The organism is Marinomonas posidonica (assembly GCF_043643765.1).
In the GTDB taxonomy this organism is placed as follows: Bacteria; Pseudomonadota; Gammaproteobacteria; order Pseudomonadales; family Marinomonadaceae; genus Marinomonas; species Marinomonas posidonica_A.
On the sequence record NZ_JBHZSP010000001.1, the window covers coordinates 55638 to 111168 of the forward strand.

A 55531-nucleotide genomic window follows, 5' to 3' on the forward strand; every position below is an offset into this window, starting at 1 on the left:
TAAACACGTCGATACCGACCACGAAACAGGCCGAAGCGGTAGTGACGCTGCCAAGCGCATTGTGGCGTGGGCGCGCTTAAACCGTATTCGTCAGTTTCAGTTTCTTGGTGGTGCCAGCGTGACCGTTTGGCGCGAGTTGCGGCGCTTGGGGAAAGACAAAGCCCCCAAAGCTTTTGCTGACATTTACCACGCGGCCAACCGAGCGGACTTTGGCGGGTTCGTCAAACTCATGGGAGGGGTGTTTGCGGGTAAAAACCAAACCCTGAAAACCCACTACAGTGAGCCAGAAGAAAACCAATATGGGGAAATGGTGAAGTCGGTGAAAGGGGTGGCAAAAGGGATTGATGTGCTGATCACTCGAATTTACGAATGGACAGTGCGTAAAAAAGGGTCTTTGGCTTTGGAGGACGGCGAAGCCGTCCCTTGGACTCGTGTCAATAAGTGTACGGGGCCGAATTTCGGCCCTGAAAATGAGCCAACCAAATACGGTGGAGGTGGCCAATATGTCAGTCCGGGTTAAATGCCCTCGATGTAAAGGCAAAGCGATCATTACCAACAGCAATGATCTCGCAAAAGACATAAAAGACGTGTTTTACAAGGAGCTTTACGTGCAATGCATAGGTGAGGGCGGCTGCGGCGCGCGTGCTGTATTTGGCATGGAATTTAAGCACTACATCAACCCGCCACAAACCGACGTGGTCAGCATGGCGCGGAAGATTTTAGAGCAGCAAGAACAACTGGAGCTTGAGGGCTGAGTATGAAAAGGGAAATCATAGTTGACAATTTCGCCGGTGGTGGCGGTGCCAGTACAGGGATGGAGCTTGGTTTGAATTGCAATGTGGACATTGCCATTAACCACGATCAAGCAGCCATTGATATGCACAAAATGAATCATCCAGAAACACGCCATTACTGTGAATCGGTATGGGATGTTGATCCGGTAGAAGCATGTAATGGTCACCCTGTTGGGTTGGCGTGGTTTTCACCCGATTGCAAACACTTTTCAAAAGCCAAAGGCGCAACACCTGTAAACAAAAATATTCGTGGTTTGGCGTGGGTGGCTGTACGTTGGGCTGCATTGGTACCTGTTCGAATGTTCATACTTGAAAACGTGGAAGAGTTCTTAACGTGGGGGCCAGTTGTAGATGGCAAGCCATGCAAAGCGAGAAAAGGTGAAACTTTCAAAGCATTCATAGCAGCACTAACAACAGGCTTACCATTAGACCATCCAAGCATTGAAGACATAAAACACGCACTAGGTGAAGAATTCGATTTATCAAAGATCGAAAGCGGCTTGGGTTACCAGGTGGAATGGCGAATGCTCAAAGCATGTGACTATGGAGTACCAACAAGCCGTACACGTCTTTTTTTAATCGCTCGTAAAGATGGCGAGCCAATTGTATGGCCTAAGCCAACCCACGGTGATGGGCTGAAACCCTACAAAACAGCGGCCGATATTATTGACTGGAACCTACCCGTTAAATCGATTTTCGGAAGAAAGAAACCGTTGGCTGAAAATTCACTCAAGCGAATAGCTAAAGGATTAGAAAAGTTTGCCTTTAACGATGATCCATTCATAGCACCGGTAGACACAAAAATTAGCTTTATTACCGAATACGCCAATGCCAGCCATCAAAGAAACATGGCGATAGACGAGCCATTGCGCACGATTTGCGCGCAAGTCAAAGGCGGGCATTTTGCCTTGGTCACTAGTCACATTGTGAAGTTTCGCGGCGACAACATAGGCCACGGTACCAACGAGCCTTTACACACCATTTCAGCCGGCGGTTTCCACCTTGGTGAAGTGCGCGCCTTTCTTATCGAATACTACGGAACAGGCAGCGCCCAAGAGATTGACCAGCCGTTGCATACCATTACCACGCGGGATCGTTTTGGTCTGGTTATGGTTAAGGGGACTGCTTACCAGATTATTGATATTGGCTTGCGCATGTTGGAACCATACGAGCTCTTTAAAGGCATGGGGTTTCCAGACGGATACAAAATTAGCCATGACAGCCAAGGCAAGAAACTCACTAAGGCTAACCAAGTGGCTCGTTGTGGCAATGCCGTTTGTCCGCCACTGGCCCAAGTGTTGGCAGAATCAAACTACAAACCCTTGCGTGTAGAGATAGCAGCATGAAAGACGCAACCAAAGCCGACCAATTACGCCAGCAAGCCACCAAACGCCAACAAGAGAAGCGCGCCAAAGACAAAGCGCGTAATCAAGAAATGGGCTTAAAAGAGATACGCATACAGCTTTCACGCGCCCAGTTGGCCGACTTGAAAGAACTAAGGCGCTTTCGTGGTGGCTATGACGTGAATGAATACATAGCCACACTCATACGCCGCGACAAACAGCGTATGGAAACAGAACAAGCCCAGTTAGGGCAATGCCAGTTTTGCCAGAAGGCATTACCCAAAGGCTGCAACAAACACTTTAAAGGCCACGGCCAATGCTTCTTCACACGAGAAGAGAAAAAACTAAGGCTTTAACCAAGCGTGACACGTCACAATTTTAAAAATGAACAAACGGGGAAAAGAACCATGCAAGCGCATCAACTAAAAATACACCAAGACTTTTGGAACGACCTAGTAGAAGGCAAAAAGACAGCCGAAATACGGCGCAATGACAGAGATTACAAAGTAGGCGACATCCTACTCATTAAAGCATTTCCGGTGGATGCAGAAGGGTACCAACATGAAACCGACAGCGAAGTCAGAATAATTACCCACATCACAGAAGGTGGCCAATACGGAATAGAAAAAGGCTACTGTTTGCTAAGCATGGCCAAGCCTAACCAAGTGGAGGTGCGAACACTATGAACACACTAAAACAAGTGCGGCGTACGATCTTATCAATCTGTCAGTATCGCTATGCGATTTTATGGACACACCAATCATTGAAAGAAGATTTAAGTTTATTAATAGCAGGTTGTCTATTGTCTACAAGATAGGAAAGCAGTTTTCCCCATTCTGTATCTAAGTTAAGGAAAAAGTGATTATGTTCATCACCATATGTTGACCCTAGAAATTCGATTTCTTCCATTAAGTGGGAGTACTCTTGATGATAGCCGACATCGTGAGCGTATTCTTTTAAATTACAGGCATCTTGAAATGTTGTCCAACTACGACCTTCTGACATCATTACGTTTAGAACTTCTAGAGATTCATCATATATGATCCATTCGAAGTTCTTACGTTTAAAAAGTGCCCAAAAATGAAAGTCACTAGTTACGGAGCCAGATGGTTTGGTTAGCGGGTCTTCAGAGTATTGACCCTTAAAGTATAAGATTTTCATATCGTCACCATTAATTAAACTTTAATTAATGGTGACTGAAATAGAGACAAAGAACTCTTGGTATTCCACGAGATTGTCGTTTTTATCTATTAAGTTGAGAGGGCATTAGAAAACCAATGCCCGTATTTAGATTGGCTAAGCCACCTTGGGCAACGCCTTGTCTAAATCGTCTTGAAGTTGTTCTAGGTGCTCAGCGATTACATGCTGAGCTTCCTCGGGGAGGGCTGCAATGTCCTCAAGTGTTACTTGCTTGAGGTCGTGCAAAAGCAAAATGAAATGTTCCATGATCGTCTCCTTGATCGGTTAATACCCATTCCTTGGGTACCCAAAAGAGTAGAACGAACTGTATGAAAAGTAAACAGAGGAATCAAAGCTTGAATATCAAGAAAACTAAGACTACCATTCAAGGGCGCTGGCAAAATCCAGCGTCGGGATTGAGACCCCGTTTTACAACAGCGGCCTAGAACACGCTCCGCGTGTTTTTTTGTGGCCGAAATCCGCCTGTTATGGTGGGTCTTTGTTTGGGCAGCATTCGTGCTGGCCGTTACCTGTTGGCGGTAGTCTCAACCTGAACTCAGATCCACCACCTTAATTGAGATTGAGACCTTGGTTTTGGTGGTTAACAACAGGAGGCCAAAGATGGCTCATTTAATTATCGCTTCTAAAGATATCCGTATACTCGACGGACTGTATTCCCTTAATGATCTGCATAAAGCGGCTGGTGCTGAAAGTAAGCATCGCCCAAATTACTTTCTAAACAATCAACAAACAAAAGAGTTGTTAGCTGAAATTGAAATAGCCGGAATTCCGGCTATTAAAGCTAAACAAGGAATCGGAACTTATGTCTGCAAAGAACTGGTCTACGCTTACGCTATGTGGATCAGCCCCAAATTCCACCTTCACGTCATTCGCGCCTTTGACCAGATAACAAACCAACAGCCCACAGCAACCAACCTAAACCTAGACAACGTTATCTCAGACTTACCCATTGGCACACGCTGCCTACTGTATGTGGACGAATCAGGCACACACATGATGCCCATACACAACAAATCTCTAGTCAACATAGAAACCGTCCGACACATCCAACGAGACGCCAAGCTGCTCAAAAACGCAGTGGACGACTTCCGCCACCGACTCATGGCCCTATCAGGTGAATACAGCTTAGAGAAACTGAAACAACCCTTGCTATAAAACGAAAAACGCCCCAGTGATGGGGCGTTTTGGTTATTGATAAACAGTAGAAAATAAGTCTGTGAGTATATTTAACTTGTCTTGCATGAATAATGATAAACAAGCTATTAATGAAATTATCTTAGGGGCTTGTATGTCTAGTGTTTCACGATGATTTATTACCATATCTAAAGAAACTCTAATATCGATGTATAAGAATACTAAGTACTTTTTAAAGCCAACATTTGTAAGAACACTATAGCGTTGGTTTTTTACTTTTGATTCGTTATTATTGAACTGATAATCAACATCGATATAACGAAGTAGTAGGTACTTTGAGATGAATCGAATCTCCTTTATCGATATCTCTTCATTGTCTGAGGTAACTCTATTTATCTCTAATAAGATACCATCTAACATACCTCGTTGTGATTTATCTATGTTGGTTGTAAGTATTCTTTGATCCTTTGATAGTCTATGGTATTTTATCATTCTAAGTGTTTTTATATAGGGAGACGAGTAATTTTGGTATCTCACATAACAAAACACATTTGAAATAAACAGTAAGGCCATTAGACCCTCAGGGTTTAGAAAATCTATTTTAAATAAGAAGGTGTTAGCTTCTTTTATTGTAGCAGCTGATAGTGTTAGAGCCAACGTAACTAATGCTACATATATGACCATTTGTCTCTTGGATTTTAGGCCTTTGTCATCATCAAGCTCTTTGTGGAATTCCTTTATTTCATCCTCTATTTTCATCTTGTAATCCTGTTTAAAAACGAAGTGACTTTATCTTGAAGAAGGTTCGGTGATATATCAAATTGGATTAAAATGGCACAAAGTACTGCTAGACAGAGCAAAAAATACGGTAATAAGTACTCAATGCTATCTTCTGATGTACGAATAAATGAAAACCATGCTCTTACTTTGATGAAAGGTAGTTCTTTAACGATATTTAATGGTATTAAAAAATGCTTATCTTCAAGGCCTGGAAGATGATTAAAACTGTATTTAGCAATACATTGGATTTTATTTGAAAATATGCCTTCAACTTGATTAAAAACTTCAATGTTATATTGATGACTTGGATTATTTATCCTGGATTGGCTTTTGTTTCGTTTCTCAGCTTGTTTTTCAGCATATTCTTCTCTGTAAATTTTAGTTGCTTTTTCTTTTATTTTTTCTTTTAAAATATTTTTTTTAATAAAAATATTTGAAATTTTGTCTGATTGAATTTTCTTGATAGGTTTGATCACTTTTTCTGAAAAGTTACTCTTTGAACTCAGGTAGAACCTCCAACCGAAGTAAGCTAACAGTACCCAAGATACTGTTGTTAAAGGTGAGGAGTTGTGTATTTCATAGCTAATAAATTGCAACCTAATTTGGTCATCACCGGTGGGTGTTAGGTCTAGCAGCCAATACAGTATGAAAAATATCGAGATGGTCTTGAGATTCCTTGAGTGGTTGCTTGAATCTGTCATTTGAGCTTATCCATTTAATTTGTGTCTAATATAGATCAGTCTTGATCGCGTGACACGTCACAAAATTTGAATGTAACAGCACTACTTGATCGAGATGAACATAGTAACGAGAGGGTTTTCGTCTTCAGGGTCTTGAGCTACAGCCAGAGTTTGAAAGCCTTGGCTTTCATAAAGACGGATTAACCTTTCGTTATTTTCGCACTCTAAAATAATAACTCGCCCACCAATTAAAGCTTGAGCCTGTTTAATAACAACATACACATCGGCTAGAATTTTCTCTAAATCAATAGGGTTATCTGGTATGGATTTGTTTTTGCCGATTTGGCCTATTAGATAGGTGCTGACAGTATTTTTTTTGGCCTTGAGCTTTCTTGCTCTGCTTTTAGAGGTGTCAGGATGTATCTTGATGTCTTTGAAGGTGACGGTAAAGTAGGCCAGTAACAAGCCGTTGTCATCTAAAATAAGGTGTGTGTTGCCTGTGCCTTCTTGTTCAAAGCGAATGGCTTTGTTTAATAAAAAGTCTTGGACGTCGTCATTTGGTGGGCAAGTAAAATCAGCAAAAAGAGCAAGTGCAATTTCTTGCCCTGTGGTAGGATCGGCTAGGATTTCTGAGAGAGATTGAAGCGTCGTGCTAATAGCTGTAATCCTTTTTTGCTTTCTGCTTTCAGGTCTTTGTCTTCAACATCCACTAAGCGTGGTTGTGCAACAGCCTTCATAAAGCGTTTTGAAGATTCTCTATCCTTTATGACAAAGCTTTTGTCGAATGATGTAGTAGCCATTTGAAACTCACTTCCCGAATTGGGATTTATCAAATTTAATACATAGTATATTACTAATACAGGTATGCTTTCTAATTGAATAACCTAATGGCTTTGATTCGTTTGATATATCTTTGTCTATCTTTGTCTAATTCTTTCTATTTTTATCTGTGTATAGGAGGGTAGTCTTAAACATCTATTTGTTCAATATCCCCAACCCCAAAATTACTAACAAGCACCTGACTCAGCTCTGGCCCTGCCAACCTCACCAAAAAGGGTCTAACACACGGATCATCAATCAAACCAGCCAGTTTAAATGATTGCGCCATTTGCCTATGGGTGTCGTACATGCTTTGCACCATGGCCACTTCGTTACTGATCATGCCAAGCATGGTGGTTAAGTTGCTGCCTAGTTCGGCGGTGACTCTATCCAACAAGTCTTCAAAGTCGGCTTTACCCATAGTGCCTGAATCAAAGTCCGTTATCCCTTGGTCCAGTTCATTCAAAATGTCGCTCGATGCGGCGAGCAAGTCATCCGTGGCGCCGGCGGCGGTGCCCATGATGGTGTTGATGTTGGCACAACTGTCTGGCACATCATTCAAATAACTGTCTACAGACTTCACCGCACTGGCCACTTGCAAGTCGTCCAATAAAGAATCCAATCGTGTTTGTACGTGGGCGTTTAGCGTGTTGGCTCCCGTACCGTAATTGAGCAGGGCATTTTGACAGTTGGTGACTTTCGTGGCATCGGGTAGCGTAGGGTTAACAATCGTTTCCCCTTCCGCAGGTAAATATTTATCAAGCCGCGTGCGTAAGGTTCCGCACTGGCTATTGGTCGCGGTGGCCTTGCTCATGGTCACACTTTCAAATGGGCTACCTGCGGCAAACGCATTAAATGCCCCTTTGCTGAAATCTAAGCTCATGAGATGTTCTCCTTGCTGCCTGTCAGCCAACGAGGCTCTTTAAAGCCGATTTTGGCGCGGGTTAGGAATTGGTCATTCAGTTCTTGCCAAATCGCTTGCTTGGGAATGGTTTCACAATCGTAGTACACCTCACGCACGTTCTTTAAGTCGCCATGGCCTGCGGCATTGTTTGCCATAATGCTGGCAAGCCCAGCGGGTACCCGGTGCATGTTAAGAATGTCTTGCTGGGTGACTTCTTTGATCTTGTCGTATTCATCCCGGTTGCCGAAATCCCCAACGGGGAGCAGCTGAACACGGTCTTTTGTGTAGCCAGGTTTGCCCGAAATGGTGGATTCCATGTTGAGGAAGAGTGAACGGTGGTTGCCTGGTCCTTTTGATTGGACAATGGCTTGTTCTATGTCGTCGGCCTTATCATCGTCCAAATCAAACGTGACTAGGATATAGCCCGAATGAGCGCCATTCAGGTAATACTTACGGCGGAAAAGGGTGGCGGCTTCACCAAGTAAAATACTGTGTATGCCTGCAAAGTAGGTTGGCACACCATAAATGGCTTGGCGAATGTCACCGCCGTTTAGATGGATTATGTCGCTGGCAGGGTATTCAAGAAAGCTACCATCGGATTGCAGCAAAAAATAGTTGTCGTCGGTGCCGACTCGCACATTAATGGCAGGGAGGCGAACGTAACGATTAATGCCGCCTAGCCAATTTCGGATCGCTAGAAAATAGGCATTGTCGAACACTTCAAAGTCTTTAAAGGCTCCCCTAAATTCTGCTCGAGCAATCATAGGGTTATCTTGCACGCTGGCCAAGAGTTGGTTTTGTTTAAACTCCAGCACACTGGCGTGGGTACCATTGGCATACAGGGTTTTGGCGAGTCCCGCTAAGCTCACCGGTGGTAGGTACCAATAGCCATTCATATCGGCAAAAATGCCGAGATAATCGCTAATTTGGTTGCCTAGCACCGGTTCTGGGTCCCCAAAGCTAAAAGCGCGAGTTTTGCTCTTTTTCTTTTGGGGCATGAGTTCACCGCTCATAACGCTGGTATACAGACGGTCTACTCGTTGGCGTGGTTTTGTTGTGTTCATCTTATTGTCCTTTATCCCATTGCAACCCGTGTTTTACTGATTTTCTTTCCGGGCTTTTTCGATTTAACAAACTGTCTTTCGGCTTGCATGGCGTGAAACACGGCCCACGCTAAGTCGGCATGGCCTGTACTGCTATTGCGTGCGGCACCATAGGTGATGGAGCCATTTGGTGTGGTGATTTGGTGAATCATCATGAGCGACTGAGAAAGCTCTTTGTTGCCCATGTCGTATTCAAAACGGCCACCGTCGATAAGGCGTTTACCCCTTGTGACTAGGTCGGTTTTTTCGGACACTGAATAGAAAATAGGGACGACATGCTTGAGCTTTAAATCCAAGCAGCATTGGAAGGTGTCGTGACCTATGCCGGTCACATCGATACCACACCAAACCACATTGAAGCGTTCGTATATCTCGGCAATTCGTGAGGCTTGGTATTCTGAGGTGATGCCTTTGAATTGATGCGTTTCAATGACGCGCCATTTCTCGGCCAGTGTGCGGGGGATTTCCAGTACCACCAAAGCGGCATTGTCTCGCACTCGGCTTGGGTCATAGCCAATGGCAACAGGGCGAAGGAATACAGGGTTGTCGCCATCAAAATCCACGTCTTTCCATTTGCTGAATGCATCGACCATGCATTTCTGTAATGTGCTAAATGGAAACACGCTTTCGTTGTCGTCCACGAATTTACAACCAAATAGGTTTTCGTAGTCGGCTTTGCTGTATTCGGCTTTGAGTTCGTCAATGTCGAATAGATCACAACCCATACGCTCGGCATCTTCCACGGTCACTAGATGACGCCATATTTTGTCGCCGCCAAGTGAGCCTTGTTTTAAGGTGGCGTCAGTTAGGTCTACCTCAACTTTGCGTGAGCGATTTTTATTGAATTTCTCACCGCTCCAATGTTCATAAGCGGGGTGCTGCAAGCTGGATGGGGTAGAGAAGTAAGTACGTCGCCATTTCTTATGGGCAGCCATACCGGACGCCAGCTTTTGCAACTTGGCGTAACCGTGAATCCAAAACACTTCGTCAACATACAAATGGCCGTGGTAGCCCTGTGCTGTGCTGGAATTGGTTGATAAGAAATACAGTGTGGCCCACGTTTTCCCGTCTTTGGTTAGCTCGATGGAATCTTGGCCTTTTAGCTCAATCTCAAAGGTGTTGCGTGCAAAGGCTTGAATATACGCTTTGAAAATTCGTGCCTGGTCTTTTGAGGCGGATAGAAAGACTTGGTTTTCACCGTTCTTGCATGCGTCCTCGAATGCTTCCCATGCAAAGTAGTAAGTCGCACCGATTTGGCGTGATTTCAGTATGAAGCGGTTACGGCGTAAGTCAGGATCATGCGCAACCGCTCGCCAAAGCTTTTGATATTCAAATAGGTTTTCAGCCGCCCATGTATCGAATTTAGATAGGTCTATATTGCTAATGTCATTCTTGGGCGAGGCTTTCTTTTTACCGCGTCGATTACTGCGGCGTTCTGCACCGGCGACTGCATCGGGTCGGCCTTCTTTTAGTGCTTGGGCTTCGGCCATGATCTTTTCGGCTTTGGCTAGGTCTTGTCGCAAAGTGCCATAGGTGCGACACAGCTCATTTAACTCTTGGATTTCTTCTTTAGTCTTATTTTCTCGGTTAGTTAACGTGCTAATGCGGCGAGTGATTTCGATTTCTGCCGTGTCGAAGGCGAGCAGTTCTTTCCAGTTAAATTTCTCAATCCAGCCATAAATGGTTCGTTCTGAAACATTCAGGCGAGCCGAAATCTCCGCGGGTTTGTGAGCGCGGATATACAGCAGTCTTGCATATTCAATAACGTCTTGAGAGTGTGCCATGGCGCCATATTAGCTGCCATGAAAGCCAGCAATAACGCTAATAAATACAAGACGTTGTGATAATGGCGTTATCGCAATTTTTCGGATTTTAGCCGCTGGATTGGTCGTGTCTGGCTGCTTATCGTTGCAATCACAGAGTGTTTTAACTGAGTGATAGGAACGGGAAAAGGACGAAAAATGGCAAAGTCTTCTAAGTGGTTCAAAGTGGCAACGTCTGGGCCCACTGTCGATGGTCGTGAGATCAAAGAGCAGTGGATTAAAGACATGGCCGAAACTTATGACACGGACGAATACACCGCCAACATCTTTCAAGATCACTGGTCATGGTATGGCAACTACGGTCGCGTCACGGCACTAAAAGCTGAAAAAGACGGTAAGGGCCGTTTATGTCTGTTTGCTCAAGTAGAAGCCAACAAGCTGTTACTAAAACTGAATGAAGCAGGCCAGAAGCTTTTTACCTCCATTCGCGTGATCGAAGACTTCGCCAAAACTGGCAAAGCCTACCTAATGCATCTCGCCATTACCGACGAGCCCGCCAGCCTTGGTACACAGCAACTTTCCTTTAGTCAAAACGGCGAACACTCCCAAATTTTTGTAAATGAAGAAAGCCAAACGCTGAGCTTTGACAGCCAACCTTCAGATGAAGAGTTGGAAGCTGAGGTCATAACGCGTCCGAGCCTTCTTCAGCGTTTATTCAAACTATCCCCAGCACAGGAAGATGAACCCATGACAGAAGCAGAAAAAGCCGCTTTCGAAAAGCTGCAAAACGAATTGACTGAGTTTAAAACCCAGCTTGACGCACTCACGCCAAAAGATGAGCCAGTGGATGATGAAGTGCCAAACGAATTCGCAGCCGAAATCAAAGCGCTAACAGACAAAATCACGGCGCTTGAAGACGAAAAGAAGGCATTTTCGGAGCAAGCAGAAGCACTAAAAAACCTAACGGAAAGCTTCGCAACACTACAAGACGACTTTGCCAAAGCGATGAAAGATAAAACAGAAGCCCCGCCAAAAGGTACGGGGGAAACAGAAACCACATTTGAGATCGTTTAAGCGGTCAATCATTGGGTAAGCGTCTGGGGAGCCGCTAAAAGAGAATCTTAAATAGGAAATGAAAATGGCTAAAACATTGCTATCTCCACAAGGTAAAACCCGCTTAAAGGCGTATCTGAATCAGGTGTACGCAGCGGTCAACGCGGCCGTTGGCGAAGAGTTTGAAGTAGAACCGTCTGTTCAACAACGTCTTTATGAAAAAGCGGCCGAGCATGGCGCGTGGTTCTTAAAGTTGATCAACGTTGAAACGGTAGCGCAAATCAAAGGCGAAAAAGTTGGGTTGGCGGTTTCAGGGTTGCTAACCAAACGAACCAATACGGATAACAATGACCGTAAAACGTCCAGCGTTGTCAGCGAAAGTAAGTCTGGCTATGAGTGTCAGTTTACCGAAGTGGATGTGCATATCACGTACAGCAAGCTCGACAAATGGCGCAACCGTACACCGCAACAATACGCAGAGTTGTATTCCAGTATTTATCGCAAGGCCATGACGGATGATCGTATCCGAATTGGTTGGCATGGTACGTCCATTGCGGCTGAAACTAATCCAGAAGAGAACCCGAATGGCGAAGACGTCAACAAAGGTTGGATTCAAAAAGTGCGTGATGAAGCGGCAGAGCAAATTGATGAAGACGGTTTGACCTTTGGGCATGTGGATGCGGACATGCGCAACTTAGACGTGGTTGTGGAATCAGCTAAGCAGATGATTCCAGAACACTTGCGTGATGATTCCCAATTAATGGCTTTTGTGTCCTCTGATTTGATGGCGGATTATCGCTTGAACAGTTTGGCCGCGAATGGTGATCAAGCCTCAGAAAAAGTTCTGGTAAACGACAACAAAGTGATGGCGGTATTTGCTGGACTAAAAGCGGTTACACCACCTTTCTTCCCTTCCGGTACCGTGATCGTGACTTATCCAGAAAACCTTTCCATTTACCTGCAAGAAGGGTCGTTGCGTCGTCATATCAAAGACAACCCAACGCGAAGCCGAGTGGAAGATTACAACTCTGAAAACGTGGATTACATCGTCGAAGAGCCTGAAGCCATTGGCATCATTACCAATGTTACCCAATACGAAGAAGCAGAAGCAGAAGCCGAAGCCGAATAACACGTTTTGGTTTAACAAATGGCATTCGATTTAAAGCGAGTGCCATTGATTAAACCCATACAAATGGAAACCAGCATGAACTTGATTAAAAAACGCCAGATGGATCGATTGGCGAAGTTGAACAAACAAAAGGGCGCGCATAAAAGTGAGGCCAAAGGTGGTAATGCTAAGCCAAAAGCTGCGTCGAAACTTCGCAAAAACATGCAAAAGAAAGCTGAAGTAAAAGTGGTCGATACACCAGCCGATTCGTCGGGCAGTGACGGTTCAGAAGCTGATCTAAACAACTTAAAAGACGATGTCAGCGACCTTGAAAACCGTGTTGACGATGCTGAATCCGAAATCCAAGCCATTAAAGAAATGCTGGATGATGAATCGGATTTTGTGGGGAACCCTGAGCTGGAAACCCACAAGCAAATGTTGGTTGGTCTGATGGATGAAGTAACCAGTGTGGAAGACATTGAAGAGCGAGCGCCATACAAGGCGGAAGCAATTAAACGCTTGGAAGATTTTGTAAACGGCTTTGTTTCATCCGGTGCACGTTATCCAAACATTGTCGCGGTGTGGGTGATGATCTGGCTGTTTGACTTGAAAGACATTGGCCGCGCTATGCCACTGGCACTTCATTTGGTTTCACAAAAAATTCAGCTAATGCCTGGTCGTTTCAACTCGAACATTGCCACCTTTGTTTGTGATCAGGTGTATGACTGGGCCAAGGCTCAGTTAGACGCTCACAAGTCATCGGGGCCATACCTTGAGCAATTAATGGAAGCCATGGAAGCCGAGAAGTGGGAATTGAACAAAGTCGTCAAAGGGAAGATGTACGTCATCTACGGTAAGCATTTAGACGCCTTAGCAGAATATGAACCAGCGCTTAATGCTTATGAAACCGCAATGGACATTAACCCACATGCGGGTGCCAAAAAGCGCATTCGTGAGTTACAGGCAAAGTTAAAAGTATAACGACTCCCCGCGAGACATCGCCAGTGGTGGCGGTTTGGCTGCTAGTCAACCAATACCAAAACCACTTGGTCGGTGTTTTTAACAAATTGGAGCTTGAGTGTGAGTTTAAACGGTAAAGCAGATAGCAGCGCAACAGATACCGAAATCGAAAACCCAAATGGGTTCTTTCCAGATATGAGTGTGCGCGCATTTATTGAAACCTATCGCTTACCGGATGAATACGACGAGGCCCCAATGGTATTTGAGTTGAACAATGCCATTAGGCATGTGAATGACGAGTTATTGGACTTTGTGTTGATTTTGCAAAGCGTGAAAGACGCGGAGAGTTTAGCTGAAGTGAATGCCGAATTGGTACCAGCATACAAAGCGGCTGTGATGGGGTGGGCACGTTCAGCACTGATTAAATACTTTGAGACGGTTGGACGAAAAGCGGCTGCGGAAATTCAGGGAGAGCGTAACGAGATCATTGTGACGGAATGGAAAGGAGATGCCCAACGCAACATAGATTGGATTGCTAAGCGCCTTCTACTGATTGCGGAAGCGCATGGTGCTGTGCCGAAACGCCGCAAGTATGCCGATGGTTTTAGGGCATCAATATTATGAAAAAAATGGCCGCTCTAAGAGCGTTTTTAGAATCAACCCATTGTTTTCGAAATGAGCAATTCGACGCTTGGGTGGAAGAGTTAGAGCAAACCACGCGTGGCCGTTTCGATGGTAACAGCGTGCTGCTCTACACCATGGAATACAGAGCGGTGTTTTCGATTGAGCGTTTTGCCTACACAAAATATCCGATTGAGGTTTTGCATACTCGCTTGATTACCTGGTTAGCGGATAACGATGACCGCAATGCCATGAAAGAGCCAGAACCAAAAGTGGTGTTCGATGTGTTGGATAACAGTACAGCAGATGTTGAGATTACGTTGATGTTTGAAGAAGACGTGTACATCTCACCCAGTGAGCAGGGAAACATTGAATACAACGGCCAGAAATGGGCGCTGGTCCATTCTGCTCATGATGTGGCTGAGTCGTTTGATTTGATGGGCGTTAATGAATAGCAGCGGTCTACAAGCATTCTGGCGTGGCGAACATGCCATTAATGCGGAATTGCAGATGTTGAGATTACCAAGACACAGAAAAAAGCGTGCCCTTGCTCAAATGGGACGTGAAGTAAAAAAGCAGTCCAGAAAGAACGTAAAGAATCAAAGTAGCACGCAAGGCAAAAGGTTTAAGCAAAGGCGTAAACCCAGAACACGCAAAGGGTTGATGTTAAGTGGCTTGGTAAAGGGCGCGAATATTCGTCAAAGAACGAAAGGGAACGCCATCACCGTTGGGTTTAAAAATGCGCAAATGGGCCGAGTAGCCAATGAGCACCAAGAAGGCATTACACGAACCTTTAATGCCAGAAAGATGAGCGAACAACAAAAAGCGGATTGGCGAACTGAGCCAGCAAGTATGGCACAAGCAAATGCCATTATGCGGTTTGGGTACCGTTGGCGAGAGCGAGATAAGGATGGCAAACGAAAGAAAATTAGCCGTCGATACATCGTTGAGAATCTAACGAAGTGGCAAGCGCTCGGACTTTTAAACGAACTAAAGCATGGCAAGGGTGGAAGAAAAGGCGGAGTAAAAAGCTGGCAAACCGTATTGCCGTCCCGCGAGTTCTTTTCCAACGACACGCAATGGGTAAAACAAATGGCGCATGACGTCATGAAAGCAGAACTAAGCAGAGGCAAATAACATGGCATTAGGCAGCGTTAGCGTTAGCAGTCAGGACAATGGAAACGGCGATTTTACTAGCGCTGAGAACCAATTTTTATTCATCGGGTTGGCCGGGAAAAACGCGGGGACGGTTCAGTACATCGACCAAACAACTGATTTAGACGATGTGCTAGGCGTGAATGCCAGCAAGCTTAAAACGACCATTCAAAAGGCAAGACAGAATGCCGGCACAAACTGGACGGCCATTGCCATGCCAGTGGGTACCGCTGGTGAATGGCAAACGGCGTTCGATTCCGCTATGGCCAACAACTTAGTTTGTGAAGCGGTTGTGGTGACAGACCCAGTGACGACACAAGAAGACTTAGACGCCATGAATGTGGCAGTGGTGAGCGCGGAAAATCAGTATGGCCGTTATTTGCACTGGTTTGCTGTGACATCGGAGATGGATGCTTCAACAGTATGGGCAGATTTCATTGCCAGCTTTGACGAACTGCAAGACGGCGTAGCAGCGCCATCTTTGTCTTTGGTACCAGAAGTGTTTTCAGGCTGGTTGGGTACTTACTGTGGCCGTTTGTGCCATGAAGACCAATCCATTGCGGATTCGCCAATGCGTGTGGCCAGTGGTGCCATTGTGGGCTTATCCACGTTACCAGTGGATAAAGACGGTATTACTTTCAATATGAGTCATGCCAAAGCACTGAACGATGCCCGCGGCACTGTGCCGCAAGTGTATGCCGATTATGACGGTATCTATTGCAGCGATGGTATGACGCTCGCCCCTGAAGCCAGTGATTTTGCAGTGATTGAAAATTGCCGTGTGGTGAATGTGTGTAAGCGAGAAGTGCGCATTCTAGGCATTAAGAAGATTGCGGATCGTGCTTTGAACAATACACCCACTTCGGTTGCTGCTCATGAAGCCTATTTTATGCGCCCACTGATTAATCGAAGTAAGTCCAGTTTGGTTGGAAAAAATACGGTGCCAGGTGATGTAAAGCCACCACAAGACGGTGATGTCGCTATCACTTGGAAAAGCAGAACAAACGTAGAGGTGGGACTGTTGATTCGACCATATAACAGCCCTAAAGCCATTGCTGCGACAGTGGCATTAGAACTAAGCAATGAGGTGTAGAAATGCCACATCATATTTCTGGAATGGATGTAAACGTGTCGTTGGGTACGTCATTGATCAATGTAAAGCAGTTTACGCTCAACATTGAAGACGGTGTCAAAGCGGTAACGACCCGAGGCGTTCCGCATGGCCATGTAAACGGCACATTAGCGGCCAGCGGTGAAATCACGTTGGATACTGAAAACTTTAACCGTGTGATTGAAGAGGCTCGCAAGGTGGGGTCGGTGCAGCAGCTAGGCACCTTTGACATCATCGGGCTTGGTAAGACGGTCGATCAATCATTAAAGACAGCGGCTTACGGCTGTAAGTTGAGCATTAGCAAGTTGTTAGATGCTAGCGGTGATGGCGGCGACAAACTGGAACACACCATTCCGTACACGGTAACTGATTCGCGCTTTGTTGAAATCAACGGTGTGCCTTATGCGGATCAAAACTTCATCGAGACGTTGGGGCTGTAGATGAAGATTAAATATCTTGTTGTCCACTGTTCTGATACGCCGAATGGCCGAGAGACAGCGGCGGAAGACATTCATCGTTGGCACTTGGAGCGTGGTTGGGATGGGATTGGTTATCACGCAGTCATCAAGCTAGATGGTGACATCGAAGCGGGTCGACCAGTGTATTGGCAGGGCGCTCATGCTGATCCATACAACCATGAATCATTGGGTGTCTGCTTAGTGGGTCGAGACAAATTTACTGACGAGCAAATGCGCTCACTAGAAGGTTTGTTTTTGGCCTTACACGCTGAATACCCAAAGGCGCAGATCGTTGGCCATTGCGATTTAAACACACACAAAACCTGCCCGAATTTCGATGTGAAAGCGTGGTGGGCAGAGGTGAAAAAACGGAGTCTGGATTGATGGGGATTTTAGGCGGTTTGAAAAGCTTATTTACAGGTGAAAGCGGCATTGTGTCATCGATTGCAGGATTGGTAAAAGACTACTTTCCACCGGATTTATCGCCAGATAAAAAAGCGGAGTTGGAAGAAAAGCTTCGTGAATTTCAACTGCAAGCACAAAGGCAAGTAGATGACGCAACAAGTGAAGCCGAGAAAAATTTAACTCAACGAATTGCAGAGTTAGAAGGCACGGCGAGCGATTTAAAAGCCATTCCGTTTTTTGGTCCGGTAATGATTTTCTTGCGTGGATTGCAGCGCCCTGTATGGGGCTTTGCCACCTTATACATGGACTTTTTGTGGTTTGCAGAGTGGACAACATTGTCGCAAAAGCAAGAAAGCGCATTGATGGTAATAAACGTGTTAGTGCTTGGCTTTTTGTTTGGTGAGCGTGCGATTAAAAATGTGATGCCGCTTATGACTAAGTTTTTTGAAGTCAAAAAAGGGTAGGTGTTTATGGAGCTGTCACAAGCAGAACTGACCATCGTTATGTTTATTTTGTCGGCTGTAGTCGGTGGCTTGGGCGGCTTCTTGGCATTTTTATTCAATCGAATTTCTGCAAATGAACGCGGCCTGATGCAGCACAAGATAGATGCAGCGGAAAAGTATGCTCATAAAAATGAGATTAATGATCTGGCCGGAAGGCTGGAACGGAAAATTGAAGACCTTTTTAAGCAGGTCTATGACGCTAAAAAATAGGGGAAAGGTATGTCTGAAGCACAAGTGATCGTGGTAACGATTGGAACAGAGAACTTTGAATTCACGGTGACCAACCGAGAGTACAACAAGTTTGTAGATTCGATGGCGGGCGGCAAAGTGACAATGGGAGCTTATAACTTATTGTCCAACACGGTTAAGCAAGAGCAGCACGCGACCCTAAAAAGCATGTTGGTCGATGGCAACAACAATCCAAAGTCTACTTTGGTTATGGAGGCCGTGGGAGTCATTACCGAAGACTTTACCAGCGATTTACCAAAAGTGGTAAAGACGCGAGCGAGTTCTGCAAATTCATCGAAAGAAACGGATTTGAGCAACTCGTAACACTCAGAATGCGCCATCTACCACATGCTGATGATTCGTTTGAAAACTTAGGTCGAGCACTGTGGTTAGAAGGGCGTGAATTGGAAAGAAACACGGCAGCCATAACAAATGGCATTAATAAGGCTTTTTCAGGGTAGGTGACAAATGGCGCGAGGGTTAGACAGATTGATGCTGACAATCGGTTTATTGGATCGCATTACTGCGCCCATGAAAGGCATTCAACGCACCATCAAAAATGTAACGGATAACTCCCGCAAAGCGTTTATGAATACTGCAGCGGGGGTGACTGCATTAATTGCAGCATCAACCTCTTTTGCTTCCACGGTCAACCCGGCAAATGACATGAACAACGCGCTGAATGAAGTGCGTTCGTTGGAAGTGGCAGATCAAACACTAGCTCGGCTTAATCAAGCTGGGCTCAAATATTCGATTGAGTTTGGTGATCAAGCAGCCGGTTATGTTCGCTCGGCATACGATATTCAATCGGCCATTGATGGCTTGGTGGATAACGATTTGCCGCGGTTCACTACAGCGGCGGGTACGTTGGCAAAAGCCACAAAGGCAAATGTAACCGACATTACCAGTTACTTTGGTTCTATGTATGGCATCTTCAAGCGCCAAGCCAATGAAATGGGCAAGGGCACTTGGGTAGAGATGTTGGCTGGGCAAACTGCGAAAGCAGTGCAAATGTTTAAAACAACGGGGCCAGAAATGTCGGCCGCGTTCGAATCCATTGGAGCGGATGCCGCCACGATGGGGGTAAAACTTCATGAGCAAATGGCGGTATTGGGCACCTTGCAAGCCACCATGAGTGGTTCTGAATCCGGTACAAAATACGGCGCTTTCTTGGAAGGGTTAGCCAATGCTCAGGGTAAGTTGGGTTTGAGTTTTACTGACGAAAGCGGTCAGTTACTTCCGATTGTTGAAATCCTTGAAATGATTAACACCAAAACCAAAGGGCTAAATGCATTAGAAGTGCAAGATGTACTTAGTGACGCGTTTGGCTCCGATCAGGCGGTGTCATTCATTAAGTTAATGTCGAATGACATTGGCAAGCTTAGCAGCGATATAGACAAGCTAGGCAACATAACCAGCATGCAAAAAGCCATTGATATGGCTAAGGCTATGCGTGATCCGTTTGCTCAGGTGGCCGCTGGTATTCGAGGTGTGTCTATTGCGGTTTGGCAAAAGGCATTACCGGCTATTAATCCATTTATTGATTCCATTACAAGCGCCACTTTGGTGATTGTGGAATGGACAGATAAATACCCGCATTTAACTAAAGCCATTGGTTTAGCGGCAACTGCATTTATTGCCTTTGTTGCTATTGCTGGATTGATGAGTATTGCAATTGGCTTGGCCCGTTATGCCATGGTAGGGCTGACGATGCGCTTTATCATCGTTAAGCCCATCGTTTGGGGCGCGCAATTAGTGATGAAGGCATGGACAGCCTCACTGTGGTTAGCAAGAACAGCCTTATTGGCTTACGTGCTTTATGGCCCTGCGTTGGCCGGTGTTTTTATGTCTATGAAGACGGGAATACTAACAAGCTTACCAGCCATTTGGGCGTTTACGGCGGCACTATTGGCTAACCCACTAACTTGGATTGTCGTGGGTGTTGTCGCATTGATTGCCGCGCTGGTCGCTTTGGTTGTTTATTGGGATGACGTAACTGCAGCGGTTAAGCGTTTCTTTTCTGGTATGTCGGCATTGGCTAATACTGCGATATTTGAGCCCATTCAACAGTGGTGGGGAGACTTTCAAGTCTGGCTTGGTTCAGTGTCGTTCATGCCTGAATGGGACTTACGAATTGATTTGTTCGAATCCATTAAGCAGTGGTGGGTCGATTTTAAAAACTGGCTAAACACCCTTGATCCGTTCGCCTTTCTTGGTGACAAGGTAGATTGGCTGAAACAAAAACTCAGTTGGATACCGGGTATTGATGTTGAAAACAGTACCTCACAAGAGGTGGTGTCGAAAGCCGTTAGTCATTCTGAAACAGTAAACAGCATGGTGTCTCTGCCAGGGTCTGGTTCTAGCCAAAGCAGTGGGGACTCTGGTGGGTTGTTTCAATCCATTAGCAATATGTTTGGCGGCTCTAAGAAGTCGGTTCAAGTGGAAAAGATAGAAGTAAACAACCATGGCCAAGGCGTGCGCGGTGACGAGCTTATGTATCAATTGGAAATGGAAGCGGGCTAATGGCGAGCATTGATTTATTAATCAGAGATGATGATTTGGATTTGTCCGCTATTGGCGAGCCACGTTTGGTATCGGGTGGGGATTGTGTCGCACAAGACTTGCGCCACATGATTCGTGAAAAAGCCTATGCATTCAAAATGATTGGTGAACGCAACCCAACAACCATTTCCGCGCTATGCACAGACATTGAAATAGAAATGGAGAATGACGAGCGCGTTTATCCAGGTACGGCCAGTGTTGCATTAAATGGTGAGTCGTTAATGTGCGAAGCGCAAACCGTATCCGGTGAACGCATTACGGTGACGGTATGACAGCAGACTTTGAGCAGGTATTGGTTGATAACGGAGTACCCACAACGGAACAGGCCATAACGGCAGAGTTTCGAACGGTTCTTTCTGAGTCTGGGTCGACCATTGCTAACAACTCTGATTATTCACCGTTTTGGCGGCTTATTTCTGCGATAGCCACTAAGCCTGTGCAGTCGCTTGTGCAATTACTCATTAAAAATGTCATGCCGCAGTTTTTCTTAAAAACAGTGGGTGAATCCTTTATTGAACTATGGGGAGATAGTTACAACTGCCCACGTAAGCAAGCCCAGTTTTTGAAAGGCCGCGTCGTATTTACGCGAAGTAATACGGCGGGAGCTTTCAATGTTCCGGCTGGTACCGTGATTTATACCGATTTAATCAATAACACCATTTACAGGGTGATGACCGATGTAGATGCCGTATTTGATGACGGTGAAGCGGGTTTGATTGTGTCAGTGACATCGGAAACAGCGGCAACCGCTTATAACTTAGAGCCAGGTTATTTCTCGAATTGTGATTTAGAGGGAATCAGCGTTACTAACCCTGATAATTGGATTGATCAAGTCGGGGCGGATTTGGAAGACATTGAAGATTATCGGCCCCGAATTCGTAATGCATTCAATACGCTAAGTCATTACCACACGGACGGTGTTTATAAGTATTTGATTTCATCTTGGGTTGGTGTCAGTGAGCAAAATATCTGGTTTCAGCACGATGCACCGCGTGGGCCAGGAACCGCCAATGCCTACATATTGTTTGAGCTAAATGCGCCAGCGCAAAGTTACCTTGAAACCATTAACCGCCAGATTTCAACAGAAGGCTATCACGGACATGGTGATGATTTGGTTGCTAATGCTATGCCTGAAACTGAGCATGATTTAACGGCCACTGTGTATTTTTCGGACACGTTATTGGATGAAGAAAAAGAAGCCAAAAAAGCGGTGATATATAACGCGATTTACGCGGCATTCCGTGGCAATGCTGCCTATCAGATGACGAAAACAGAGCCCTTTTCTCGCTTCTCATTTACCAATTTGGGTGGTGAGCTTTTCGATTTAGTAGAGGGCTTAGAAGATGTGGAATTTAGCCTTACCAGTATTGTGTCTGAGCTGGCCATTCCTCGCCTAAGTTCGCTGAGTGTGGTCGAGGGCTGAGCATGGAAAAGTATTCGTTACCGGTTTGGATGCGTCATGGAGAAAAAGCAAAAGCACTGAAAACGGCGTTCGATGCATGGTGGGGCAAAGTTGAAAAGTGGCTACAGGTACCGCTCGATCAAATGGATGCGGAAACGTGTCATTCAGCATTACTGAAGTATTTGGCATTCCAAAAAGACGTAAAGCGTTTTTCGAATGAACCTGAAGAGCTATTTAGAAAGCGAGTGAAATACGCTGAGCAGAATGCCATGGACGCTGGTTCGAAAGCTGGCTTTGTCGCTATTTTTGAGCGTTTGGGAATTGGCTATGTAGACGTCATTGAACGGTCAGATTCAGAGAATTGGGATGTCATTACATTACGTTTATCTGACTCCCAAATCGCTGAAAACACAGAGTTATTAAGCTACATCATTCAACAGTACGGACGCACCTGCCGGCGATATGAGTTGACGGTATTAACGTCGCTTGGAGTGAGTATAGAGGTGTTTGAGGTAGGCGGTTCTTGGTCATTGGATATTGCAAAAGAGCAGATTGAACCTTGGCAAGCCAAAACAACGACTCAAAGCGATGAAGTTGGACACACATGGGCTTTAGACGTGGCGAGCGTCTAATAGAAACAAGAGAGAGACATTATGGCTTTTATTACCATTGCCGGAGAAAACCAGATTGCCAAAAAGCAGGGCGACAATGCCACACTTAACATTACTAAGTTTGTGCTGGCATTCATCGACGGGCTAGGAAGCGAGCCAGCGACACGAATAGAATCTATTCCAGACACAGCCAATGTGGTGGATCAATTGGATGTCACTAAATCAGGCTATGTAAACACCAATCAAGTGGTTTACTCATTGGTCATGGGCTCCAATGTGGGTAATTACAATTTTAACTGGATTGGCCTTGTCGATGATGAAGGGGTATTGATCGCCGTTTCATATGTGCCAACCATTCAAAAAAGAAAGAATGACGGCGGGATAGCTGGCAACACCATTACTCGTAACTTTCTTATTGCTTATACCGGCATTCAACAAACTACCTCTATCACCGTACCTGCTGAAACGTGGCAAATCGACTTTAGTGCCAGATTAAGCGGCATCGATGAACGCGAGCGCTTATCGAATTTGGACATTTACGGCCATGAAGGCTTTCTAGGAGATGGCTGGAAAGTAACAGGGGCGAATGGCACTTATAGCGTAGCGGCTGGTGTTGGTTACGTGGGCGGTATTCGCATTAAAAATGCAGAAGCACAAGAAATCACTACGAATACATTTCCAAATGAAATCTGGTTAAACGTGTCTCTTCAAGGTGATATTTCAGACCTAAGTGCCGTTGCAGAATTTGTGATTGATACGGGGCCATTTGAAGATTACACCGACGAGAATGGTGTGGTGCATTACCTCACTAAAATTGCAGAGTTAGATGAAGTAGGGGACGTAGTTGAGGGGCGCAATATTTCACTTCTCAATGACAGCACGTATAAGCGACTGTTTGAGGTAAGCGGTACCGAAAATAACATTATTCTTACATCAAAAGAGAGCGATTCGATTGTTACGGCATTAAAAGACTACAACGAATTCACCTTTGTTGTTCCGCAAACTAATACTAACAAAGTGACTATTGCCATTGATGGGCTAGGCCCAGTTGCATTATCAGGTATCGCTTCAGCCAACCAACTCTTTAAAAGCGCTCTTTTAACGGTACGTTTTATTGCTGGTGAGTTCTATGTCGTTGAACAAGTGAATCCTAAAACAGGTAACAACGTGCTTGATATTGCAAAGTTATGGACCGACACGACTGATATTTTGCGACCAGGTGAATACGCTTTGGACGGCTCAACAATCAGTAGTAACGACCATCCCATTGCCTGTGCAATAGCTGCAGCTTCATCAAACTACATTGAACAAGCGACAAAAGATGCTGACCCAATAACATATGGCGGGTATTACGGCTTTATGAATGAAGAAGACGGCTCGATAACGGTGTCACTCCCGATTGTTGGCGGCGAGTTTATCCGCATGTTTGATGATGGACGTGGTGTTGATGATGGGAGAGTGTTTGGATCTATGCAGAAAGGAACTGTAATGTCTTACAACGAAAGATGGGATGGAACAATACATAGTGCTGAATCTGACACTGAATACCAAGGTAATAGTCAAGCTTATTTAGATGCGTTTGGAATGGATAGAGCAAACCCGCAGGACTATTTGAGCATTAGGGGGTTGGCAATGAATGGGGCTAGTAGTAATAAAGATTTTTTAACTAATACAAGTTGGGGAGGTGGAGTGGCACGCCCCCACAACATAGCCTACTACGGCAAAACCCGACTTTAAGGAGCCTCAATTATGATGTTATACGCATTCAAATTAGGGGCGAAATACCCCATCTTCACCAAGCAAATTCAAGCCAAAAAAGACCCAGTGACAGGTCGTGAAATGATTCCTGCTTTCGCTACAAACGTTGAATTGATTGCAGAAAAAGACGGTCATCAGCGGTATTTTAAAAACGGCTCTTGGCATTATGTCGTCGACAAGGTTGGCACCCAGTATTGGTTGGCCGATGGCAGTCAGCACACCATTGCCACCCTTGGTGAAGAAGTACCTGAAGGGGCGCTATTAGAAGAACCAGAAATGTCGCCAACACTTGAAGAGCAAACTGCATTAGCAAACACGGAATGCACTCGTCGTATCAACATACATTGGAACCAAATCGGTCAAATTAATGCTTCACTTGGTATTTATGGTGAAGAAGACAAAGCCGCGTGTGCTGCATGGATTTCAGCAAACCGTGAAGCATTAATCGCATTGCTTGACCGTGATGATCTTGTGGAACTAGATGTATCAGACGATCAATACTGGCCGAGCTTTGAAGGCTAAATTGAATGATCATCCTTTCCTTAAATGGTACCGAAATCAAAGGATATGGCATTAAGGTAGATTGTGAATTTAGTCTGCCTGAATCCGATTTGTCTGGTAAAAGTTCGTCTACGGCTACAGCGGAAGAGGGCGAGAAAGCATGTCGTTTGCGAGTGTCGCTTAACATTAAGTATTCCGATGCAGATGACCTAAAAAGCATTAAATTACTCAGCATGGATAAAGACAACGACACAGGTACCAGAAAAATCTACAACATTGATAACCAAACAGCCAAAGCGTTTGGTATCAGACAAGTTAAGTTCTCGGACAAATTAACAGCGAGAGAGCTTGATGATGCTCAAGCCTGGCTAGTGTCCTTTGTGCTGATTGAGCATCAATCCATTTCCGAAAAAGTGGAATCGCTAAAAATCAAAGAGAATGAGGCAAAAGCGGTACCTGCAGATGACAAGGTAATTTCAGAAGAAGCCAGTGCAACAACATCACAACCCACTTGGTTAGAAAACGTTTTTGCGTATCTGGATGAAAAGTTAGCCGGCGAGGACTCGGCAACAGATGAAGTATGATTACACTCTCAAAATCAACGGTGAAGCTTCAAGTTTAATAACTCATGACATCGTATTGGATTCAAGCATTCCAGGTCGTGCTACCTTCAAGATTAACGCAACAGATTCACCCAGTGGCATCGTGCTATTTTCATTTAAAGTAAATAACGGCAAGCAGCACAATCACTTCTATGGGTATATCGAAAGAGCGGCCAAAATCAGCAATGGTGTTTGGTCGATCTTTTGCCGTGAAAAAGCCAATGCCCTTGAACAAAGGGTGCCACTATCACTTCGTAACAAAACACTAAAAGATATTCTGGACGAAGTGAAAAAATTAACCGGAGTTGGCTTCACAATTCCACAAGCAGACTACACAACCAAAGCCATTCCTTATTGCTTCAATACAGGGAATGGTTTTCACCTTCTGCAATCATTGGGCAACATGCTTGAGATTAAAGATTACCTTTGGCAACAGAGAAGGGATGGACTCATTTATGTTGGCTCATGGTCCGATGGTCATTGGCCAAAGCAACCCATTAACATTGCCAATAGCTTGTTTGATAAACAAAGCCCAACCCAAAGCGCTGAGATAATGGCAATACCAGGTCTAAGACCAAACTTCATGTTGAACGGGACCAGGTTAAAAAGCATTCGCATGATAGACGCAAAAATGGTGGTGTCATGGAAAAGGTAATTGAACGCGTTTTAATGCGTAAATACCCAGAGCTGAAAAGTGGTTGGCACTTGCCAATGTGGGCAAAAGTGACAGACATACAAAAGCCCCTGGCCGGACAAACGGCAACGGAAGAAGAGCCAATATACACAGTATCGGTTCAGCTACTGAAAAAGAGCGGGGAAGAGGATAAAGACGTTCCAGTAATGGAAGACGTTCTATTGCCCGTATCGGCTGGCGGGGAGCAACGTGGCTTTTGGTCAAAGCCAAGTAAAGGAACCATTGTTGAATTGGCCTTTGCCTATGGATCACCAGCACACCCTTTTATTCGTTCCATATTGCCACATGGTTTAAAACTGCCAAACATGGCCGAGACAGATCAACGCTGGCAACAATCCGAAACCGGATACATGCAAGTGAATAAGGACAACGAGTGGGAAACCAAAGGAAAGAACAGTCTCACCGAGATAGAGAAAGACCTAAAGCTCAAGGCAGGGCAACTAGCCGAAGTCATTGCCACCAAACACCATGCGGGTGACGACACAACAAACATTTATAGTTTGCTTCACGACCTCATGAACACCGTAGCAGACCTCGCTAAAATTGCAGGAACACACAACCACTCATACACATGGAGTGATCCAGGTGGCGCGGCAACCACATCACCGCCTATGAACACATCCAGCTACACACAAAAAAGCGCAGAAGCCACAGAACAAGCGGCCAAGCTGCAACCACTTCTCAAATAGAAACCCCATCAACAAACACAAAAGGGCGCACGTAGCGCCCTTTTTAATGCCTGAAATTCCTCATGGCGCCACACATCCCAGCCCCAAAAAGCACTCCTCCCCACGCCTGCGTGCTTTACGCTTTTTTTGATTTCTGCAATTCTAAAAGTGCAATAACAGGCCGTCATAGCCTATAAACACAGTGTCTTTATGAAAAATGAAATTGCAGTAAACTGAAATGAAATGCAATTTATGAGGTATTTAAAAAAGCTATTTAAATCACTGTAAGCCTTTAAATTTGAGAGGTTAGAATTATTTCTTAATAAAACTCTAAATCAGAACCTTTTTCTTAGTGGCTAGGTTATAAGGTGTGTAATAATCATGCGTCATTTCAAATGAGTTGTGATTAAGGAGTAGTACTATGTTAGATGAAATGTCACCGGAAGAGAAAAGAGCAGAACTCAAAATAGAAATATTTGATGAAGCAATTGAATCTATGGAGAGGTATGGTCGTTATTGGAATGGTTACATATCTAGGACGCTTCGTTTCACATTAGTTGACATGCTTAAAGAAGCTGGTTTTGAGAATGTACAAGTGCAAGAAATAGCGCCAGATTGGGAGCATGTATTCTATTTACCTGAGCATCATTCACTGGTTGATAGTATTGCTCAGAAGAGAGCAAGTGGTATAAAAATAGTATAAGTAATATGTACTAGCACCGAATAAACACCTTTATCTATTTATGTTATTGAAATATATGTAAAAAATGATTCCGGTCCCGGGCACCATTTATGGTGCCTTTTTTGTTTCTGCACCTTTCTGAATACTCCCTCTGTTTTTTCTTTTACTCTGTCATTGATTGTAATGTCTATCGATCTTGCATTTCAGAGACATTCTGTAACAAAAAGCCTCAACAATACCTATCTAGTTTTTCAAAGCCTTTGCGTATGCTATGAGAATATTCATATTAAGCCTAAGGTTGAGAATTTATGTCATTACGTGTCTTACTGGTCGATGATAGTAAAGTCAGTCGTCTAGCGTTGACTAAGTCTTTGCGAAAGATTGATGAGTCACTTCAAATTAGTGAAGTAAACAGTGCCGATGCGGCAGAAGTACATCTGGCTAACGAATCAGTTGACCTGATGTTGATTGACTTCAATATGCCTGAGCGAAATGGATTAGAGTTAGCCGAGGTGGTGTCGGCGCAATATCCGCACATTAAACAGACCTTGGTGACCGCTAACATTCAGGATGCGATTCGTGACAGAGCCACAGCGATGGGATTGGCTTTCATTGGTAAACCTGTAAAACCAGAAGAATTAGCCAATATTATAGGTGGTTAGTGATGGGTAAATTTTTAACTGATGATGAATACGATGTTGTTGTAGAGCTGGTCAATATCGGTGTGGGTAAGTCTGCTGCGTCACTCTCGCAAATTGCTAATGAGGAAGTTTTGCTGAGCGTACCTGTACTTGATTTTTTGAGTCTGCAGGAGGCAACGAAAATTTTCGAAGAAAGACTACCGCAAATGTTGACTGGCGTTAGTCAGGAGTTTTCAGGGTTCTTTTCGGGAAAAGCGGCTTTGCTGTTTCCTGAATCTCGAAGTTTAGATCTGGTCAATGTTATGTTGGGCAGCGAAGATGAGATCGAGATTGATGCAGAATTAGAGGAAGAGGCTTTAAGTGAACTAGGTAATATTCTGCTAAATAACTGTCTTTCTACCATATCGAATATTCTTAATAAACCTGTAAAGACTCTGCTACCACAAACATTTCATTCGATGCCAAACAAGCTGACCGCTCAGCTTGCTGTTGAAGAAACACCAGATACGGTGATTATGTTGTTGAAAATCGACTTTAGTTTGAAGAATCGTGATTTATCAGGCCACTTGGTCTTTGTCATTGATTTCAATGAGAATGGTTCCTTCAAAAAGACGATTAGAGACTACCTCATCGCGCTGGAGGCGTCGTAAAGGTGAAAGAGTTAATTCCTATTGACGTTTTGTTGTCCTCATTTGGCAGTATTGAGGGGGGCATAATTATCCTCAATGCCGAGGGCAAAACAGTTTATCTTAATGAGTGGGTGCAGAATCATGCATTGCTAGTGGATGATAACTATTATGAGCAACCACTAGATAAGGTGTTTGAAGGGGATGTTTCGCCTGCGTTACTGGAAAGTGTTGATAGTGCGGTTAATTCTTCTTTAAGTCGTGTGATGTCTTATCGAATTCACAAGAATATTTTGCCACTTTATCGAAATAAGAAAATAGTGTACGAGCAAGCTCTGAGCGTGTCCGTTTCTGTGACGCCACTGTCAGACATGACGGGCATTTTAATTCGAATTGTTGATTACTCTTCTCTGGTAAAACGTGAAAAGCAATTGCGTCTTAATGAAGCTCTGTTAAAAATTGAAAAAGATTACTTTCAAAAAGCGTCAGATGAGACGCTTTCTACAGAAGAATTTGTTGCCAGTTTTATTCGCCAGATTACGGATAAGGTTAGCGTCATTGACGTTCATTTCTCATTGATTCGAGGGGAAGAGCCTGTTTTCCGATGTCATTCGGGGCAGCCTGAAGAGGAATTGTTAATAGAGATCGAACGCTGTATCCATAGCAAAGAAGTGTTGGGGCAAGAATTGGATAGGTTTGTAACTCATACAGGACAGCAGCTGGGCATGACAAGTTCAGTGATTCATTTCTCTGATGATTCGATAAAGGGCGTGCTGGCGATCGCTAAACCGTCTAGTTTGCTTGATATTGGCTTAGACAAAACGATGATTAAGGTGCAAAGCCTAATCCATAATTTGGTCGAGTGGAAAATTAGTTACGAAAAGTTGAGTTACATGGCCACTCATGACAGTCTGACTGGCTTGTTCAATCGGGCGTATTTAACGAAAAAATTTGATGAATTTAGGTTGCAGGTAGAAGCGAATAAGATCGCTCGTTTCTCCCTATTTTTTATTGATTTGAATAAGTTTAAGCAAATTAATGACGAACATGGTCATAAATGCGGTGATAAGGTTTTGGTGAAGGTAGCTCAACGAATTAAATCCTCATTGGAAGCAGATGATGTTGCCTTTCGTATTGGGGGTGATGAGTTTGTTATTATGAAAGCTGATATTGATCCGCCGACATACGTGGAATTTCTCAAACAACGTATCTCTTCATCCTTCTTGTGTGATGGATTGGTTATGTCGGTTTCATCTGCTGTAGGTTGTGCGCAATACCCAAATGATGGTGAAAATTTGGATGAGTTAATTCACCTTGCAGATGAAAAAATGTATCGTCAAAAGTGATTTTTTATGACGGAGATACAGACATTTTTCTTAAATTAATCTTATAAAATGTAAAATAGCCTTATAAATCGCCACTAGGTCAATAGACACTTCTCAGTCATCTTTTCGAACAGTTTTTCATACTCAACAGGTGACAACATATCATTAGCACTATGGCGTCTGACAGGGTTATAAAACATTTCTATATAATTAAAAATGTCTTGTTTTGCTTCGCCCCTTGTCGAGTAAATCTTTCGCTTCACTCGTTCTCGCTTTAAAAGCTGGAAAAAGCTTTCTGCAACAGCATTATCGTGACAGTTTCCACATCGACTCATGCTGGCTTGTAAATTGTGATCATCCAAAAATCTATGCCAATCATAGCTGGTAAACTGACTGCCTTGGTCTGAGTGAATTGTCACCCTTTGCTTTGGTTTTCTTCTCCACACAGCCATCATCAGTGCATCAAGAACAAGTTCCTTCACCATTCTTGGCCCCATACTCCAGCCTATGATTCGACGCGAATAGAGATCAAGCACGACGGATAAATACAGCCAGCCTTCATGAGTTCGGATATAGGTGATATCGGTAACCCACGCTGTATTCGGGCTTTCTGGATTAAACTGTCTTTCAAGCACATTGCTGACTATCGTATGCGTTTCTCCTGAACGAGCTCTAGGCTTACGGTAACCCACCTGAGCCTTGAGACCTGCTCTTCGCATTAGATAGTGCACTCGATTAATTCCACAAGATTCATTCAAGGATCTCAGGTCTTGATAGATCTTTCGATAACCGTAGACACACCCCGATTCCAGCCACAGTTGTTTGACAAGACCTGTTAGCCGCTCATTTTCCTTAGCGAGTTTTGATTTTGGCTCTTTCAGCCAAACGTAATAACCACTAGGGTGAACATCGAAGAGATTGCACAGACGCCTTACTGGAAAGTCGGCACTGTGATCCCGGATAAAGGCGTATCTTAGTCTGGGTGGCTTGCGAAGTACGCCGCGGCTTTTTTTAACAGATCGCGCTCTTCCGTCACTCGCTTGAGCTCTTTTCGAAGACGAAGAATCTCGCTCGACTCGGCAGAGGCCTCTGCAAACGAATCTGCCTCTGGACCATATCGCTTAATCCAAGCGTATAAACTGTGGGTAGTGGTGCCTAAGCGATTAGCTACTTCTGCAACACTAAAGCCTGCTTCTGTCACTTGCTTAACCGCTTCAATTTTGAATTGTTCTGGGTAACGTACTTTGCTCATAAATACCTCTCAATTAGGTCATTTTATCTAACTAAAAGGTGTCTAGCTAACTAGTGGCGATTCAGAATCTATCAATAACGATTGACTTGTGAGAATCATAGATTGCATACTCGGCAACAATCAGCCTACACCCAATATCGTTTGTTACTAGTATGACAATAAAAAGATGAAAACGAGTCGTAATAGCGTCAACTTGATGATCATGTTGTTTTGCTCGTCTTGTTTCGGTAAACCGTTACCTAAAACACATGTCTGGTTTTCAAGCATCTTTTTATATAAGTGATTGTCATAAGCCTTTTTGTACGATGTTAAACGCTTAGAAGAGGGAATATCGATGGATAAATTTACTCTGTCCTGTTGTGCAGAAACCATGTTCACTGACTTATCTATTGTTGAAAGGGTGAAGAAGATTTCTGAACTGGGTTTTTTGCCAGAGTTATGGGATTGGACCAATCATGATATTGACGCGTTGGCGTCGACGGGCGTCGAGTTTTCGTCCATGACGGGCTACATCGAAGGGGATTTTTTAGAGAACAGTGATCGTTTGATTGCTAGCATTCATGAATCCGTTGCGGCTGCGAAGAAATTAGGCGTGCCGCGTCTTAATTTACACGGTACTGGCCTTGATAATAAAGGTTTGCCGGTTAATCCACGTCTTGTTGTGTCGGGGCGCGACTGGATTAAGGCGTATAAAGTGTTATCAGGAATCGCTGAAATCGGTGCACAAAATGATGTGATGTTTGTACTGGAAAACCTTAACTTAAAAGTAGACCACCCAGGCACGCCATTTGCCACTGCGGAAGACGTCTTTAGTCTGGTGTCTGAAGTAAATCATCCAAACCTGAAAATGATGCTGGATTTGTATCATCAGCAAATTGACGAAGGGAATATTTTGGACTCTTTGACTCGCTATTTGCCGCATATAGGCGAAATTCAAATTGCTGATGTACCAGGACGTCAAGAGCCAGGAACAGGTGAGATGAATTATCCTGCCATCGCGCAGCATTTGCGTAAGATAGGCTATAAAGGGGTTGTGGGCTTTGAAGGCTTTCCATCTGATGACCCTAGATTGGCGTTGGAGCGCTTCGAAAAAGCCTTTAATTGAGATCTAAGTTAGATCTATTCTATGTTTATCAAAAACAAAAAGCTCGCCAATGAGCTTTTTTAAACTAGATTTTCACACTAATGGGGCTAGGGAAGCGCAAGTTGTTTAGGCCGATTTTGTTGGTAATTTTCCATTTTAAAATAGGCTGTTTTTTTATTTTATTCGCTACTTAGTTCTTCAAATACTTCTTTGACGATTTTTTGAAAAGACTGAAAGGCGAACTGTTCTTGTAACGGCCTGACACACCATAGATACAAGTCACGGGAGACAGGCTGAATGTGTTTGAGTTTTAATTCTCGAATTGAAAACTCGTCTTTAATCACAGTAACCGGAAAGTGTGGTAGTGCTGCGAGATAGCGACCAGATGCTAACATTTTCATTAGCATATAAGCATCATTACGATATATTGCTTTGGTTCTTGCACCATGAATACCATAGGATGAAAGCATTTCGGTGGTTTGTTGTTCAAAATAAGAAGCGATGCCTAAACTTAACCAGTTCAAGGACATGAAATCTTCTATCTGAATGTCATTTCTATTGGCTAATGGGTGTTGCTGGCCACAGAAAATACCTATTTTGTCTTCTTTTAGTAATTCACTATAAAGACTGGTAGTGTTTCTTTCTGATGATTGCGGGGCAATGATGATATCAAATTGATCATCAAGTAATCCTTCTAAGGCGATAGAAGGGTTTAAGCAGGTTATGGTCAAAGATACGTCTGGGTGCTCTTCAATCATACGATCAATAATGTTAGGTAATACCCCCATGGCTAAAAGGGAACCTGACGCAATGCGTAAATTTTGTTTAATGCCAAGTTTGAATTGCGATACTTGTTCTTGTGCCGCACTTAGGCGACGGGTAATGGCTCGACCTTCTCTAGCAAGAGATTCTCCCACAGGGGTACTGGTGACACCAAATCGACTGCGAGTGAACAGCTGAGTACCGGCCTGCATTTCTAGAGTTGCCATAGCTCGAGTCAGAGTAGGCTGAGCCAGGTTAAGGTGTTCTGCAGCGGCCGTAATGGAGCCTTTATCAAGTATGGTGGCTAAATATATGAGGTGTTTGGACTCCATGGAGACATTCTCTTATTCGTCAATGGTTTATTGAATTGTGTTTATTATTGGGAAATTGGCGGCACTCATTGAATATTCTTGATTCGCAAACGGCGCATTTTTGTTTGTCTATCTTGTCCAGCATCTCTCTGATGGCTTCGTTTGAATTATCGAATATATGATGCTTTAACAGATTTTGAAATGTTGGCATTGTTTTAATTTCATCGGATACCGTACCTTTTAGAGAGCACATAAGTAAATCTCCGCCGAGTTTCTTGATGCGTTCTATTTCTGATTCCAACAAAAGTACCCCTGAGGCATCCATAAAATTAATTCCTTTAGCGACCAGTATGAGGTTACTAGGGCCTTGCTGTGTGTGCTTAGCGATTTCTTTTTGAACATAATCGACAGAGCCAAAATACAATGAACCATCGATGCGGATCATTTGGAATTGTGGGCATGTGTTTAAGTTGTATCGATCAATGTTACGAATCATTCGATGTTTTGCGGTTTGCAGGGGAGCGACTTTAATGAGACGTGGACGAGAGGTTCTACGTAGATAAAAACCGAGGGATAAAATGATGCCTAAGTAGATGGCGTATTCTAATGGGATAAATAGGGTCGATAAAAATGTGCCGATTAAAATACATGCTTCAGCATAGTTCAGTTTTATCGTGTCGATAATGTGTTTGCTGTCGATCAAATTCCAAGCGATAAGTAAGACACTGCCAGCCATCGCTGGTAAAGGTAAATACGCCGTACTGGATGGAATAAAGCAAATCACCAGCGCAACAATAACAGCGGCAAACACGGCGGCTAAAGGACTGGCTGCTCCAGCATCGTAGTTGGCTCCTGAACGAGTGAAGGAACCCGAACTGGTATAGCAAGAAAAGAATCCTCCAACCATATTTGATATGCCTTGACCAATAAACTCTTGATTGCCATCAATGACTTGCTTAGAGCGAACGGAAATCGCACGAGCAATTGAGACAGCTTCAATTAGGCCAAGAAGTGCCACAGCAAAAGCGCCTGAAAACAGAGATTGCATAGTGGCTAAAGACAGATCAGGTATTGACACAGGGGGTAAACTGCCAGACATGCTTTTTACCATGGCAACATTATGTTGCTGTGCGTTTAACAAAAGACACAGTAGGCTCCCTGTTAACATTCCAATCAGTAAATAGGGGAGTTTTCGGTTAATGGCTTTCACCAGTATTGAGGAGATAAAGGTTGTTGCACCGATGGCGAGAGCATAGAGATTGGTGTTGCTCAGAGTATGAAATAAAGCATTAATTTCGTCGACAAAATTTAAATCAGACGGCAGTGACACTCCTAATAAATGCTTGATTTGGCTGGTGGCGATGAGGATGGCAGCCCCTGTCGTAAAACCAATAATGACGGTATGTGAAATGAAATTAACCAAAGCCCCTAATCTTAAGGTGCCGAGGGTGAATTGAATTATGCCAACTAAAAAACTCAAAGTGACGACTATGGTTAATTGCTCGCTGAGACCACTGTATGTCACTTGGTTAACAACAGAGGCGACAACGATGGAAAGAGCAGCGGTTGGGCCAGATATCATATGGAAGGAACTGCCAAATAATGAGGCAACAGCGGCAGACACTATGGCAGTATACAAGCCAAACTCCGGAGGTAATCCAGCAATATAGGCATATGCCACACCTTGTGGAAGGACTAAGACAGCGCCAGTAATGCCTGCCATAAGGTCTTTTGGGAGGTCTGCAATAGTGAGTTGTCGGCCCCAATAAATAAAAGGAAATAAAGCGAGAAGTAGGGATTTTAACATGCGTTTTCCAATTGATTGGCGAAATGGAGGAAACAAGACCGCCCCAAGCTGACTGAAGATAGTAAACAATCAGTTTGTATTCGTAAAATGACAAAAGAATGCTCTTAATCGACAAAAATGAATATTTAAAATTTTAATGTATTCATTTTTGATTGATTAGTGCTTTAAATAAGTATTTTACGGATATCAATTTGCAGGTTAGATTGAACTCACCTTTTTAAAAATAATAAGCAAGGTGGAGTTCATAATGCAGAATATGAAGAGATTTTTACGTCAAGGTATTGGTACTTTGGGGGTTGTTTGTGCAACATCATTGCTGTCGAGTCAGGTACTGGCGGCAAAAATAGGTATGGAGTCAGCGTCATCTAATAGTCTTTTAGGAATGATTCCTCAAGCCATGGCACCTTATTGGTCTAAAAGTGGTGTAGATGTTCAATTATCATTGAATCAAACTCTGACTAAGTCACTTCTTAAAGTCGCAAAGGGCAGTTTAGATTCTGCAGTTGTACCGCCGCCTGCTTTTTCAGCCTTGCAAAAAGGTGTAGGACCTTATGCAAAAATGTCAGATAAAGCCAAAGATTTGTCTCATAATGTGCGAGCATTATTTACTATTCCGGGCAGTTATTATCATGCCATTACCCGTGCAGACTCTGGTATAACGTCTTGGCCAGAGGCCAAGGGAAAACGCGTTTTTATCGGACCACCAGCAGGGGCTGCTAACCAACAAATCATTGCATTGGCGAACGCCGGGGGATTGTCAGAAGGTGAATATGATCCTATAAAAGCCCCATGGGGTGCTGCTACGCAAAGCTATCAAGATGGTCAATTTGACGTCTATGTGGGGACATTTGGTCTCGGTTCTCAAGCGGTTGCAGAGCTGAGTTTGTCTAATGATATTCGTATACTTGGCATCCCAGGTGAAAAAATGGTGCCACCGAAAGGATTAGGGATGCAAACCGCTGTGATTCCACCAAAAACTTATCCGGGTCAAGTAAATGAAAGCCCTGTTATTACATGGCAAACGGTCATGATGATGACGGTTAAAAAAGACATCTCTGATGACACTGCCTACACTTTGACGAAAGATTATATCGAAAATCGTCTCGCTCTAGCTGAGTCGAATTCAAATTTTAGAGACCTGCCTGTAACGGATTATTTTGCTGGTGTTAATGCCCCCTTGCACCCAGGGGCGGTGCGTTATTACCAAGAGATCGGTGTTGATATCCCGGCTGAACTAATGCCTAAGTAATCTTCTTACGTTCCTATTTGTTTGTCATATTAATTAAATGGAGGCGCTCGTCTCCATTTAAGGGAGTTTTTTATGTCCTCCTCTCGCTTGTCTCTTAGCGTTGTTTCGTCAGTCATAGCGATATTGAGCTTTATCATTTGTATGTATGGGCTTGCGAATGTCATGCCCGCTATTGGAGATTTTCGTTTAGGACCATTTCCTTTGGTGTCTTTTCGAGCTTCTTTTTTTGCTTTGTGTGTTGTGACCGTTGCGTTTGCTATGTACAAAAGTTATTTGGATGGTAAGGCGAATGTTTTCGTTGCCCTGATCAGTACCGTTTTGATGTTTGGCATGTTGTGGTGTTGTTGGTCGTTCTATCAAATTAGCAGTGAATTGGACGATGGCATGTTTTTGTTCAGTTCGAATGAAATGTGGATTGCGGTTCTGGCATCTGTTGGTGCTTTGTTCTTTTGTTGGCGTATTTGGGGCATTCCTGTTGCGCTGCTGGGCGTAGTGGGGATTTTGTACATGGCAACTGGTCAATATTGGCCTGGGCCTTTGCAGACGGTGAGTCATGATGTAAATGAAACCTTGGCTCAAAACCTTTTATACAGTTTGGATACGGGGATTTTAGGTAGCACCTTTGGGATTGTGATCACGACTGTGTTTCCATTTATTATTCTCGGTGCTTTGCTTGAAGGTGTTGGGGCCGGTGATTCTATGATTCGAATCGCTTTTCATTGGATGCGAAAAACGGCAGGCGGTCCTGCTCACGCGGCGGTGTTGTCTTCAGCTTTATTCGGGACGGTATCCGGTAGTGCCGTAGGGAATGTTGTGGGAACGGGCGTCGTTACTATTCCTATGATTAAGCGCCGTGGTTTTTCACCCAATTTTGCCGGTGCCGTTGAAGCATCCGCGTCAACGGGTGGACAGATTATGCCACCAATTATGGGGGCTGCTGCATTGGTGATGGCCGATTTTGTGGGTGTGAACTACATGACGGTAATTATTGCTGTATTAGTCCCTTCCATCGCTTATTACGCCAGCTTGTTTGCCATGATCGTGTTTGAATCACGTCGCTTAGACATCAAAGCAGACGATGAATATGATGGTGTTGAGAAGCCAAATAATCAAGACTACCTTAACTTATTGCTGATCTTTATTCCCCTTGCCATTATTGTCGCATTATTGCTGTATGGGCTGTCGCCATCAGGCGCTTCTATCACAGCATTGGCTTGTTTATTACCATTGAGTTTGATTAATCCAGATATCAGAAAAAAGCCAGTCAAGCTGTTAAAAAGCCTATGTGTTGGTGGTAGAACATTTGCTGGTTTATTGATGGCGATTGCGGCCGTCAGTATTGTTATTTCGGCTTTATCCGCTACAGGCGTACCCGTTAAATTCAGTGTGTTATTAGCCAGTGTGGTGTCTAACTCTTTACTGGTTTCATTATTGATAGCGGCTTTTTGTTGCATCGTTTTAGGTATGGGGATGCCAACGTTACCCGCTTATGTGACGGTGGCGACGATTGCAATCCCAGCTATGGAACAACTTGGTTTAGCTCCTTTAACGGCTCATATGTTTGTATTTTTTATAGCCGTCGGATCGGCCATCACGCCGCCCGTTGCTATTGCCGCTTTTGCTGCTGCGAGTATTTCGAAAGGTGGGCCGATCGGTACTTCTGTTCAGGCGTCTAAAGTCGGCATCATGATTTTTATTATTCCATTCACTTTTGCCTTTAACCCAATGCTATTAACCGTGGAGGATTCGGGTGTTCCTTTTGACTTGGTTTCTTGGGTCTGGCTACTAATTAAACTGACAGTTGGCATTTTATTAACAGCGACCGCCTTGACGGGTTTTCATATGCGTAAATTGCAGTTTTATGAAATCGTCGCTCGCCTGGTGGCTGCCATCATGTTGTTCGCCCCAGGTATTTTATGGGATCAAATAGGTATTTCATTAGCCATCTTCTTGTGGGTTTGGCATTTACGTCATGATTTAAAAGTATTACAGAGATTTAAGGGAGCATAATAATGACGAATATAATATACATAGTCGCAGATGATCTTGGCTACGCCGATTTAGGGTGTTATGGCGGTCGTGAAGCCCAGTTTGGACAAGTTTCGCCAAACATTGATAAATTAGCGGAAGAGGGCATGATTTTTTTGGAAGGTTATGCGAATTCTCCAGTGTGCTCTCCAACCCGTTTTGCGCTAATGACCATGGCCTATCAGTATCGTTTGCGTGGGGCTTTAGAAGAGCCAATAAATAGCCGAAGTAAGGGGAGTGACACATTAGGTTTGCCGCCACATATTCCTACTTTACCGTCACAATTAAAAAAAGCAGGCTATTACACCGGTTTGATGGGGAAATGGCATCTTGGTTATCCACCTCATTTTGGACCGAGAGCATCGGGTTACGATGAGTTCTTTGGCATCATGGCTGGTGGGGTCGATTATTTTTCTCATAAAAGTGGACAAGGTGATCACGATTTATGGATAAATGAAGAAGAACACAAAGAAATTGGTTATTTAACCGATTTGATTTCAGAACATTCTTTAGACTTTATTAATCGTCGAGCAGAAGAAAAATCTGAACAGCCTTTTTTCTTGAGTATTCATTACACGGCGCCTCATTGGCCTTGGGAAACTCGAGATGATGAGCACTTGTCTGAAAAAATGACGACCTTATTCCACCTTGAAGGCGGTAATATCCATACTTACCGAAAAATGATTCATCACATGGATGAAGGTATTGGCCGTATTATGGATGCTCTAGATAAACATGGCATGACGGATGATACACTCATAGTGTTTACCAGTGATAACGGTGGCGAGCGCTTCTCTGATAACTGGCCCTTAGTCGGTGGCAAAATGGACTTAACCGAAGGCGGAATTCGAGTGCCTTGGGTGGTTCGTTGGCCAGGCGTTGTCAAAAAAGGCAGTGTTAGTATGCAACACTGTATGACAATGGACTGGTCTCGAACTTTGCTTGAAGCTGGGAATGGTGTGTTTAGTCCTGATTATCCTGTGGACGGGGTGTCGCTCATGCCAGTACTTAAAGGCGAAACGGAACGTTTTGAACGCCCTTTATATTGGCGTATGAAACATCGAGCCCAAAGAGCATTACGCTTAGACGATTGGAAATACTTAAAAGTCGATGAGCATGAGTATTTATTCAATATAACCAATGATGCCCGTGAGCGAGCCAATCTTGCGAAACGATATCCAGATAAACTCGCCAACATGAGACAGCAATGGTTAGATTGGAATGAGACCATGCCGCAAATACCGGAAGATGCGACAGTGAGTTTAGGCTATAGCGTAGCGGATATGCCGCAACGTTAAGCAAGGTGTTATCCAGTTGTGCCTTTAGCCAATCTATCGTCATTGAAGATTGGCTTTTTTTATTGTTAGGCGGCATAAGATGTCGCCTATTCTGAGGATTTTAATGATATGGCAGGTAATCAATATGTTTTGCTGGCACCGCAACAAATGACTCAAGCAGATCAGGCTGCCGTCGTCGCAGGGGTGCCGGCTTTGACATTAATGACCGCCGCGGGCAACGCAGTGGTTGAGGCCATTATTGGCCGGTGGTCAAAACGTCCTACTTTGGTGATGGCTGGCCCTGGCAATAATGGTGGCGATGGCTTTGTAATTGCTCAGGCGTTGTTACAGCATGGCTGGTCTGTGACATTGGCTTTTATGGGGCGAATTGACCGTATGTCGGAGGAAGCCCAAGCTCATGCTAAGGCATGGCAGGGGGAATGGCAGACCTTATCACCAAAACAGCTAGAAAATGCTGAGTTAGTGGTTGATGCTTTGTTCGGAGCAGGCTTGTCGCGGCCAATAGACGGTGTTGCCTATGCGATGTTGGAGGCCATTGTTCAGTCAGGTTTGCCTATTTGTGCGGTGGATGTTCCCAGTGGGCTTGATGGGGCAACGGGCGTGGCGCTTGGTCAGGTTGCACCTGCAGAGTTAACGGTGACCTTCTTTCGTAAAAAACCGGGGCATCTATTATTTCCAGGCCGTAGTTTGTGTGGCGAACTTATTGTTGCTGATATTGGTATTCCTGTGACGGTACTGGACGAGCTGAATATAAAAACGTGGGAAAACCATCTTGATCTATGGCTAAAAGACTACCCTTGGCCTCAGCAAAATGGTCATAAATTTCATCGTGGTCATGTGCTGATTTATGGTGGTCAATGGATGACGGGGGCCAGTCGTTTAAGCGCGCGAGCGGCACAGCGGATAGGAGCGGGGCTGGTATCATTAGCGGTACCAGAGATGAGCTGGTCAGTCTATGCCTCATCTATGTTATCAGTGATGGTAAAACCTTTGGAGACACATCAACCTGAGCAGGCGTTTCAGCAGGTGCTGAACGACCCTCGTTTTAATGTGGTGGTGATTGGTCCTGGCGCAGGGTTAGAAGGAAACGACAAGAACCGTGTTAAACACGCCGTGCTAGAGACATTAAAATGTGGTCGAGCTTGTGTCTTGGATGCGGATGCATTGACTGCCTTTTCTGAACGGCCAGAAACATTGTTTAGCGCCATTCATGGTTCTTGTGTCCTGACACCTCATGAAGGAGAGTTTGCGCGCTTGTTTCCTCATCTTTCTGAACAATCAGGAAAGGATAAATTAAGTAGAGTCAAACAAGCAGCGCATGAGAGTGGTGCCATCGTCTTATTAAAAGGCGCGGACACCATCATCGCCTCACCGGATGGGCAAGCCATTGTTAACACGAATGCGCCAGCTGAACTGGCCACAGGCGGTGCAGGGGATGTGCTTGCCGGATTTATTGCGGGCTTGATTGCACAAGGTATGACGCCGTTTTATGCGACCGCAGCAGCGGTTTGGTTACATGGAGAAGTGGCAAATGAATTTGGTGTGGGGTTAATTGCAGAGGATCTTACGGATGCTTTACCAAATGTTTTGCAACGATTAAAAAAATACGGAGAGTAAAGCTGGTTTTATTTCTCTACTACACAGTAAATGTATGCGTATCTAGTCTCGTTTATTTTGTGTGAAAGTAAATGGGCGTATTCAGCATGGATGCTGCCGCAGCAAGGTTGTCAAAGGCTTGCCGGATTCTCTACCGAGATAATGTTTAAGTGTTTGTTAAATTTGAATTAATTATCTTTATCTTTTGAAGAGAACCATAGGTGGAACTTTCCAAAGGATGAAGAGGGCGATCAGGCAGATACCAGCAGAAGCAAACAGTCCTACACTCAAGGTGTCTAATAAAACCTGTTGTGCCAGATTGATTGGTAATTCATTTGACGCTGAGTGGCTTGTTTGTATCAGAATATTGGGGTTGCTTAACTCAGTGATATGTTGCTGTTGATCTGCGTTTATTAAGGTTTTTTCTAAGTTCTGCTTATAGAGAAAATTGATAAATGATCCGGTGACTGCTGTGCCCAACATGCCGCCCACCAAACGAAGAGATTGCAGCAGGGCTGTCGCAATGCCTAAGTGGTTTTTTGTGACGGAATTCTGGGTAAACAGCGTCAAATTAATGAGAATGAACCCCAACCCGCATCCAGACAGCAGCATAAAAAACAACAGTAGGTAAAAGTGGGTATGTAGCGTACTACAAGCTAGGCAAAAACACGCGATGGCCAGCAGTAGGAAACCGCACCTCGGCAACCAGTTTGGGTTGTCTAAGTGTCGAATTACCTTGCTGTTGATAATCGCGCCCAAGGTAATGCTGAGTACCATGGGAGTAATTAGAATGCCAGCTTGTTGCGAAGAAAACCCTAGCGCCCCTTGGAACATAAGTGGTGTGTAATAGAGCAGAGAAAACATCACAGAGCCCGCTAGAGTAGAAAGCAAAAAGAACGTTCTGACGGTACCGGCAACAAACAGAGCTGGTGGTAGCAGAGGGTGCTGGATTTTTCGCTCTCGGTAAATCAAGAAGACAATGGCACCCATTAGTATAGAAGCCAAGCAAATTACCCATGAACTCAAGCCGTCTTTTGGAACTTGCTCAATAAAGAGTTGAAAAGCAGACAGTGCTAAGGCGATAAGCAGTGCGCCGATCCAATCCAGTGAGACATCATTCGATTTAGTATGTCGAACCCAAGGAATGTATTGCCAAGCACAAAAAACCGCTAAACAGCCAAGTGGCAAATTTAAGTAAAAAATGGAGCGCCAACCAAATGCGTCGGTCAAAAAACCGCCTAGAGGTGCCCCCAATGCATTTACAATACTAAAGGCCGTGCTCAGAAAAATTTGCCATTTTAAGCGTTCCCGGTTGTCAGGGAATAAGTCAGGAATGCTGGCAAAAGCCGTCCCAATTAACATTCCGCCACCCAGTCCTTGCAGTGCTCTACCAATGATTAATACATAGATGTTCGAGGCGAGAGCGCAGCCTAAAGAGGCAAGCGTGAAAACAGCACAAGCCACGATAATGAATGGCTTACGGCCATAATAATCCCCTAACCGACCAAAAATGGGAATGGTGACGATCGACATGAGAAGGTAGCCAGTAGCAATCCAAGCATAGAGATCAAAGCCACCCAAATCAGCGACAATGCTGGGTAACGCATTGCCGATGACCGTCTGGTCTAGTGCGGACAGCATCAGACCAGCGGAGATGCCGATCATGGCAAGGATGGCTTGTTTGGTGGTTAACCCTTGTGGGTTTTGGACAGAGTCCATATTGATTAATGTCTCTTATGGTCGATTGAGAAAAAATTAGCCCTGTTTTAATTTTGCCAGTGCGGTCGTGATACGTTCACAGGCGGCATTTAATTGTGTTTGTGACGTCGCAATCGACATGCGGAAGTAAGGTGATAAACCATACGCGCTGCCAGCAACCACGGCGACATTGGCGCTTTCCAATAGATAAAGTACAAGGTCGTTGTCTGTTTCAAGGACAGTGCCGTCTTCTGTTTGCATGCCTATCAACTTCTCACAGCCAACATAAAGATAAAACGCGCCGTCTGGTGGTGAGCAATGAAGGCCATCAATGTTGTTGATGAGCGCGAGGGTTTCGTTACGACGATGTTGATAGACTACTTGGCTTGTTTTGACGAAAGATTGATCTCCGTTATAGGCTTCAATCGCTGCTGCTTGGCTAACCGAGCAAGCATTGCCAGCGGATTGAGACTGTAATTTTTGGAAAGCATCAATAAGGTAAAACGGACCCACGGCAAAACCAATTCGCCAACCAGTCATGGCATAGGTTTTAGATACGCCATTAATCAGTACAGTTTGGTCTTTCAATTGAGGAGCGGCATTCAGCAAATGGACATTTTCTTGATTGTCGTAACGGATGTGCTCGTAAATGTCATCGGTCATGATCAACACATCTGGGTAATCGGCTAACACCTCGGCTAGAGCAACGTAATCGTCATGGTGGTAACTTGCGCCTGTTGGATTACTTGGCGAGTTGATGATTAACCAACGGGTTTTATCGGTAAGAACAGAGCGCAATCGCTCAGCAGTTAATTTGAAGCCCTCTGCTTCAGAGCATTGTGCAATCACTGGTGTGCCTTCACAGGCAATCACCATGTCAGGATAGGACACCCAGTAAGGTGCTGGGATAATTACTTCGTCACCGGCTTCAATGGTGGCTAAAAACGCGGTAAAAATGGCCGCTTTGGCGCCATTAGTGACAACAATTTCGTTCTCGTTATAGTGCAGATTGTTCTCGCGTTCTAGTTTCGATTTAATGGCTTGGCGCATCGCTTGGCTGCCGCTGTTGGCGGTGTAGCGTGTTTCGCCTCGTTGAATGGCTTCCCAAGCGGCTTTACCAACATTAGATGGCGTATCGAAGTCGGGTTCCCCAACCACGAGACTGATAATGTCTCGACCCTGTTGACGAAGTTCATTGGCTCGATCTGCCGCGCTGCTGCTAGGGGATGGTTTTATGTTAGCTACGCGAGAGGCAATTCTTTGTGTTTGCATGAAGGGTCACCATTATAAATTGGTACTGAATTAAATGGGCACTAATTAACTAGTGTCGAAGTAGAGCTAGCCTAGCGATGATCAGAAAGGAAGACCAAAACGACTTTGTTCTGGTTATATAAGCAAGCCTTATGCGTTGTGTGAATGATGATTGTAAAATCGATTTGCTGGTGTGTTTTGTCCCTTTTTAGTGCGTTTTTTCTTATTGTTGTAAGTTGCTATCACTTTTTCTTATGTTGGTTGATGCGTAAAAGGCTGCATGAATCCTGTGGTTTTGTGGCGTTGTGTGAGCTTTTAGATTTAATTTGGGTGCTTTGGTACGAATTGTGCGTATTGGTGGTGATGTGTCATAACAAACGATAGGTCAAACCAATGAATCTGACTCGATTAAAATACTTTGTAAAAATTGTCGATATCGGCAGTCTGACTCAAGCCGCTGAAGTGCTCTTTATTGCTCAACCAGCGTTAAGCCAGCAATTGGCCACGTTAGAAGGTGAATTAAAACAGCAACTGTTGATTCGCACGAAACGAGGCGTGACACCCACGGAAGCGGGCAAAATCTTGTATGCCCATGCACAGGTGATTTTGCGTCAATGCGAGCAAGCTATGGGCGATGTGTTGGCCTCTAGCAAAGCTTTGACCGGTAATGTGTCTGTTGGTCTTGCACCGGGTACCGCTGCCTCGACTTTGTCTTGGCCCTTGTTAAAACGTGTAAGAGAAAAGCATCCCGGCATTATTTTGTATCTCAATGAAAACTTCGGCACCACCTTGAGTGAGCTGATCATGAGCGGTCGTATGGATATGGGGGTGTTATACGGTGATAAGGTGATTCATGGATTGAGTTTTGTGCCTTTAGTTAAGGAACCCTTGTATCTGGTGAGTTCTCCTAACCGAGATTTACCTCGCTCCGATGTGCCTTTGAAAGAGGTAGCACAATGGAATTTATTAATGCCAAGAAAGTACAACGTGGTGCGTAAATTGGTGGATCAGGCGTGCCTGAGTATTGGTGTGACCCCCAATATTATTGCCGAGATTGAATCCACCACTACATTGACGGCGGCGATCGAAAATGATCTAGGGGTAACGATTCTACCTGAGTCGGCCGCGATTGCTTTGTCGGATCAAACAGAGGCGAAATTGTGTCGAATTACATCACCAATAGTCGAAGCGCCACTGGCGTTGTGTCTTTCTGATCATTTGCCTCTTTCTATTCCTGCACAAGCGGTAAAAGATATTTTATTGGAATTGGTTGGCGAGTTGTTAGCGGGGGACGTGTTAACCGATAAAACGTCGCTTGTTTCGTAACCATAAGAGTCTCTTATCTCACCAATCAAAAACCCTCTTAGTCATTGTTTACTTAGGTGTTTAGAGTAGTTGCTAACGCATTTAGACAATGTTTTAGCGACTGGAAGCACGCCTATGGATTCTCAAAAAATTACGTCATTAGTAGAGCTTATGAGCTCATCGGAATTGTCAGAACTGACTTACCAAGAGGGTGAGGTCAGTTTGACATTGCAGCGCAGCAAACAAAATACCGCAGGGGTGACCTCTTCAAACTCCCTCTCTTGGTCATCGGACATGGTTAGTGAATCGACTGACGTATCCGACTCTGACCATCCTTTACCTCAAGCTGAAATCGTTCTACCCATTCATGACAATAGCGATGTATCGGTGCAATCACCGCTTTATGGTGTGGTGTATTTGTCACCATCAGAAGATGAAAAAGCTTATGTGTCGATTGGTGATTCTGTTACCGAAGGCCAAACCTTGTGTTTGTTAGAAGCGATGAAGATGTTTCACCCTATTGAAGCGGAAGCGTCCGGTACCGTGCGAGAGATTCGCGTGGCATCAGGTGATGAAGTGGAATCCGGTCAAGTGCTATTTGTGATTGGTTAGATCGATATTTTTAAGGGGGTTTTTATGTTCAACAAGGTGCTAATAGCGAACCGAGGCGAGATTGCGTTAAGGGTTCTGCGGGCTTGTAAGGCGCTCGATCTAGCCACGGTGGTGGTGTATTCAACGGCCGATAAAGACGCCAGCTACGTGGCGTTGGCAGATGAAGCTTACTGTATTGGTCCTGCGAATTCGACCAAGAGCTACATGAATCAAGCGGCTTTATTGGGGGTTGCTAAGGTTTCTGGCGCACAAGCGATCCATCCCGGTTATGGTTTTTTATCCGAAAATGCAGGGTTCGCAGAAAAAGTGATGCAAGCCGGACTGATTTTCATTGGTCCTTCGCCAGAAAATATCCGTGTTATGGGCGATAAAATTGCCGCACGTAACGCCATGCTGGCGAGCAACGTTCCCTGTGTGCCCGGTTCAAAAGGGGCACTAGGCTCAGACGAATCGAGTCTACTGACGATCGCAGAAAACATCGGTTTTCCTGTCATTATAAAAGCCTCTGCGGGTGGCGGTGGTCGTGGTATGCGAATCGTTCATGACCCTAGTGAGTTGCTGTCAGCGGTGAAGCTCACACAAGAAGAAGCCCGTAAAACCTTCGGTAATCCGGAAGTGTATCTGGAAAAGTTCTTACAACACCCAAGGCACATCGAAATTCAGGTAGTGAGTGATTCTCATGGCAACGCCATTTGGCTTGGAAGTCGTGATTGTTCATTACAGCGTCGTCATCAAAAGGTGTTAGAAGAAGCGCCTGCTCCGAATGTAGACAGTGAACTGTTAGCAAGAGTAGGTGAGCGATGTGCACAGGCTTGTATGGCAATCGGTTATCAAGGTGCGGGAACCTTTGAATTTCTTTATGAAGATGACGAGTTCTATTTCATCGAAATGAATACCCGTATACAGGTTGAACATCCGGTGACGGAAATGACCACAGGGCTAGATATTGTCCAATTACAAATTCAAATCGCTCAAGGTGAAAAACTGCCATTAGAGCAAGCCGATGTTGAATGCAAAGGTCACTCGCTGGAGTGTCGAATCAACGCCGAAGATCCCGATTCCTTTGTGCCGACGCCGGGCAAGATTACGGGTTGGGAGGCGCCAGGTGGTTTGGGGGTGCGTGTCGATACACACATTTATAGCGGTGCAGTGATTTCGCCTTATTACGATTCTATGGTGGCGAAAATCATTACCCATGGCAAAGACCGTGATGAGGCGTTTGCTAAAATGCGCTTAGCGTTAAGAGAAACACACTTAAGTGGCATTTTATCCAATATTCCGTTGCATCAAACATTGTTGGATGACCCTTCGATACGGTCGAGTAGTGTGGATATTCATTATTTAGAAAAACTCTTGAGCCCATCGGGTGATGCCAAGGAGGCCACATCATGATTGCCAATGTAGAGCAGCCTTTCATTAGCTTGTTAGGAACGTCTGGCATTTTGCTGCAAGCCTCTGCGCCATTGCAGCTTGAAACCCAGCAAAAAATCTGGGGGTTAGCGGAGCAAGTCGAACGTTGGCCGAATGTATTAGAAGCGATTCCTGGTATGAACAACATCCTGATTACCTATCTTGAATTGCCAGAGGACATTGAACCGATAAAAGCCAAATTGCTTGACGCTTGGCGCCATGTTGAAGGTATTCAAAAAGATGGCAAGGTGATTGATCTGCCAGTGATTTATGGCGGAGCTGAGTGTGGGCCACACATGCAGGATGTGGTGGCGCATACCGGTTTATCGATAGAAGAAATTGTGCGTCGTCATACCGCTCCGTTATACCCCGTTTATGCGTTAGGGAGTCACCCCGGCTTTTGTTATCTCGGTGGAATGGATCCGACCTTGGCCACGCCAAGAAGGCAAGTGCCTATTACTGACCTTCCTGGTGGGGCCGTGTCTATCGGTGGTGTACAGACCGGGGTTTCCGCGTCACAAGGGCCAAGTGGTTGGAACACCATAGGTCGTACCAAAATGCAGTTTTTTGATGTCAATAAAATGCCGCCTGCTTTATGCCGTCCTGGTGACTATATCCGTTTTTGTGTCGAGGAGATCATTCAATGATTGAGATTATGTCTTCTGCCGCACTTTGTACTGTGCAAGATTTTGGGCGCTTAACGTCTCGCCGATATGGCGTGGGTACGGCTGGTGCGATGGATCAGCTTTCCTTAGCTGCCGCTAACATCATGCTGGGGAATCCTGAAAATTCAGCGTGCATTGAGATTCCAATTTTCCCTTTTAAAGTGCGTTTTACGCAGGATTGTGATTTCTCCGTGACGGGAGCAGAAGGAGAGGTTTCTTTAGATAACAGTAGGTTGCCGACTTGGTGGGCGTACTCAGCTAAGGCAGGACAAGTACTCACCATTCGTCGGCCTAAAACAGGGTGTCGAGCCTATTTAGCATTGGGTGGCGGTATTGATGTACCGGTTGTTTTAGGTTCCAGAAGCACGCAGTTACGAGGCGAGTTTGGCGGGCTAGAGGGGCGTATGTTGCAAAAAGGTGATTGCTTACCCGCCATCCAAGCAACGGATAATCGCCCATTAGATTTTGGTATGACATCTCCGTTATCCGCGCTGGCTTTTGAACAGGAAAATACCATCGAGCTGCGTGTTATTACTGCAGCAGAATACGACGAATACGCCGCAGAAGCGAAAGCGCTTTTCTGGAGCAATCGTTGGAAGGTCACGCCGCAGAGTAACCGCTATGGCTATCGTCTGCATGGTACGGAAATTCGCCCTGAGAAACCGATTGAAACCCTTTCTCACGGTATCGTTCCGGGGGTGATTCAGATTCCGCCGGGAGGCCAACCTATTATTCAGCTGCGTGATGCTCAACCTTCAGGCGGCTATCCGAAGTTTGGCACGGTAATTGAAGCTGATCTTTGGCGAATAGGGCAAGCAGCGATAGGGAAACACATTGTTTTTAAAGAGGTTTCGCTTAAAGACGCGGCAGCAGCCATGCAACAAAACAAACGATATCTTGATGATATTAAGCAGATGATTTCACTACAGGAGGCATTCGTATGATGGATAAAAATACCTCGGAACTTGATGTCGAATTCATCACAACCTTGAGTTCATTACTAAACCGCTCTGATCTGACCGAGTTGCGGCTAGAGAATGCTTTAACGTCCATCCATTTAAAACGTGAGCAAAGCGGAAATATTACCGCAGAAAAAATACCGTCAGCCGAGTTGCAAATGTCTGTTTGTGAGCAAGGTAGCCTCTCTAAATCACAAAGTGCTAAAGAGACCATCGTGTCGCCAACCGTTGGGATACTGCACCTTTTTAATAGCGAGTTAGGCTTCCCCAGACAAGTTGAAGCAAAAGAATTATTGGCCACGATTCATGTTGGTTTACTGCAGTTACCGGTACGTGCGGTTAAAAAATCGGTCATTGAGCAGGCAGAAATCCAAGACGGTCAAGTCGTGGAATACGGCACGGAACTTTTTCAGTACGACTCTCAAAATTTAGGTTTTATGTTATGAAAATTGATTTAAATGCAGACCTTGGGGAGGGCTTTGGCCCTTATACCATGGGCGATGACGCGGCACTTATCCCCATTTTGTCATCCGCTAACCTGGCTTGTGGGTTCCATGCTGGAGATCCATTAATCATGCGTAATACTGTCAGATCAACAAAAGTATCAGGCGTAGATTTAGGTGCTCATGTTGGGTTTGATGATGTTCAGGGTTTTGGTCGCAATAAAATAGCATTGCCGCTTGAGGCATTAGAAAGTCTGGTGATTTACCAACTTGGCGCACTCTCGGGTTTTGCTCGGACGGAAGGTCATAAGCTGACACATATGAGTTTTCATGGGGCGTTGGGAAATCAAGTCGCCGCCGATCATGAACTGGCCGATGCGCTTCTTAAAATCGTTGCAGAATTTGATTCTGAGTTGATTATTAGTTCTTCCTCTAGTGTGGCCATGGAGCGTGCTGCCCAGCGTCATAACCTAAGAATAGAAACCACTTTTCTAGCGGATCGAGCTTATGAGGCATCGGGTTTATTAGTGCCAAGGAGTAAGCCGAACTCGGTTATTAAGGATGAAAAACAGGTCCTGCAACGAATTGACCAGCTACTCAACGACGGTACAGTCACTTGTTATGACGGTGAAATAGTCGCCATGCCAACACGATCCATTTTGGTGCATGGTGATACTGATGGTGCAGTCAATTTAGCCGGAAAAATACGTCATTATATTGAAAAAAATGGTGGTGTGATTACGCCATTATCAAAACTATAAAGTTGATTTATAAGGTGTTTTTTAAACATAAGGCAATCTTATTGCTAGACACAAAATTCATCTTATTCATTTTTTCAAATTACCTATAAATTGAATTTAACAAGAGCGGATTATGGGCCATTCATCCTAAATCAGCCAACTCATACTTTATTTTAAAAGGAACATTTCATGCCATTTTCAACTTACAAAAAAGCCTTAATTACGGGTGCCTCTTCAGGCATTGGTGCTGCTACCGTTGAGCGTTTAACTCAGGAAGGAATCGAAGTGCATGCGCTTGCTCGTAGTGCAGAGAAGCTTGCGGAATTATCAAAAAAAACCGGTTGTATTACTCATGCTTTTGATGTGACGGATTTAGACAAGTTAACAGCACTTTGCCTTGAACACGATTTCGATATTTTGGTCAACAGTGCTGGCGTGGATCGACCTGGTTCTATCTTAAAAGCCGATGCTGAGGGGATTGATGCTCTGCTTGATGTGAATCTGCGTGCTGTTTTACAGCTTTGTCGATTGACCCTACCAGGTATGGTTGCCCGCGATTGTGGCCATATTATTAACATCAGCTCTATCGCAGGCGCTTATAACTTTGGTGGGAACTCGACTTACCATGCGACGAAATCCGCCGTGAGTATGCTTTCTCGCCAATTACGAATTGATGCTTTTGGAAAACGAGTGCGTGTGACAGAAATTTGCCCAGGACGGGTGGCAACCGATATTTTTGCTCACGTTCATGGTGATTCAGAAGCCACCTATAAAAACTACATTGAAGGCTATGAATTGCCTGTTGCGAAAGATATCGCCGATGCGATTGCTTTTGCGATTGATGCGCCCATTGCCGTTAACGTCGGTCATATGGAAATTACGCCGACCATGCAAGTACCTGGCGGGTTGCAAACAACGCGACCAACCGATGTTTAATGAATTCTGGAGTCGCTGCTTTTAAACGCTGTATAAAGAGGTTAAGCGGTTTAGAAGCAGCAGAATGGTAAACATAATTAGGGATTCTACATGAGTCAGTTTACACAAGGCCTCGAAAAAGTTCTTCAAGGCGATTACCTAGATATCATTGTTCGCGGCATCAAGATGACACTTGAGCTTGCCGCTTTATCTTGGGTACTGGCGATGGTCATTGCGTTAAGTTTGGTGGTCATTCGTTTGACTAACAATAAGGTAGCAGGTTACGTGGTAGCAGGCTATGTGTCTTACCACCGTAATATCCCCACGCTTGTACAATTGATGCTGTGGTACTTCGGTATCTCGTCCTTGTTCCCTTATGAATTACAGATGTGGTTGATTGATCAAAATGCCGAGTTTCTCTTTGCTTCTGTTGCATTAGGGCTGTGTCAGGCCGCTTACTTTTCCGAGGACATTCGCAGTGGTATGCGTGCCATACCGACAGGCCAGGTGGAGGCGTCTAGAGCACTAGGGTTCGGTTACTTACGTTCCATGTATTACATCATTTTGCCGCAAGGTATTCGTAATGCCTTGCCTTCGCTTATCAATCACACTGTGCTGCTTTTTAAAAACACCAGTTTGGCGATGGCGATTGGGGTGGTTGAGCTCACGTATGCGACGAGAGAAGTGGAAAATTATACTTTTCTCACGTTTCAGTCCTATTTAGTAGCCACTTTGGTTTACCTGTTTTTCTCGCTATTACTGATGTTCAGCGGTGCTCTTTTAGCGAAGAAACTCAATAAAGTGTATGCGAGGTAATCCACTATGTTTGCAAATGTCATTGATATATTAAGCCAGTATTGGGAGCTGTTCCTGATTGGTCAATACCCGCATGGTCCTTTAGGTGGGTTAGTTAACACCCTAATTTTGGCTTCTTTGGCGTTAATTATTGCCTTTCCATTGAGTGTACTGTTAGCGATCGCACGAACGTCTCCCTTTGGCATATTTCGTCATCCCGTTACGGTTTGGGTGTATGTGATGCGTGGTATTCCGCTGATCATGATTATCTTTTGGACGTACTTTTTAGTGCCATCGTTAATTGGCCGAAACATTGGTGGTTTTACCACTATGTTATGTACCTTGGTGCTTTATCAAAGTGCTTACTTATGTGAAATCGTGCGAGGCGGCTTGCAATCTTTGCCAGCTGGCCAAGTGGAGGCTTCCAGAGCGTTGGGGTTGGGTTACTTTAGAACCATGTTTTTTATCTTATTGCCTCAGGCTTTGTATAACTCGATACCTAGTTTAATCAGTCAATTCATTTCAATTATTAAAGAAACCTCGCTTGGTTACATTATTAATGCTCAAGAAATGACCTTTGCTGCGAACCAAGTTAATAACCAGCTATTAGTCAAACCCTTTGAAGTGTATTTCATTTTAGCGGTGACCTATTACATCTTATGTTTTGGTCTGACTCAGTTAGCTCAGTGGTTTGAACGTCGTATCGAAAAGAAACGGCAAGGCAGTGATGTGCTAGCAACCTGAGATGAAAGTTTTGCCTAACAACTTCTTAAGATTAATAGACATTGGTGAACGATATGATTGTTTTTTCAAAAGTAAATAAATGGTACGGCGAATACCAAGCGTTGGCAGATGTAAACGCTGAGGTGAAAAAAGGCGAAGTAGTGGTTGTTTGTGGGCCATCAGGCTCAGGTAAATCGACGTTAATTAGAACGGTAAATCGATTGGAAGAAATTCAGGGTGGGCAGATTTTGTACAACGGCCATGATGTTTATGGTGTTGGTGAAAACTTAAACACGCTCCGTAGTCGGGTTGGTTTTGTCTTTCAGAATTTCAATTTATTCCCGCACATGTCGGTGTTGGACAACATCATGTTAGCGCCACTGAAATTAAAAGGCTTAAACACCTCTTATGTAAAAAACAAAGCGCTCGAGTTATTAGACATGGTGGGGATGTCTCACAAGGCCAACGCCTACCCGAATCAGCTATCAGGTGGTCAACAGCAGCGTGTGGCGATTGCGAGAGCGCTGGCGATGGAGCCGCCTGCGATGTTGTTCGATGAACCAACCAGTGCACTTGATCCAGAAATGGTCGGTGAAGTATTGAGTGTCATGAAGTCGCTAGCAAAAGAAGGCATGACGATGATGTGCGTCACCCATGAGATGAACTTCGCTCGTGAAGTAGCCGATAAAGTTTGGTTTATGGATGCCGGGAAAATATTGGAAACCTCTGATCCAGAAACTTTTTTTCAAAATCCTACGCACCCTAGAGCGCAGAGTTTTATTCGTGATATTCGCGGTTAGTAAAGCAAGAGTAGTTTGTAAATGAAGTACTGAAAACGATGTAATTAAACCAACTAAAAAAGGAACATAACGATGATAATTAAATCAATTACAGCAACCTTGGCCTTAAGTACACTTGCCATTTCAGCAGCTCATGCTGATCAATGGTCAGATATTCAAAGCAAAGGCAAATTTGTGTGTGGTGTCTTTGCCGATGTGCCACCGTTTTCATCTCCAGATCCTGAGACTCGTCAATTAGTCGGTATGGATACGGATTTGTGCAAAGGCCTTGCTGATAAATTAGGCGTGCCAGTAGAACTTAAGCCACTTTCTGTTGAAGCGCGTATTCCTGAGCTTCGCCAAGGTCGAGTGGATGTGGTGATTGCGAATCTAGCCTACACAAAAACACGTGCTGAGCAGATTCAATTTAGTGATCCTTACTACATTGCCCGTGAGCGCCTTGTTGTTAAAGCGCCATTGGCAAACAAATCCAAAGACTACTTTAACGGCAAAAAACTCAGTTCTACGAAAGGCTCAACGTCTGAACAATCGATTCGTTTAGCGGGTGCAACGCCAGTAACTTTCCAAGATACAGGTTCGGCGTACCTAGCCGTTTTACAAAATAAATCCTTGGGTGTTGTGACTAATGGAATGACCGCTCGTAGTTTAATCCGCAGCGCGAAAGAAAGTGGCGTTGAGCTGGCTATGATTGACGATGCTATGGCATTAGAGCCGGTAGGAGTTGGTATGCGCCAAGGTGAAGCCGCGTTTTATGCAAAAGTGAATACCGCTTTAATGGCCATGGAAAATGATGGCACCATAGATAAAATTTGGGACACATGGATTGGTGTGGATACGGTTTATGGCATTAAACGTGTCGATAAAGTGCAAAAAATCGCAGACTTGGATTTTGAACCACTGAACTAATGTGAAATGGCTCACTTAAACCAACTAAACAATGAGTCGGTTTAAGTGTGCAAGTGTTAGATTGAGAACCCAGTTAACCTCTTTAAGCTGCAACTTGAAGAGGTTTTTTTTGGGCTCGGACTATAACGATAGTACAGGATTGAGTGTAATAGAAGATTCTTTGGATAGGAAAGTCATTTTCTTAATACAATTCAACGTCACTAACATGGCGCTCAAGCATAAGTATCAATTAACACATCCAGCATGGCGGCAGCAGCGATGGATAAGTTAGACCTAGGTTGGCAAATCACGCCAACGCGGCGACGTATTTCAGGTTCTATCACGGGGCGGCAGATTGCGCCTTGCTCTATGGCTTGTTGTCGGCACAGTGCGGGGACAACAGCGACGCCCATGCCTTCGCTGACCATGCGTCCCACCGTAGCAAGTTGGTGCGCATCAAATGCCACGTTGAGTTCAATACCTGCTTTATGGAGTGTGCTCTCTATCATGGCACGAACACTGGAAGGGCGTTGTAAGGTGATGAAATCGTATTCTAATAGGGCGTGCCAGGATATGGTCTCTTGCACTTCTAATGGGTGACCTTTTGGTAATATCGCGATAAACCTGTCTTCATAAAGAGGGTGAAAAGCCAAATCCACAAGGTTACTTGGTTCGAAGGAAATCCCCAGCTCCACTTGGTTGTTTCGTACCATTTCTACCACCACATCAGATAACACATCATCAATGGC

The 55531-nt window shown here is 44.5% G+C and carries 64 protein-coding genes (2 of these 64 only partly in view); 49 read left to right on the forward strand and 15 right to left on the reverse strand.

The window, feature by feature from the left end; all coding sequences use genetic code 11:
* The 5 genes in view from ACHUFM_RS00310 to ACHUFM_RS00330 are tightly spaced (at most 51 nt apart) and all read left to right on the forward strand, a layout consistent with a single transcriptional unit that may run on beyond the window.
* On the forward strand, positions 1-520 hold the final stretch of the coding sequence (locus ACHUFM_RS00310; protein WP_394178444.1) for a replication endonuclease. Its footprint begins 1286 nt before the window's first position; only the last 520 of its 1806 coding nucleotides appear in the window; its start codon lies off the left edge, out of view; it ends in the stop codon at positions 518-520.
* Positions 504-755: an ogr/Delta-like zinc finger family protein gene (locus ACHUFM_RS00315; RefSeq protein ID WP_394178446.1), complete on the forward strand. Its 252-nt coding sequence runs from the start codon at positions 504-506 to the stop codon at positions 753-755. The genes ACHUFM_RS00310 and ACHUFM_RS00315 overlap by 17 nt, the downstream gene beginning before the upstream one ends.
* A gap of 2 nt (positions 756-757) precedes the next feature.
* A complete protein-coding gene (locus ACHUFM_RS00320; RefSeq protein WP_394178448.1) occupies positions 758-2140 on the forward strand; it encodes a DNA cytosine methyltransferase in 1383 nt (460 codons plus the stop codon).
* Positions 2137-2493 (forward strand): hypothetical protein, encoded by a 357-nt coding sequence (locus ACHUFM_RS00325; RefSeq protein ID WP_394178450.1) that lies wholly within the window; start codon positions 2137-2139, stop codon positions 2491-2493. The genes ACHUFM_RS00320 and ACHUFM_RS00325 overlap by 4 nt, the downstream gene beginning before the upstream one ends.
* A gap of 51 nt (positions 2494-2544) precedes the next feature.
* On the forward strand, positions 2545-2823 hold the full coding sequence (locus tag ACHUFM_RS00330) for a DUF3850 domain-containing protein (protein ID WP_394178452.1): 279 nt from the start codon (positions 2545-2547) through the stop codon (positions 2821-2823).
* A gap of 49 nt (positions 2824-2872) precedes the next feature.
* Here ACHUFM_RS00330 and ACHUFM_RS00335 read toward each other — a convergent pair whose 3' ends face one another.
* Together ACHUFM_RS00335 and ACHUFM_RS00340 are read right to left on the reverse strand one after the other, a co-directional pair.
* Positions 2873-3298 (reverse strand): hypothetical protein, encoded by a 426-nt coding sequence (locus ACHUFM_RS00335; RefSeq protein WP_394178454.1) that lies wholly within the window; start codon positions 3296-3298, stop codon positions 2873-2875.
* A 135-nt stretch (positions 3299-3433) separates the two neighbouring features.
* On the reverse strand, positions 3434-3583 hold the full coding sequence (locus tag ACHUFM_RS00340; protein ID WP_181799817.1) for a hypothetical protein: 150 nt from the start codon (positions 3581-3583) through the stop codon (positions 3434-3436).
* Positions 3584-3937: 354 nt separating this feature from the next.
* Here ACHUFM_RS00340 and ACHUFM_RS00345 point away from each other — a divergent pair, with 354 nt between their 5' ends.
* Positions 3938-4492: a KilA-N domain-containing protein gene (locus ACHUFM_RS00345; protein WP_394178456.1), complete on the forward strand. Its 555-nt coding sequence runs from the start codon at positions 3938-3940 to the stop codon at positions 4490-4492.
* Between the two features lie 33 nt (positions 4493-4525).
* Here the strand turns inward: ACHUFM_RS00345 and ACHUFM_RS00350 are convergent, their stop codons facing one another.
* The 7 genes from ACHUFM_RS00350 to ACHUFM_RS00380 form a co-directional block, all read right to left on the reverse strand.
* Positions 4526-5230, reverse strand: a complete 705-nt coding sequence (locus ACHUFM_RS00350; protein WP_394178458.1) for a hypothetical protein — start codon at positions 5228-5230, stop codon at positions 4526-4528.
* Complete coding sequence (locus tag ACHUFM_RS00355; protein ID WP_394178460.1) at positions 5227-5952, reverse strand: hypothetical protein; 726 nt, start codon at positions 5950-5952, stop codon at positions 5227-5229. The genes ACHUFM_RS00350 and ACHUFM_RS00355 overlap by 4 nt, the downstream gene beginning before the upstream one ends.
* A gap of 81 nt (positions 5953-6033) precedes the next feature.
* On the reverse strand, positions 6034-6396 hold the full coding sequence (locus ACHUFM_RS00360; RefSeq protein ID WP_394178462.1) for an N-acetyltransferase: 363 nt from the start codon (positions 6394-6396) through the stop codon (positions 6034-6036).
* Positions 6397-6551: 155 nt separating this feature from the next.
* The gene (locus ACHUFM_RS00365; protein WP_394178464.1) at positions 6552-6731 is read right to left on the reverse strand and encodes a hypothetical protein; all 180 of its coding nucleotides are present in this window, start codon (positions 6729-6731) and stop codon (positions 6552-6554) included.
* 167 nt (positions 6732-6898) lie between these two features.
* On the reverse strand, positions 6899-7633 hold the full coding sequence (locus ACHUFM_RS00370; RefSeq protein ID WP_394178466.1) for a DUF7217 family protein: 735 nt from the start codon (positions 7631-7633) through the stop codon (positions 6899-6901).
* Positions 7630-8718 carry a phage portal protein gene (locus ACHUFM_RS00375; RefSeq protein ID WP_394178468.1) on the reverse strand — a complete coding sequence of 363 codons (1089 nt, stop codon included), beginning with the start codon at positions 8716-8718 and terminating at the stop codon, positions 7630-7632. The genes ACHUFM_RS00370 and ACHUFM_RS00375 overlap by 4 nt, the downstream gene beginning before the upstream one ends.
* Positions 8719-8729: 11 nt before the next feature.
* Positions 8730-10541: a terminase large subunit domain-containing protein gene (locus ACHUFM_RS00380; protein ID WP_394178470.1), complete on the reverse strand. Its 1812-nt coding sequence runs from the start codon at positions 10539-10541 to the stop codon at positions 8730-8732.
* Between the two features lie 177 nt (positions 10542-10718).
* Between ACHUFM_RS00380 and ACHUFM_RS00385 the strand changes: the two genes are divergently transcribed.
* From ACHUFM_RS00385 to ACHUFM_RS00510, 26 genes are all read left to right on the forward strand, one after another.
* On the forward strand, positions 10719-11594 hold the full coding sequence (locus ACHUFM_RS00385; protein WP_394178472.1) for a GPO family capsid scaffolding protein: 876 nt from the start codon (positions 10719-10721) through the stop codon (positions 11592-11594).
* Positions 11595-11658: 64 nt separating this feature from the next.
* Complete coding sequence (locus tag ACHUFM_RS00390) at positions 11659-12702, forward strand: phage major capsid protein, P2 family (RefSeq protein WP_394178474.1); 1044 nt, start codon at positions 11659-11661, stop codon at positions 12700-12702.
* An 18-nt stretch (positions 12703-12720) separates the two neighbouring features.
* A complete protein-coding gene (gene gpM / locus ACHUFM_RS00395; RefSeq protein WP_394178476.1) occupies positions 12721-13662 on the forward strand; it encodes a phage terminase small subunit in 942 nt (313 codons plus the stop codon).
* 99 nt (positions 13663-13761) lie between these two features.
* Positions 13762-14265 carry a head completion/stabilization protein gene (locus ACHUFM_RS00400; protein ID WP_394178478.1) on the forward strand — a complete coding sequence of 168 codons (504 nt, stop codon included), beginning with the start codon at positions 13762-13764 and terminating at the stop codon, positions 14263-14265.
* On the forward strand, positions 14262-14717 hold the full coding sequence (locus ACHUFM_RS00405; protein WP_394178480.1) for a phage tail protein: 456 nt from the start codon (positions 14262-14264) through the stop codon (positions 14715-14717). Before ACHUFM_RS00400 ends, ACHUFM_RS00405 begins: the two co-directional genes overlap by 4 nt.
* The gene (locus ACHUFM_RS00410; protein WP_394178482.1) at positions 14710-15399 is read left to right on the forward strand and encodes a hypothetical protein; all 690 of its coding nucleotides are present in this window, start codon (positions 14710-14712) and stop codon (positions 15397-15399) included. The genes ACHUFM_RS00405 and ACHUFM_RS00410 overlap by 8 nt, the downstream gene beginning before the upstream one ends.
* A gap of 1 nt (position 15400) precedes the next feature.
* A complete protein-coding gene (locus ACHUFM_RS00415) occupies positions 15401-16510 on the forward strand; it encodes a DUF2586 domain-containing protein (RefSeq protein ID WP_394178484.1) in 1110 nt (369 codons plus the stop codon).
* Between the two features lie 2 nt (positions 16511-16512).
* Positions 16513-16968, forward strand: coding sequence for a phage protein (locus ACHUFM_RS00420; protein WP_394178486.1), 456 nt, complete (start codon positions 16513-16515; stop codon positions 16966-16968).
* On the forward strand, positions 16969-17370 hold the full coding sequence (locus tag ACHUFM_RS00425; protein ID WP_394178487.1) for an N-acetylmuramoyl-L-alanine amidase: 402 nt from the start codon (positions 16969-16971) through the stop codon (positions 17368-17370). It begins immediately after the preceding gene.
* A complete protein-coding gene (locus ACHUFM_RS00430; protein ID WP_394178489.1) occupies positions 17370-17855 on the forward strand; it encodes a hypothetical protein in 486 nt (161 codons plus the stop codon). Before ACHUFM_RS00425 ends, ACHUFM_RS00430 begins: the two co-directional genes overlap by 1 nt.
* Before the next feature lie 6 nt (positions 17856-17861).
* Positions 17862-18104 (forward strand): hypothetical protein, encoded by a 243-nt coding sequence (locus tag ACHUFM_RS00435; RefSeq protein ID WP_113874387.1) that lies wholly within the window; start codon positions 17862-17864, stop codon positions 18102-18104.
* Positions 18105-18113: 9 nt separating this feature from the next.
* The gene (locus tag ACHUFM_RS00440; RefSeq protein ID WP_394178491.1) at positions 18114-18446 is read left to right on the forward strand and encodes a putative phage tail assembly chaperone; all 333 of its coding nucleotides are present in this window, start codon (positions 18114-18116) and stop codon (positions 18444-18446) included.
* 8 nt (positions 18447-18454) lie between these two features.
* Positions 18455-18583 (forward strand): DUF6890 family protein, encoded by a 129-nt coding sequence (locus tag ACHUFM_RS00445; RefSeq protein WP_394178493.1) that lies wholly within the window; start codon positions 18455-18457, stop codon positions 18581-18583.
* Between the two features lie 7 nt (positions 18584-18590).
* Positions 18591-20645 carry a phage tail tape measure protein gene (locus ACHUFM_RS00450; RefSeq protein ID WP_394178495.1) on the forward strand — a complete coding sequence of 685 codons (2055 nt, stop codon included), beginning with the start codon at positions 18591-18593 and terminating at the stop codon, positions 20643-20645.
* Positions 20645-20956 carry a DUF2590 family protein gene (locus ACHUFM_RS00455; RefSeq protein ID WP_394178497.1) on the forward strand — a complete coding sequence of 104 codons (312 nt, stop codon included), beginning with the start codon at positions 20645-20647 and terminating at the stop codon, positions 20954-20956. The genes ACHUFM_RS00450 and ACHUFM_RS00455 overlap by 1 nt, the downstream gene beginning before the upstream one ends.
* A complete protein-coding gene (locus ACHUFM_RS00460) occupies positions 20953-22107 on the forward strand; it encodes a baseplate J/gp47 family protein (protein ID WP_394178499.1) in 1155 nt (384 codons plus the stop codon). Before ACHUFM_RS00455 ends, ACHUFM_RS00460 begins: the two co-directional genes overlap by 4 nt.
* 2 nt (positions 22108-22109) lie before the next feature.
* Complete coding sequence (locus ACHUFM_RS00465) at positions 22110-22718, forward strand: phage tail protein (protein ID WP_394178501.1); 609 nt, start codon at positions 22110-22112, stop codon at positions 22716-22718.
* A gap of 21 nt (positions 22719-22739) precedes the next feature.
* Positions 22740-24434, forward strand: a complete 1695-nt coding sequence (locus ACHUFM_RS00470; protein WP_394178503.1) for a phage tail-collar fiber domain-containing protein — start codon at positions 22740-22742, stop codon at positions 24432-24434.
* Between the two features lie 12 nt (positions 24435-24446).
* Positions 24447-24977, forward strand: a complete 531-nt coding sequence (locus ACHUFM_RS00475) for a hypothetical protein (RefSeq protein WP_394178505.1) — start codon at positions 24447-24449, stop codon at positions 24975-24977.
* Between the two features lie 5 nt (positions 24978-24982).
* Positions 24983-25540 carry a baseplate complex protein gene (locus ACHUFM_RS00480; RefSeq protein WP_394178506.1) on the forward strand — a complete coding sequence of 186 codons (558 nt, stop codon included), beginning with the start codon at positions 24983-24985 and terminating at the stop codon, positions 25538-25540.
* Positions 25530-26213 carry a hypothetical protein gene (locus ACHUFM_RS00485; protein ID WP_394178508.1) on the forward strand — a complete coding sequence of 228 codons (684 nt, stop codon included), beginning with the start codon at positions 25530-25532 and terminating at the stop codon, positions 26211-26213. Before ACHUFM_RS00480 ends, ACHUFM_RS00485 begins: the two co-directional genes overlap by 11 nt.
* A complete protein-coding gene (locus ACHUFM_RS00490; RefSeq protein WP_394178510.1) occupies positions 26201-26941 on the forward strand; it encodes a hypothetical protein in 741 nt (246 codons plus the stop codon). The genes ACHUFM_RS00485 and ACHUFM_RS00490 overlap by 13 nt, the downstream gene beginning before the upstream one ends.
* Positions 26942-27341: 400 nt before the next feature.
* Entirely contained in the window at positions 27342-27623 is a 282-nt protein-coding gene (locus tag ACHUFM_RS00495; protein ID WP_394178512.1) for a hypothetical protein, read from the forward strand.
* A 287-nt stretch (positions 27624-27910) separates the two neighbouring features.
* The gene (locus tag ACHUFM_RS00500; protein ID WP_394178514.1) at positions 27911-28264 is read left to right on the forward strand and encodes a response regulator; all 354 of its coding nucleotides are present in this window, start codon (positions 27911-27913) and stop codon (positions 28262-28264) included.
* A gap of 2 nt (positions 28265-28266) precedes the next feature.
* Complete coding sequence (locus ACHUFM_RS00505) at positions 28267-28893, forward strand: hypothetical protein (RefSeq protein ID WP_394178516.1); 627 nt, start codon at positions 28267-28269, stop codon at positions 28891-28893.
* A gap of 2 nt (positions 28894-28895) precedes the next feature.
* Entirely contained in the window at positions 28896-30215 is a 1320-nt protein-coding gene (locus ACHUFM_RS00510) for a sensor domain-containing diguanylate cyclase (RefSeq protein WP_394178518.1), read from the forward strand.
* 74 nt (positions 30216-30289) lie between these two features.
* On the opposite strand, the gene ACHUFM_RS00515 is transcribed toward ACHUFM_RS00510, so the two are convergent.
* A protein-coding gene (locus ACHUFM_RS00515) for an IS3 family transposase (protein WP_394178519.1) occupies positions 30290-31446 on the reverse strand; the annotation gives its coding sequence in 2 pieces (ribosomal slippage) (positions 30290-31198 and positions 31201-31446; 1155 coding nt in all).
* Positions 31447-31780: 334 nt separating this feature from the next.
* Here ACHUFM_RS00515 and ACHUFM_RS00520 point away from each other — a divergent pair.
* Positions 31781-32551, forward strand: coding sequence for a TIM barrel protein (locus ACHUFM_RS00520; RefSeq protein ID WP_394178521.1), 771 nt, complete (start codon positions 31781-31783; stop codon positions 32549-32551).
* Positions 32552-32709: 158 nt separating this feature from the next.
* On the opposite strand, the gene ACHUFM_RS00525 is transcribed toward ACHUFM_RS00520, so the two are convergent.
* Positions 32710-33624, reverse strand: coding sequence for a LysR family transcriptional regulator (locus ACHUFM_RS00525; RefSeq protein ID WP_394178523.1), 915 nt, complete (start codon positions 33622-33624; stop codon positions 32710-32712).
* A 19-nt stretch (positions 33625-33643) separates the two neighbouring features.
* Positions 33644-35410: a SulP family inorganic anion transporter gene (locus ACHUFM_RS00530; protein WP_394178525.1), complete on the reverse strand. Its 1767-nt coding sequence runs from the start codon at positions 35408-35410 to the stop codon at positions 33644-33646.
* A 247-nt stretch (positions 35411-35657) separates the two neighbouring features.
* Here ACHUFM_RS00530 and ACHUFM_RS00535 point away from each other — a divergent pair, with 247 nt between their 5' ends.
* From ACHUFM_RS00535 to ACHUFM_RS00550, 4 genes are all read left to right on the forward strand, one after another.
* Entirely contained in the window at positions 35658-36659 is a 1002-nt protein-coding gene (locus ACHUFM_RS00535) for a TAXI family TRAP transporter solute-binding subunit (RefSeq protein ID WP_394178527.1), read from the forward strand.
* A 72-nt stretch (positions 36660-36731) separates the two neighbouring features.
* Positions 36732-38669 carry a TRAP transporter permease gene (locus ACHUFM_RS00540; protein WP_394178529.1) on the forward strand — a complete coding sequence of 646 codons (1938 nt, stop codon included), beginning with the start codon at positions 36732-36734 and terminating at the stop codon, positions 38667-38669.
* A 2-nt stretch (positions 38670-38671) separates the two neighbouring features.
* Entirely contained in the window at positions 38672-39985 is a 1314-nt protein-coding gene (locus ACHUFM_RS00545; protein ID WP_394178531.1) for a sulfatase family protein, read from the forward strand.
* A gap of 108 nt (positions 39986-40093) precedes the next feature.
* Positions 40094-41602 (forward strand): NAD(P)H-hydrate dehydratase, encoded by a 1509-nt coding sequence (locus ACHUFM_RS00550; RefSeq protein WP_394178533.1) that lies wholly within the window; start codon positions 40094-40096, stop codon positions 41600-41602.
* A gap of 177 nt (positions 41603-41779) precedes the next feature.
* On the opposite strand, the gene ACHUFM_RS00555 is transcribed toward ACHUFM_RS00550, so the two are convergent.
* Positions 41780-43300: an MFS transporter gene (locus ACHUFM_RS00555; protein WP_394178535.1), complete on the reverse strand. Its 1521-nt coding sequence runs from the start codon at positions 43298-43300 to the stop codon at positions 41780-41782.
* Positions 43301-43336: 36 nt separating this feature from the next.
* On the reverse strand, positions 43337-44551 hold the full coding sequence (locus ACHUFM_RS00560) for an aspartate transaminase (protein WP_394178537.1): 1215 nt from the start codon (positions 44549-44551) through the stop codon (positions 43337-43339).
* A 372-nt stretch (positions 44552-44923) separates the two neighbouring features.
* On the opposite strand from ACHUFM_RS00560, the gene nac reads away from it, so the two are divergent.
* The 12 genes from nac (at position 44924) to ACHUFM_RS00620 (ending at position 54803) form a co-directional block, all read left to right on the forward strand.
* The gene (nac, locus tag ACHUFM_RS00565) at positions 44924-45856 is read left to right on the forward strand and encodes a nitrogen assimilation transcriptional regulator NAC (protein WP_394178538.1); all 933 of its coding nucleotides are present in this window, start codon (positions 44924-44926) and stop codon (positions 45854-45856) included.
* 114 nt (positions 45857-45970) lie between these two features.
* On the forward strand, positions 45971-46447 hold the full coding sequence (gene accB / locus ACHUFM_RS00570) for an acetyl-CoA carboxylase biotin carboxyl carrier protein (RefSeq protein WP_394178540.1): 477 nt from the start codon (positions 45971-45973) through the stop codon (positions 46445-46447).
* A gap of 24 nt (positions 46448-46471) precedes the next feature.
* Entirely contained in the window at positions 46472-47839 is a 1368-nt protein-coding gene (gene accC / locus ACHUFM_RS00575) for an acetyl-CoA carboxylase biotin carboxylase subunit (RefSeq protein ID WP_394178542.1), read from the forward strand.
* On the forward strand, positions 47836-48504 hold the full coding sequence (pxpB, locus tag ACHUFM_RS00580; protein ID WP_394178544.1) for a 5-oxoprolinase subunit PxpB: 669 nt from the start codon (positions 47836-47838) through the stop codon (positions 48502-48504). The genes accC and pxpB overlap by 4 nt, the downstream gene beginning before the upstream one ends.
* Complete coding sequence (locus ACHUFM_RS00585) at positions 48501-49466, forward strand: 5-oxoprolinase subunit C family protein (RefSeq protein WP_394178546.1); 966 nt, start codon at positions 48501-48503, stop codon at positions 49464-49466. Before pxpB ends, ACHUFM_RS00585 begins: the two co-directional genes overlap by 4 nt.
* Complete coding sequence (locus tag ACHUFM_RS00590) at positions 49463-49927, forward strand: hypothetical protein (protein ID WP_394178548.1); 465 nt, start codon at positions 49463-49465, stop codon at positions 49925-49927. The genes ACHUFM_RS00585 and ACHUFM_RS00590 overlap by 4 nt, the downstream gene beginning before the upstream one ends.
* Positions 49924-50685, forward strand: coding sequence for a LamB/YcsF family protein (locus ACHUFM_RS00595; RefSeq protein ID WP_394178550.1), 762 nt, complete (start codon positions 49924-49926; stop codon positions 50683-50685). The genes ACHUFM_RS00590 and ACHUFM_RS00595 overlap by 4 nt, the downstream gene beginning before the upstream one ends.
* Before the next feature lie 168 nt (positions 50686-50853).
* Positions 50854-51600, forward strand: a complete 747-nt coding sequence (locus ACHUFM_RS00600; protein WP_394178552.1) for an SDR family oxidoreductase — start codon at positions 50854-50856, stop codon at positions 51598-51600.
* A gap of 90 nt (positions 51601-51690) precedes the next feature.
* Positions 51691-52395 (forward strand): amino acid ABC transporter permease, encoded by a 705-nt coding sequence (locus ACHUFM_RS00605; protein WP_394178554.1) that lies wholly within the window; start codon positions 51691-51693, stop codon positions 52393-52395.
* Positions 52396-52401: 6 nt separating this feature from the next.
* On the forward strand, positions 52402-53118 hold the full coding sequence (locus tag ACHUFM_RS00610) for an amino acid ABC transporter permease (protein WP_394178556.1): 717 nt from the start codon (positions 52402-52404) through the stop codon (positions 53116-53118).
* Between the two features lie 53 nt (positions 53119-53171).
* On the forward strand, positions 53172-53897 hold the full coding sequence (locus tag ACHUFM_RS00615) for an amino acid ABC transporter ATP-binding protein (RefSeq protein ID WP_394178558.1): 726 nt from the start codon (positions 53172-53174) through the stop codon (positions 53895-53897).
* A gap of 72 nt (positions 53898-53969) precedes the next feature.
* On the forward strand, positions 53970-54803 hold the full coding sequence (locus tag ACHUFM_RS00620; RefSeq protein WP_394178560.1) for a transporter substrate-binding domain-containing protein: 834 nt from the start codon (positions 53970-53972) through the stop codon (positions 54801-54803).
* A 212-nt stretch (positions 54804-55015) separates the two neighbouring features.
* Here ACHUFM_RS00620 and ACHUFM_RS00625 read toward each other — a convergent pair whose 3' ends face one another.
* Positions 55016-55531, reverse strand: partial view of a LysR family transcriptional regulator gene (locus ACHUFM_RS00625; protein WP_394178562.1) — the 3' portion only. It continues 366 nt past the right edge of the window; 516 of the gene's 882 nt are visible here — the last part of the coding sequence; the start codon falls outside the window, past its right edge; the stop codon is at positions 55016-55018.

Excerpts from the sequence above, each read along its gene's own strand:
- ACHUFM_RS00375 (WP_394178468.1), bottom strand. The coding sequence starts at position 8,718 with ATGAACACAACAAAACCACGCCAACGAGTAGACCGTCTGTATACCAGC.
- ACHUFM_RS00320 (WP_394178448.1), top strand. The coding sequence starts at position 758 with ATGAAAAGGGAAATCATAGTTGACAATTTCGCCGGTGGTGGCGGTGCC.
- ACHUFM_RS00370 (WP_394178466.1), bottom strand. The coding sequence starts at position 7,633 with ATGAGCTTAGATTTCAGCAAAGGGGCATTTAATGCGTTTGCCGCAGGT.
- ACHUFM_RS00520 (WP_394178521.1), top strand. The coding sequence starts at position 31,781 with ATGGATAAATTTACTCTGTCCTGTTGTGCAGAAACCATGTTCACTGAC.
- ACHUFM_RS00595 (WP_394178550.1), top strand. The coding sequence starts at position 49,924 with ATGAAAATTGATTTAAATGCAGACCTTGGGGAGGGCTTTGGCCCTTAT.
- ACHUFM_RS00335 (WP_394178454.1), bottom strand. The coding sequence starts at position 3,298 with ATGAAAATCTTATACTTTAAGGGTCAATACTCTGAAGACCCGCTAACC.
- gpM (WP_394178476.1), top strand. The coding sequence starts at position 12,721 with ATGGCATTCGATTTAAAGCGAGTGCCATTGATTAAACCCATACAAATG.
- ACHUFM_RS00480 (WP_394178506.1), top strand. The coding sequence starts at position 24,983 with ATGATCATCCTTTCCTTAAATGGTACCGAAATCAAAGGATATGGCATT.
- ACHUFM_RS00465 (WP_394178501.1), top strand. The coding sequence starts at position 22,110 with ATGGAAAAGTATTCGTTACCGGTTTGGATGCGTCATGGAGAAAAAGCA.
- ACHUFM_RS00340 (WP_181799817.1), bottom strand. The coding sequence starts at position 3,583 with ATGGAACATTTCATTTTGCTTTTGCACGACCTCAAGCAAGTAACACTT.
- ACHUFM_RS00490 (WP_394178510.1), top strand. The coding sequence starts at position 26,201 with ATGGAAAAGGTAATTGAACGCGTTTTAATGCGTAAATACCCAGAGCTG.
- ACHUFM_RS00435 (WP_113874387.1), top strand. The coding sequence starts at position 17,862 with ATGGAGCTGTCACAAGCAGAACTGACCATCGTTATGTTTATTTTGTCG.
- ACHUFM_RS00530 (WP_394178525.1), bottom strand. The coding sequence starts at position 35,410 with ATGTTAAAATCCCTACTTCTCGCTTTATTTCCTTTTATTTATTGGGGC.
- ACHUFM_RS00610 (WP_394178556.1), top strand. The coding sequence starts at position 52,402 with ATGTTTGCAAATGTCATTGATATATTAAGCCAGTATTGGGAGCTGTTC.
- ACHUFM_RS00455 (WP_394178497.1), top strand. The coding sequence starts at position 20,645 with ATGGCGAGCATTGATTTATTAATCAGAGATGATGATTTGGATTTGTCC.
- ACHUFM_RS00605 (WP_394178554.1), top strand. The coding sequence starts at position 51,691 with ATGAGTCAGTTTACACAAGGCCTCGAAAAAGTTCTTCAAGGCGATTAC.
- ACHUFM_RS00525 (WP_394178523.1), bottom strand. The coding sequence starts at position 33,624 with ATGGAGTCCAAACACCTCATATATTTAGCCACCATACTTGATAAAGGC.
- ACHUFM_RS00410 (WP_394178482.1), top strand. The coding sequence starts at position 14,710 with ATGAATAGCAGCGGTCTACAAGCATTCTGGCGTGGCGAACATGCCATT.
- ACHUFM_RS00620 (WP_394178560.1), top strand. The coding sequence starts at position 53,970 with ATGATAATTAAATCAATTACAGCAACCTTGGCCTTAAGTACACTTGCC.
- ACHUFM_RS00385 (WP_394178472.1), top strand. The coding sequence starts at position 10,719 with ATGGCAAAGTCTTCTAAGTGGTTCAAAGTGGCAACGTCTGGGCCCACT.
- ACHUFM_RS00585 (WP_394178546.1), top strand. The coding sequence starts at position 48,501 with ATGATTGAGATTATGTCTTCTGCCGCACTTTGTACTGTGCAAGATTTT.
- ACHUFM_RS00355 (WP_394178460.1), bottom strand. The coding sequence starts at position 5,952 with ATGACAGATTCAAGCAACCACTCAAGGAATCTCAAGACCATCTCGATA.
- accB (WP_394178540.1), top strand. The coding sequence starts at position 45,971 with ATGGATTCTCAAAAAATTACGTCATTAGTAGAGCTTATGAGCTCATCG.
- ACHUFM_RS00405 (WP_394178480.1), top strand. The coding sequence starts at position 14,262 with ATGAAAAAAATGGCCGCTCTAAGAGCGTTTTTAGAATCAACCCATTGT.
- ACHUFM_RS00470 (WP_394178503.1), top strand. The coding sequence starts at position 22,740 with ATGGCTTTTATTACCATTGCCGGAGAAAACCAGATTGCCAAAAAGCAG.
- ACHUFM_RS00600 (WP_394178552.1), top strand. The coding sequence starts at position 50,854 with ATGCCATTTTCAACTTACAAAAAAGCCTTAATTACGGGTGCCTCTTCA.
- ACHUFM_RS00330 (WP_394178452.1), top strand. The coding sequence starts at position 2,545 with ATGCAAGCGCATCAACTAAAAATACACCAAGACTTTTGGAACGACCTA.
- accC (WP_394178542.1), top strand. The coding sequence starts at position 46,472 with ATGTTCAACAAGGTGCTAATAGCGAACCGAGGCGAGATTGCGTTAAGG.
- ACHUFM_RS00350 (WP_394178458.1), bottom strand. The coding sequence starts at position 5,230 with ATGAAAATAGAGGATGAAATAAAGGAATTCCACAAAGAGCTTGATGAT.
- ACHUFM_RS00560 (WP_394178537.1), bottom strand. The coding sequence starts at position 44,551 with ATGCAAACACAAAGAATTGCCTCTCGCGTAGCTAACATAAAACCATCC.
- ACHUFM_RS00500 (WP_394178514.1), top strand. The coding sequence starts at position 27,911 with ATGTCATTACGTGTCTTACTGGTCGATGATAGTAAAGTCAGTCGTCTA.
- ACHUFM_RS00425 (WP_394178487.1), top strand. The coding sequence starts at position 16,969 with ATGAAGATTAAATATCTTGTTGTCCACTGTTCTGATACGCCGAATGGC.
- ACHUFM_RS00590 (WP_394178548.1), top strand. The coding sequence starts at position 49,463 with ATGATGGATAAAAATACCTCGGAACTTGATGTCGAATTCATCACAACC.
- ACHUFM_RS00420 (WP_394178486.1), top strand. The coding sequence starts at position 16,513 with ATGCCACATCATATTTCTGGAATGGATGTAAACGTGTCGTTGGGTACG.
- nac (WP_394178538.1), top strand. The coding sequence starts at position 44,924 with ATGAATCTGACTCGATTAAAATACTTTGTAAAAATTGTCGATATCGGC.
- ACHUFM_RS00505 (WP_394178516.1), top strand. The coding sequence starts at position 28,267 with ATGGGTAAATTTTTAACTGATGATGAATACGATGTTGTTGTAGAGCTG.
- pxpB (WP_394178544.1), top strand. The coding sequence starts at position 47,836 with ATGATTGCCAATGTAGAGCAGCCTTTCATTAGCTTGTTAGGAACGTCT.
- ACHUFM_RS00325 (WP_394178450.1), top strand. The coding sequence starts at position 2,137 with ATGAAAGACGCAACCAAAGCCGACCAATTACGCCAGCAAGCCACCAAA.
- ACHUFM_RS00365 (WP_394178464.1), bottom strand. The coding sequence starts at position 6,731 with ATGGCTACTACATCATTCGACAAAAGCTTTGTCATAAAGGATAGAGAA.
- ACHUFM_RS00430 (WP_394178489.1), top strand. The coding sequence starts at position 17,370 with ATGGGGATTTTAGGCGGTTTGAAAAGCTTATTTACAGGTGAAAGCGGC.
- ACHUFM_RS00450 (WP_394178495.1), top strand. The coding sequence starts at position 18,591 with ATGGCGCGAGGGTTAGACAGATTGATGCTGACAATCGGTTTATTGGAT.
- ACHUFM_RS00535 (WP_394178527.1), top strand. The coding sequence starts at position 35,658 with ATGCAGAATATGAAGAGATTTTTACGTCAAGGTATTGGTACTTTGGGG.
- ACHUFM_RS00315 (WP_394178446.1), top strand. The coding sequence starts at position 504 with ATGTCAGTCCGGGTTAAATGCCCTCGATGTAAAGGCAAAGCGATCATT.
- ACHUFM_RS00485 (WP_394178508.1), top strand. The coding sequence starts at position 25,530 with ATGAAGTATGATTACACTCTCAAAATCAACGGTGAAGCTTCAAGTTTA.
- ACHUFM_RS00440 (WP_394178491.1), top strand. The coding sequence starts at position 18,114 with ATGTCTGAAGCACAAGTGATCGTGGTAACGATTGGAACAGAGAACTTT.
- ACHUFM_RS00460 (WP_394178499.1), top strand. The coding sequence starts at position 20,953 with ATGACAGCAGACTTTGAGCAGGTATTGGTTGATAACGGAGTACCCACA.
- ACHUFM_RS00550 (WP_394178533.1), top strand. The coding sequence starts at position 40,094 with ATGGCAGGTAATCAATATGTTTTGCTGGCACCGCAACAAATGACTCAA.
- ACHUFM_RS00445 (WP_394178493.1), top strand. The coding sequence starts at position 18,455 with ATGCGCCATCTACCACATGCTGATGATTCGTTTGAAAACTTAGGTCGA.
- ACHUFM_RS00390 (WP_394178474.1), top strand. The coding sequence starts at position 11,659 with ATGGCTAAAACATTGCTATCTCCACAAGGTAAAACCCGCTTAAAGGCG.
- ACHUFM_RS00555 (WP_394178535.1), bottom strand. The coding sequence starts at position 43,300 with ATGGACTCTGTCCAAAACCCACAAGGGTTAACCACCAAACAAGCCATC.
- ACHUFM_RS00545 (WP_394178531.1), top strand. The coding sequence starts at position 38,672 with ATGACGAATATAATATACATAGTCGCAGATGATCTTGGCTACGCCGAT.
- ACHUFM_RS00475 (WP_394178505.1), top strand. The coding sequence starts at position 24,447 with ATGATGTTATACGCATTCAAATTAGGGGCGAAATACCCCATCTTCACC.
- ACHUFM_RS00415 (WP_394178484.1), top strand. The coding sequence starts at position 15,401 with ATGGCATTAGGCAGCGTTAGCGTTAGCAGTCAGGACAATGGAAACGGC.
- ACHUFM_RS00540 (WP_394178529.1), top strand. The coding sequence starts at position 36,732 with ATGTCCTCCTCTCGCTTGTCTCTTAGCGTTGTTTCGTCAGTCATAGCG.
- ACHUFM_RS00615 (WP_394178558.1), top strand. The coding sequence starts at position 53,172 with ATGATTGTTTTTTCAAAAGTAAATAAATGGTACGGCGAATACCAAGCG.
- ACHUFM_RS00380 (WP_394178470.1), bottom strand. The coding sequence starts at position 10,541 with ATGGCACACTCTCAAGACGTTATTGAATATGCAAGACTGCTGTATATC.
- ACHUFM_RS00345 (WP_394178456.1), top strand. The coding sequence starts at position 3,938 with ATGGCTCATTTAATTATCGCTTCTAAAGATATCCGTATACTCGACGGA.
- ACHUFM_RS00495 (WP_394178512.1), top strand. The coding sequence starts at position 27,342 with ATGTTAGATGAAATGTCACCGGAAGAGAAAAGAGCAGAACTCAAAATA.